This window comes from Microtetraspora sp. NBRC 16547 (assembly GCF_030268965.1).
In the GTDB taxonomy this organism is placed as follows: Bacteria; Actinomycetota; Actinomycetes; order Streptosporangiales; family Streptosporangiaceae; genus Microtetraspora.
The window spans coordinates 1-57671 of record NZ_BSSE01000037.1 but is presented as its reverse complement, the minus strand read 5'-3'; the positions used below and the strand labels follow the sequence as shown (position 1 = coordinate 57671).

Below are 57671 nucleotides of genomic sequence, written 5' to 3'. Positions count from 1 at the left end.
CGTGGTGCTGTCCGTCACTGCCGGCCCTCCTGAAGGAAGCGCAGCAGACGGTCGAGCGGCCAGGTGTTGATCACCTGGTCGGTGGTGAGCCAGCCCCGCTGCGCCGTGCCCACGCCGTACCGCATGTTGGCCAGGTGCGGCACGGCGTGCGCGTCGCTGTCGATGGCGAAGCGGACGCCCTTGCCCAGGGCGCGCCGGGCCAGCTCGGCGGGCAGGTCGAGGCGGTCGGGGAAGGCGTCGATCTCCAGCGCGGTTCCGGTGCAGGCGCAGGCGGTGAACACCGCGTCCCAGTCGGCGTCCACCGGCTCGCGCCTGCCGATCAGGCGGGCGGTGGGATGGCCGATGATCTTGATGTGCGGGTTCTCGCAGGCCCGCAGCAGCCGCCGGGTCGTCTCCTCGCGCGACTGCGTGAAGTAGGAGTGCAGCGAAGCCACGCACAGGTCGAATCCGGCCAGGAACTCCGGCGGCCAGTCGACCGTCCCCTCGGGGCCGATGTTGAGCTCGGTGCCGTGCAGCAGCCGCATTCCGCGGAAGTTCCCGTCCAGGGTGCGGATCCGCTCGCGCTGCGCCAGGGCCTTCTCGTCGGTCATCCGTTGCATGTAGAGGTCGGGAGCGTGGTCGGTGACCGCCAGATAGGCGTATCCGCGCTCCGCCGCCGCGGCGGCCATCTCCTCCAGCGGCGCCAGCCCGTCGGTCAGGTTCGTGTGCGTGTGCAGGTCGCCGCGGAGATCGTCCTCGGTGACCAGCGGGGGGAGTTCGCCGCGCAGCGCCGCTTCGATCTCACCGTTGTCCTCGCGCAGCGTCGGCGGGATCCAGGGCAGCCCGAGCCTGCCGTACACGTCCGCCTCGTCGGTGGACGCGATCTTCTCCCCGGTGGCCACGTCGAACAGGCCGTACTCGGACAGCTTGAGCTTCTTGTGGACGGCGATCTCCCGCGTGCGGATGTTGTGCGCCCGGGAGCCGGTGAAGTACTGCAGGGCCGCGCCCCACGAATCGGCGGGCACGACCCGCAGGTCCACCTGGAGCCCGGCGACGGTGCGGATCGAGGTCTTGGTGTCTCCGTGTGCGATCACCTCGCCGGTCGAGGGAAGCCGGGTGAACGCCTCCATGAGCGTCGCCGGCTCCCGCGACGTGGCGAGGACGTCGATGTCCCCGACGGTGTCCTTCATCCGGCGCAGCGACCCCGCGTAGACGCACCGTTCGCACCCCGGCACCTGCCGCAGCGCGGTGACGATCTCCTCCGCGATGCCCATGCCGACGCCGAGATCCACCCGCTCGCTCGCCTTGTGCATCAGTTCGATGCCGTGCAGGAGGTTCTCCTCCGTCTTGGGGCCGAATCCGTGCAGTCCGTGCAGCAGACCCGCCCTGATCGCCGCCTCCAGCGAGTCGATCGAATCGATCCCCAGCTCCTCGTACAGCGTCACGGCCTTCTTCGGGCCGAGCGAGGGGATCACGGTGAGCATGCGGACACCCGCCGGGATCTTCGTACGCAGTTCCTCGAGCTGGTGGATCGCCCCGGTGTGCAGGAACTCGTCGATCTTCGCCGCGATCGACGCTCCCACGTTGGGGATCCCGCGCAGCTCGCCGAGGCCCATGCCCGAGATGTCGCGCGCGTAGCCGCCGACTGATCGGGCCGCCTTCTCGTACACCCTGACCTTGAAGGCGTCGCCGCCCGTGATGGCGATCAGGTCCGCGTATTCCTGCAGCAGATCCGCGACCTGGTCGTTCGAACGTTCCACTGCTGCCACCCCTGCCTGCGTCGGGCACGGTCTGCTGTCAGGGTCGGTCGCGGGGACGGTCAGCCGATAGGGCAGAAGGTCCTTGACCTGCGACGCCGTTCCCACGCGGCTCCTATTCGGTACGAGGGGGTGAGCAGGGCCGGCCGCGGCCCGCGGCGCAGGGCGGCATACCGGCTAGCGGGAACCCGGGAGTTCGGCTGGCATGGGGGCGGAAATGGGGGCTGCCCGCGCAGACGTTGCGGCGGCGGGACGTCATCGTAGGGGGAAGGCAGCTCTCACCTCTTTGGAATCGGACGACCAGCCCGACGGGCATGGACGACGTGATGAGGTGCCGAGGACTCTCTCTTCAACGAACGAGAATCTAGATGAGCGTTATGTGTCTGCGCGACGCCGTGCCCGTCCACGTTGACGGCACGAAGAGCACGTCCCTCGACCCTTCGGGTGAGGATGAGCGCGCCTGGTCAGTCCAGGCCGTGAACCGCACGCCGGAAGCGGCGGAGAACGCCAGGAGACGGATGGACCGGATGCTCGCCCAGCAGCGGCAGTTCGTGTCCGACGCCTCGCACGAACTGCTCACCCCGATCGCCGGTCTTCGAACGCAGCTGGAGGAAGCCCAGTTGCACCCCGACACGACGGATCTGGACGAGCTTCTCTCGTGCGCGCTACGCGACGTCGACCGCCTCCAGGCGATCGTCTCCGACCTCCTCGCGCTGGCGAGGGTGGGGATGCACATGCCCGACGAGCTGGTACGGGTGGACCTGTCCGCGCTGGTCGAGGCGCAGATCTCCCGGCGCGCAGACAAGCTGCCGGTGCTGGTGCGGCTCGCCCCGGGTGTGACGGTCGACGTCGTCGACCACGAGATCCAACGCCTCCTCGCCAACCTTCTGGACAACGCGCAGCGCCACAGCAAGCACGTGCTGCACGTCGAAGTGCGCCGGAACGCCGACTACGCCGAACTGGTCGTCGCCGACGACGGAAACGGCATCGCCGTGGCCGACCGGGAATGGATCTTCGAGCGGTTCAGGCGAGTGGACACCGCTCGCAGCCGGTGCCGCGGAGGAACCGGCCTCGGCCTCGCGATCGTGCGTGACACCGCTGAGGCGCACGGCGGGACGGTCGAAGTGGGGGAGTCGGCGTGGGGTGGGGCGCGTTTCGTCGTCCGCCTGCCGCTCGCCGATTCGCCGTCGAGCCCGTAGTGGCCGTAGTGGCCGTAGTGGCCGTCCGGCCCGTGTGCCCTGCGCTGCTCACCTGATGCCCACGCGCCCGATGTGACCCGGTCGCGTCGGATGTACCGGATGGGGCCGGATATAGCCGGTGGGGCTCATGCGGACCGTCATCCGGCCGTCATCCGGCCGTCATCCGGCCTCGACCGGGATGACCGCCGCCAGCGTGGTGCCGCGGCCCACGGGACTGGCGATCTCCATCGTGCCGCCGAGCGCCTGGACGCGGTCACTGAGACCGATGAGCCCCGAGCCGGCGTGGGGGTCGGCGCCGCCGATGCCGTCATCGCGGACCGAGATCCTGATGCTCGCGTCCTCCACGCCGACCTGGACGTACGCGACCGAGGCGTGGGCGTGCTTGGCCACGTTGGTCAGCGCCTCGGACACGACGTAGTAGGTGGCGACCTCGACCCGCTCCGGCAGCCGACGGTCGGCGCGTACGTCGAGCTCGACGGGGATGGGCGAGCGGCGGGCGAGCATCTTCAGCGCGGGCCCGAGGCCGCCCTTGGAGAGGATCGCCGGATGGATGCCGCGGGAGAGCTCCCGCAGGTCCTCCAGGACGAGCGTCAGATCTTCGACGGCGTGCGCCAACCCTTCTCTCACCTCGGCCAGTTCAGGCGGCACGGTGGCCTCCACGGTCCGCAGTTCGAGCCCGAGGGAGACGAGGCGTTGCTGGGCTCCGTCGTGCAGGTCGCGTTCGATGCGATGCCGGGTCTCGTCGGAGGCCGCGACGACGCGGGCGCGGGAGGCGGCGAGTTCGTCGCGGGCCTGCGCGTTGGAGATCGCGGTCGCGACGAGTTCGATGAGGTCCAGCATGCGCTCCTCCGCGTTTCCAGGCGCATGCTCAGAAGCTTCGTAAGAAGCGATCATCACCCCCCAGAGGCGCGCTTCCACGATGATGGGGCTGCCGATCGAGGAGACGAGTTCCCGTGTCCGGGCCCACCCGGCGATCTCTCCGGTGGCAAGGCCGTCGTACGTCATCCGCGCAGACCGCCCGGTCCTCAGCACGATCGCCGGGACGCTCTGCCCCTTCATTGGCCAGCGTGAGCCGAGGGGCAGCGTGTTCGCGGGGCCTTGACTGCTCCACGAGCCCGCCACGACCATCGCCTCATCGGGCTCGTAGCGTCCTATCGCCGTGCAACTCGCCTGGAGAATGACGCCCATTTCGCTGGCGACGGCGTTGAAGATCGCCGTTGGAGAGACTCCGCGTGCGACCAGCGTCGCGACGCGTCGCAGTGCGGCCTGTTCCTCGGCGACCCGGCGGAGCTCGTCCCGGCTCGTCTCAAGGGCCTGCCTGATCGCCTCACGATCGTGGGCAGCGTGCAGCAGGGCCTGCAGCGAGGGCACCACCCGCTCGTTCAGACGGCGCATGGTGGCCTCCGGCAGGTCCGCGGGCACGACGAGCGTGCCGAGCCTGGTGTCGCCCTCCACCAGCGGCAGCGCCGTGCGCCGGTCGTCGCCCGCGACCGCGTCGGCCTCGATCGTCAGGAACGGCAGCCGAAGCGCCCGTGCCAGGCGCTGGGATGCCGTCGGGAGCGCGGATCGCAGCTGCTCCGTACGCAGCAGGAGGCGGGCCATCTTGGCGTTCGTATCGGCCTCGCGGCGGCGGTCGTCGGCCTCGATGACCAGGGATCGCACCAGCGCCGCGATCGAGCTGACCAGCACCGCGACGACGAGGAAGATGACGGTCGGCATCCACGACCAACTGGTGAAGAGCGTGACGGTCTCGGCGGGAGGCAGGTGGAAGTAGTCGAAGGCGAAACCGCTGGCCACCGCGGTCGCCATCCCCAGCGGCAGACCCCACAGGTACGAGACCACGAGAACGCCGAGCAGGTAAACTACACCTAGAGAGCTTCCGGGTGCGTACCGCTGCAACGGATATGTCAGGAAGGTCTCTGCCGCTACGATCGAGGCGCTGACGAAGATGCCCAGCAGGATGGGCAGGCGCGTCGGGCGCAGCAGCAACGACAGTAGCCGCGCGCGCATGCCTCCACGCTACTCCGAGGTGACGAGGGAACGCGCTCCACGTTCGCGCTGCTCAGACCGCCGTAAGGATGGCCGGCCCGGGGCGTTGACGCGAACCGCGTTCGCTCCCGTTCAGGCGTGGCCGAGCGCGAAACGGCGGCAGACCGGTGGATGAAGGCCGAATGCGGATAGTGCTGGCGGACGATGACGTCCTGTTGCGCGAGGGGCTGGCGAGTCTCCTGGAACGGTCGGGGTTTGAGGTCGTCGGCCAGGCAGGGGACGCGGAGGAGCTCCTCGTTCTCGTGCGCGAGCACCGTCCGGATCTCGCCATCGTCGACATCCGGATGCCTCCGACGCACACGACGGAAGGCCTCGACGCAGCACGGGTGATCCGCGAGGAGTTCCCCCAGATGGGCATCCTCCTGCTGTCGGCGCACGTGGAGGTCGACCAGGCGATGGAGCTGCTCGCCGCCGGACACCGGGTCGGTTACCTGCTCAAGAGCCGGGTCACCGGTGTGGCCGACTTCGTCGAGACGCTCGAACGGATCGCCCACGGCGGCTCGGTCGTCGATCCCAGCCTGGTGGCCGAGCTCATCACCGCCCGCCGCAGGCACGACCCCCTCGAACTCCTGACGCAGCGCGAGCGGGAGGTGCTCGCCCTGATGGCGGAGGGACGCTCCAACGCCGGGATCGCCCACAAGCTCTGGATCACCGAGGGCACGGTCGAGAAGCACGTGCGCAGCATCATGGCGCGGATGCAACTGCCGGAGACCGAAGACGATCATCGTCGCGTGCTCGCGGTGATCACGTTCCTGGAAGCCCGCTGACCGGGGCGTTGAGGCATAAACCGTCTCAGAACCGCCTCAACGGCCCGTGCCGGCCGCTCCTCGCAGGATCTCGTAGATCGCTCTTCCCGAAAGGCTCGGCTTCGGCAGGAACGCGACGGCGGGGCTGGCCGCGATCATCTCCGCGAAGTCCGTCTCGTCGTAGGTCGAGATCAGGATGACGATCGGGGGATCCCCGGCGGCCGCGTCCACGAGCCGCAGGGTCAGCTCGAATCCGCTCTCCTCGCCGAGATCGATGTCGACCAGCACGAAATCCGGCCGGAGCTCGCCGAACCGGCGAAGCGCCTCGGCGGTCGTGGACACGGTGCCGAGTACGACGATGCCGTCCGCTTCGAGCAGTTGACGAGCGGCCTCCTTGAAGTGATCGCTGTCGTCCACGATCAGGCAACTGAGGGGCACACATCCAGGATCCCAGCCCATCGCCGACGCGTCATTGCAGCTAGCAGGAATGCCGGGACTGCCGCAGGCATGCCCGCAAGATGGAGGCTGCCAGCGCAGACGGCGGGCGTTCGCGGCGCGATCGTAGATGGCGAAGCAGGTCACCGGACCGGTCTCGAGGAGCTTGCGGACCTTGCGGACCTTGCGGACCTTGAACCTGAGAACACGGAACGGTGACGAAGCCCAGGAGCCTGAATCGACGAGCGGAGGGACGTGGAGATGCTCAGCAGTCGCTCCAACGAACCGTCGCCTGACGCGTACGACCCCACCACCATCCGGGGGCTCGACCCTCGCGTGGTCAGCGGCATCGACCTCAGGCACCGGGAACTCGTCGACGTGGAGGCGGATGCCTTGCCGGACACACTGCCGGACACACTGCCGGATACGACGCCGGACGCCCTGCCGGACGTTCCAGGTGATTCGGACGGTGCGTTCCAGCCTGAAGACGCGGAGTCGGCCGCCGGAACCGCGCGCATCGTCAAGGCCGACGACGGCCTCGAGCTGTACGTCGAGGTTGGCGGTTCCAGCGACGCCGAGCTGACCATGGTCTTCTGCCACGGTCTGGCGCTCCACCTGGACTGCTGGACCAGCCAGCGGACGGCGTTCGCCGACCGGGCCCGGCTGGTCCTGTACGACCAGCGCGGCCACGGACGGTCGGGTCGCGGCACGCCGGGGTCGGCCACCATCGCGCAGCTCGGCCGGGACCTGCACCGGGTCCTGGAAGAGGTCGCCCCGTCCGGCCCGGTGGTCCTGGTCGGACACTCGATGGGCGGCATGGCGATCATGGCGCTGGCGGAGGCGAACCCGGACCTGTTCAGTGAAAGGGTCGTGGGGGTCGCGCTGCTCTCGACCTCGGCGGGCGGGCTGGGCCACATCACGCTCGGACTGCCGGCGTACGGCGCCCGGCTGCTGCAGCCGCTCGTCCCCGGACTGCTCAAGGTCCTGGGCGGACGGTCGATCATCCGAGGGTACGGCCACCGCGCGTTCGCGGAGCTGCTGCACGTGCTCGTGCGGCGGTACTCGTTCGCGTCCGACGTGCCGTCGGCGGTGCAGCAGGCCGCCGCCCGGATCATCGATTCCACTCCGATCGAGGTGATCGGAGACTTCTACACGACCCTGGTGGCGCACGACCGGCTGGCGGCGCTGGCGGCCCTGCGCGACGTGCCCACGCTGATCCTGGTCGGCAAGAACGATCTCCTCACGCCGGTCGAGCACAGCGAGCTGATCGCGTGCACGCTCCCGGCGGCCGACTTCGTCGTGCTCCCGAGTACCGGGCACTACCTGATGCTCGAAAGGCCCTGCAATGTCAACTCCTCGCTCGGGGAGTTGCTGGACCGGGTCACTGGGCCGCAGCCGGTGGCTCTCGAAGAACTTTCCGACGTTTGATGAGGAGCGAGATGATCGTTATGTGCCGACATATGCCGTCGTGTCCGTCCGCGGACGCTCCCGATCACGGTGCCGCCTGTCTCGTGGCGTTCCACCCCGAACAAGGCTGGGGTCTGCTCTGCAACGGCGTCGTGGTGTTCGACGACACCGGCGAGCTGCTGCCCGACGGACGCAGCATCCCCGCCCACAGGGCCGCATATGCGCAGGCGGCCTGAGTCCGCGGTCCGCGCCGTCAAGGCGGCGGGCCATCGCCAGACCACGCACACGCGGCACACCACAGGCACGGAGCAGGTCATGCACAATTGGCACGCCACGGGCACCAAGCAGGCGGCCACACCCACCCGGCGGGCCTCCTGGGCCCTCCAGCCCGAGGCGTCCTCGACGCCCACGGCGCGGCATCTCGTCCGCGCCCAGCTCGGCGGGTGGGGATGCGGCGAGCACTGCGAGGTGGCGGAACTGCTCGTCAGCGAGCTGGTCACCAACGCCCTGCGCCATGGGAGCGGGGGGCCGGTCCTCACGCTGACCTCCGCCGACGGCACGCTGCGCTGCGAGGTCGAGGACGAAAGCCCGGTCCCTGTCCGCACATGCCCCGCGCCCCTGGACGACGAGGGCGGCCGCGGCCTGCTCCTCGTCGACGCCCTGTCCAGCTCCTGGGGCACCGGCCGTACGGGCAGGGGCAAGGTCGTCTGGTTCGAGCTGGACGCGTGAGCGGAGGCGCCGGGATGCGACGGGTCAAGAAGGTCACGAGCAGAAGATCCCCCATGGCCTCGCTGGACCTGCGAACACCCGGTGGACGGCCGCTGCCGTACTGAGGTCACGGGTTGGAGAGACGGTGGCGACCAGCCATGACTCGGGCTGCGGGGATGCTGCCGATCACGAGCAGGGTCAGTGCGACGTCACCCAGGACAAGGGGACGGCCCGGCAACACGAAGACGGCGACCGTCAGAGGGCTGCTGGCGATCATCGACCAGGCCGCCCATCTCGGGATGACTCTGGCCCGACGCAGCGCGATAGCGAGCAACACATAGGCCACCAGATGCCCGACGATGTAGACGAGCAGGTAGCCGCCCATCACCGCGTCGTTCGCGAACTGGTCCAACAGCGTGGCGTACGAACCGCTGTCGGGTAGGGCGGCCATGGCCATGCTGACGTCATCCAGTGCGGTCAGGGCCGAGAACGGCAGCCAGCCCACCACCGCGAGCAGCCCACCGATCGTGGCCAGTCGCGGCGCCCGGGCGTAGGCGAGATACGCGAGGCCGACCGCTCCGAGAGGGAGCAGAAAGGAGGCGAGAACGTACGCGACCAGGTGCATGGCGTTGGTGATCGGATTCGCGGCGGCGTTCGCCGCGATGCTCGTCGCTCCGTCCTCGTGGACGGCCGGGATGAGGATGCTACCGACGGCGTAACCGAGCGGTCCGCCGACGATCGCCACCGCCAGGACAAGCCGCCACAGCCGCTCATGTCCGGGCATTTTCTCGGAAGAATTCTCGTCCGGGGTGGACGAACCGGATGTGTGCTCATTCGGGGTCACTGGCCGGGGCGAGCGCCCGAGCGCGGAAAGGATCATTTCCGGTACCTCCTGGGAAACCGCCGTTGTCGGGACGACGAGCCTGGGAGGGTTCGCCGTCGCGGTACTGCCAGCAGTTTTCCGCTCGGCCATGGGTCACGTCGTCGGTCGCCCGGCGGCACTTCACCTGCGTGTGAGCGGGTATCCAGGGACCCCGGCGTACGTCGCTGAACGTATCCGCGAGGACCGGGTGCCGGTCAGCCGGTGCGGCCGGGGCGGACCAGGCCGGATTCGTAGGCGAAGACGACCAGTTGCGCGCGATCGCGGGCGGCGAGCTTGACCATCGCCCGGGAGACATGGGTACGGGAGGTCGCTGGGCTGATCACCAGCCGATCGGCGATCTCCTCGTTGGACAACCCCCGGGCCACCAGGGCGACGACCTCCCGTTCCCGCGGGGTGAGGGAATCCAGCGCCCGCGCGGCGGGCCCGGTCGGTGTGGGGGCGGCGGCGAACGCCGTGACCAGTCGGCGCGCGGCCTGGGGAGAGAGCAACGCGTCACCGGCGGCGGCCGCCCGGATGCCGCGCAGTAGTTCAGTGGGTTCGGCGTCTTTGAGCAGGAACCCGGCCGCACCCGCACGAATCGCCTCGAAGACCAGTGCGTCCTCATCGAACGTCGTCAGCACCAACACCCGTACATCGGACAGTCGTGGGTCGGCGGCGATCGCCCGGGTGGCCGCCAGCCCGTCCAGCACCGGCATCCGGATATCCATCACGATCACATCCGGGCGATGGGCACGAGCGGCGGCGAGCGCCTGCTGCCCGTCGCCGGCCTCGGCGACGACCTCCAGGCCGGGTTCGGCGGCCAGCAGCGCCCGTAACCCGGAGCGGATCATCACCTGGTCGTCGGCGAGCACAACCCGCAGCACACTCATCGCTCCGCCCCCAGCGGCAGGCGGGCGTGGAGGGTGAAGCCGCCGCCGGACGCCGGTCCGGCCCGCAACTCGCCCCCGACCGCGCCGGCCCGTTCAGCCAGCCCACGCAACCCGTGGCCCGGGTCGCGCACCGGTACGGCGGCGCCGGTGCCGTCGTCCAGGATGTCGATCTCCAGCCAGCCGTGGACGGTTGCGACATGGACCCGAGCACGCGCGCCGGGCCCGGCGTGGCGCATCACGTTGGTCAACGCCTCCTGGACGATTCGATAGGCGGTGGCGGAGATCACGTCCGGGATCGCTCGGCTCTCCAGGTCGATGGCCAGATCCACACCCAAGCCGGTCGCGCGCACCGACGTCACCAGCGCGTCCAGGTCGGCCAGGCCGGGCGCTGCCTGCGGCGCCTCCTCACCTGTCCCTCGCACGACCGCCAACGCGGCGCGCGCCTGTGCCAGCGGGTCGTTGCTGACCTGGCGGATCGCGTGCAGCGCCTCCCGAGCCTGTTCCGGCCGGTCGTCCACCAGGTGCAGTCCGACGCCGGCCTGCAGGCTGATCGTGGCCAGGCTGTGGGAGAGCACGTCGTGCAACTCTCGGGCGATCCTGAGCCGCTCCTCGACCACCTTGCCGGCGGCCTCCTCCTCGGAAAGCTTTCGGCGAACCTGCGTGGCCCGGGCGGCCAGGACCGTGACCGCCGCCCACACCAGCGCGATTGTGATCATCGGGGCGGGCCGCCAGGCTTCCGGCGGGCCGGTGGCGACCGCGATCCCTACCCCGCCGATCGTGGCGAACGGAACCCAGACCCGCGCTTCGGCGACCCCGGAGACAAGCGCCAGCAGGCCCGCGAACGCGCCCAGGTAGATGGGCCAGCCGGCGAACCGCAACGCCAGGTAGGCCACCGCCGCGCCCACGGCCAGTGTGAAGGTGAGCAGCGGATTGACTCGCCGCAGAGCCAACGCCAACCCGCACACCACGAGGAGTGCCAGCCCAAGCGCGGTCACGGGACGGACCCCTGGCTGGATCACCCGAGCGACCTGGGATATCAGGGCCATGAACGTGGCCAGGATCACCGCCGTCGCCGCGTCCACCGCAAAACCCGCCCGCATCATCACAGAATAGGGACGAAGATCTCCATATGTAAGTGACTCTCCGCCGTACGTCCGCGACGGCGTCCAGCGCTACCTGGCGGCCGCCGCGAATCGTTGCCGAAGTCGAGTCTTCCGAAGTGACGGTTCCGCCGTCTCGGGATTCGGTCATGCTGTCCGTTTTTGTGATACGTCGGATCTCGGCGGGACCGACGCCTGCCGCGCTGCGGAGATCCGCTCCGAAGAGACCGGTTTCGGACAGGTCGACGTCTTCCGGATGTGCGCCGTCAGGCGAGGTCCGGCTCGGTCGGGCTCGCGCCCGTAAAGTCTGAGTCGTTCGCATCCGCTCCGCTCGATACGGCGTTGCCGGGTCGGCGCCGTCCGATTCGGCGCTCCACAGATCAGCGCGCTGGAGATGAGCTTCGCTCACGTGCGCTCCGCACAAGTCGGCGCTCCACGGGAAAGCTTCCCCGGAATTCACGTCGTCAGGTAGGCGCCGTAATCGCCGACCGTTTAACCGTGATGAGTTCCACATGGCCCGGCGGCCGTCACGCGTAGATCACAAATCGGGACGGCGCCGGCTGTTCTCTCTTTCCCCGTAAATCACGCGAGAGATCCGATGTCTGGCGTCATAAGGGGCCGATAAGGGGCCGGTTTCCTCTTGTCGTAAAAGAACGCCCCGCGCGCCCTTCGTGATCACTGTCATCGCACGTGATCGACCCATCATCCGCCCGGCGGATATTGCGGCCGGTCATCGAACGTCCTTCCGACGCCCGAAAACACTTCGCCGTAATGTGCCCGTCGCCGGAAATTTTTGTGTTTGCCATCTTATTGACAGCATTGTCAAAAGAGAGTCAAACTTCGCTCGTCCAATCACCCTTCATGGTGATGCACCCCCCACGCGTCACACAACAGAAGGAGCGTCGTGTGAAACGCACCGCAGCGTTAGCGCTCATCACCACGACAGCAGGGTTACTCGTGGCCCTGACCGGCACATCCTCCGCGGGAGCGAGCCCGGCCGTCGACCCCGGCCAGGCCGCGCGCGGCGCCGACCGTCTGGTCGACGCCAAGCCGCCCGCCCTCCGCCCCTCGGCCAAGGACGGCTTCCGCCGCGAGAAGGTCGTCGAAGGGCGAGGCGGCCTCAACTACGTCTCCTACACCCGCACCTACGGCGGGCTGCCGGTGTACGGCGGAGACTTCGTCGTGGTCACCGACGCCAAGGGCGGCGTGCTGAGTACGTCCGTCGCTCAGGAGAAGACGCTGAGCGTCGGCACCACGCCGAAGCTCACCGCCGACCAGGCCACCGAGGTGGCGCGCGCGCAGATCTCCGAGGTCACCACCACGTCGGCGCCGCAGCTGACCGTGATGGCGGAGGGCACCGGACGGCTGGCCTACGAGGTCGTCGCGGAAGGCGTGAACAACGGCCGCGAGAGCAAGATGCACGTCCTCGTCGACGCGCTGACCGGCGAGGTCGTGGAGAAGTCCGACGAGGTCGTGGACGGCCAGGGCAACAGCTACTACAACGGCAACCCCGTCACCATCGGCACCACGTCCGGCAGCACGTTCTCCATGGCCGACCCCGCCCGTTCCGGCGTCCGCTGCGGCGGCCAGAACGGCTCCACCTACACCAAGGCCACCGACAGCTGGGGCAACGGCTCCGGCACCGACCTGGAGACCGCCTGCGTCGACGCGCTCTTCGCCGTCGGCAAGGAATGGGACATGCTGCGCGACTGGCTCGGGCGCAACGGCATCAACGGCACCGGCGGCGGCTTCCCCGCCCGCGTCGGTCTCGCCGACGTCAACGCGTACTGGAACGGCAGCTACACCAACTTCGGCCACTCGCAGGACAACAAGCGCCAGGCGACCCCGATCGACGTCGTGGCCCACGAGTACGGCCACGCCGTCTTCCAGAACACGCCCGGCGGATCGACCGGCAGCAACGAGAAGGGCATCCTCAACGAGTCCACCGGCGACGTCTTCGGCGCACTGACCGAGCACTACGCCAACGAGCCCGCGGGCCTCGACACCCCGGACTACTCCGTGGGCGAGATGGTCGACCTCGTCGGCAGCGGCCCGATCAGGTACATGCACAAGCCGTCCCTCATCTCCGGAAACCCCGACTGCTACTCGTCCTCGGTCCCCAACATGGAGGTTCACGCCGGGGCGGGCATCCAGAACCACTGGTTCTACCTGCTGGCCGAGGGGTCGAACCCGACCAACGGCAACCCGGTCAGCCCGACCTGCAACGGCTCCACGGTCACCGGAGTCGGCATCCAGAAGGCCGGCCAGATCTTCATGGAGACGCTGAACCGCAAGACCAGCACCTGGACCCACTCGTTGGTGCGCAAGGCGTCGCTTGAGGCCGCGCTCCAGCTGTTCCCCGGATCCTGCGCCGAGTTCAACAGGACCAAGGCGGCGTGGGACGCGGTGAGCGTGCCGGCGGCCTCCGGCGAGCCGGCCAGCTGCAACACCACTGGCAACGACTTCTCCCTGACGCTCAACCCGGCCTCGGCCAGCGTCCAGGCCGGCCAGCAGGCGACCGCCACGGTCGCCACGCAGACCACGTCCGGCACCGCGCAGGGCGTCACCTTCTCGGCCACCGGGCTTCCCGCCGGTGTGACGGCCGCGTTCAACCCGTCGTCGGTGACCTCGGGCAGCTCGTCGACGATGACCGTCACGACGTCGGCGTCCACCGCGTCGGGCTCCTACCCGATCACGGTGACCGGCACCGGCGGGTCGGCCACCCACACCGCGACCTTCACCCTGACCGTGGGCGGCGGCAGCGGTCCGTGCAGCGGCAGGCAGAACACCGCCACCGGCACCCTGAGCTCGGGGTCGAGTGCCTACCAGCCGAGCACCTCCGGCTTCCAGACCACCAAAACGGGAACCCACGTCGCTTGCCTGAGCGGGCCGACCGGCGCCGACTTCGACCTGTACCTGCAGAAGAAGAACAGCCTGGGGCTCTGGACGAACGTCGCCAGCGGCACCACGGCCAGCCCTAACGAGTCCTTCACCTACACCGGCACCGCCGGCACCTACCGCTACCGCGTCTACTCCTACAGCGGCAGCGGCGCCTACACCCTCGGGTACGACGCCCCATAACGAGAAAGCCCCGCAACACGAAAGGAACAGCGTCCAACGGGCCCCGGCATCGTCACCCGCCGGGGCCCGTCGGCCTGTCCAGGACTCCACAGGGCGCTAGGGGGATGCGCCTGTGGCGGTACGGCGGGCACAGTGGACACATGCGAAGTCGAATCGCTGTAGCCGCCATGCTGGCCGGTGTGATCGCCGCCTGTACGCCCGGCGATCCGGCAGCGAGGCGGGTGACCGCGTCCTCGCCCCCTCCCGCTGCCTTTGCGACCGTGCGGTGCGACGAGGTGATCGGCGGGCAACGCGCTCCCTCTGGCGATCTGGAGGTCATCGGCGACGCGGTGGCCCTGCCGACGAGTAAGGCCAGGGCGCAGGCCCTTCAGGCGTCCGACGTGAATGTGCCCGGCGGAGGTGCGGGGCTGTTCGCCAAGCAGGGTCTGCTCGTGCGGCGTGGACGACATGTCGAGGTGGCGGTGCCGGACGGACTGAGCGGCCGGTTCTGGCTGGTATGGGGGAGCCCGGGGTCGCCGGGCGCGCGTGTGGTGGTGGACCGCTGCGACGCCGAGAACGAATGGATCGCCTTCGCCGGAGGTTACATCGTCCGCGAGGCCGGATGCCTTCCGATCCACGTTCGAGTCGACGGCGGCGCGGCCCATGAGGTGCTCATCGGCGTCGGTGCGCCGTGCCCGGGGCAGGGGCCCGCGCCCCGGGTCTGATGCCCCGACCTCCGGTCTTCACACTGTTGATCTACAGCGTAAAGGTGCGCCGGGTGGGTCGGGCGGCGGCCTGCCGTACGGAGTTGGAGAACGGCACAACGGATCGGACCGGATTCGTCGCGGAGGCCGAAGAAGGCGGGCCGAGCGGATGCCTAGGGTTCGGTCATGTCTCGCCTCTCCCTCAGCGACATCTACCGCATCGCGGTCCCGGGAGACCCCCGGCTGCGCCCCGACGGGAGCGCCGTGGCCTACACGGTCACCACTGCCGACCGGGAGTCCGATGAGAACCGGTCCGAGATCTGGCTCGCCGCCCCCGGCGACGGGCCGCGGCGGCTGACGGGCGGCCCGCGCGACTCCTCCCCGCGCTGGTCGCCCGACGGACGCTCGCTCGCCTACCTCCGCCCAGTGGACGGGAAGCCGCAGCTCCACCTGCTGCCGATGGACGGCGGCGAGCCGCGCGTCCTCACCGCCGCCTCGCTGGGCGCGGGCGCCGCGGTCTGGTCGCCGGACGGGCGCTCGATCGCGTACAGCGCGCCGTGCGGCGACCTCGATCCGCACGCCCCGGTCGTGGCCGACCGCCTGGAGTACAAGGCCGACGGCACGGGCCTGCTGCGCGGTCTGACCGTGCACGTCTTCGTGGTGGAGGTCGAGACGGGGGAGACCCGGCAGGTCACCTCGGGCGACTTCCACGCGGGCGAGCCGTCCTGGTCGCCGGACGGCCGGCGGCTCGCGTTCACCGCGAGTATGGAGGCCGATCGCGACCTGGTCGCCGGCGGCGCCGTCTACTCGGTGGACGTCTCCGGCGGCGAACCCGAGCGGCTCACCGGCGCGGACGTGGTCTGCGCGGGCGCCTGGTGGCTGGGCGAACGGCTGCTGGTCGTCGGGTACGCCGGTGAGCCGGTGGGGCACGCCCGCCTGTTCGAGCTCGGGACGGACGGTCTCGTGGAGGTCAAGACGGGGCTCGACCGCAACATCATGGTGGGAGCCCCCGGCTACCCCGGCGCCGTCCCTCAGCTGGCGGGGGAGGACCTGATCTTCTGTGCCCGGGACGGCGGATTCACCCATCTCTATCGCGCCCCCGGCGAGAAGATCGTCGGTGGGAACCAGGTGATCTCTGGTGTCAGCGCGGCGGCGGGCAGGATCGCCTACGTCGCCGCGACACCGTACAGCGCCGGAGACGTCTACATCGCGGACCTTCCCGCGACCCGGGCCGAGGGTCCGTCAGGCGGCACGCCGGCCGTGTCCGGCACGGCAGCGGATGGCACGGCGGCGGACGGCACGGCGGCGGACGGCACGGCGGACACGGCACTGGCCGCGACGAGGCTCTCCGACCACACGCTCCCCGACGTCGAGCTGTTCACCCCGCGAAGCCGTACCTTCACCGCCCCCGACGGGACGCCGGTGGAGGGGTTCGTGCTGCGGGACGAGACGCTCACCGAGTCGGGACCGCTCCTGCTGGACGCGCACGGCGGCCCGCACAACGCCTGGGCACCGGTGTTCGACGGCGTCCACCTCTATCACCAGGTGCTCGTCGCGCGCGGCTGGACCGTGCTGACCGTCAACCCGCGCGGCAGCGACGGGTACGGCGAGGCGTTCTACACGGCCGCGCTCGGTGCCTGGGGCATCGCCGACACCGGCGACTTCCTGAGCCCGATCGACGAGCTGGTCGACGAGGGGGTCGCCGATCCCGAACGGCTCGCGGTCACCGGCTACAGCTACGGCGGCTACGTGTCGTGCTGGCTGCCCACGCAGACCGACCGGTTCAAGGCGGCCATCCCCGGCGGGTGCGTCAGCGACCTGGTCAGCATGGCCGGCACCTCCGACGCGGGTCACTTCCTCAAGACGCACGAGTGCCGCGGCGACATCGCGGCAGACATCGCGGCGCAGTCCCCCATGACGCATGTCGCCCGGGTGACCACGCCGACGCTGCTCCTGCACGGCGACGCCGACGATCGGTGTCCCGTCGGCCAGGCCGAGCAGTGGTTCGCCGCCCTGCGCGAGCGGGGCGTGCCGGTGCGGCTGGTCCGCTATCCGGGCGGCTCTCACCTGTTCATCCTCAACGGCCGCCCGTCCCATCGGGTGGACTACAACGAAAGGATCGTCGAGTGGCTGGAGCAGTGGATCCCGGTCGATGGCACGCCCGTCTCGCCGAGCTGATCGCCGAATACGAGGTACCCGGCGCCAACCTGGCCTTCCTGCACGAGGGTGAGGTGCACGAGTTCGCCGCGGGCGTGCTCAACACGGCAACCGGGGTGGAGGTGACCACCGACTCCCTCTTCCAGATCGGCTCGGTCACCAAGGTGTGGACCGCCACCCAGATCATGCAGCTCGTGGAGCGGGGCGAGCTGACGCTCGACACCCCGGTCGCCGAGGTCCTGCCGGAGTTCCGGGTCGCCGATCCGGAGGTGACCAAGACCGTCACGATCCGGCACCTGCTCACGCACACCTCCGGCATCGACGGGGACCTGTTCCTCGACACGGGCCGCGGTGACGACTGCGTGGAGAAGTACGTGCAGGCGTGCGCTGACCTGGCGCAGAACCACCCCCTCGGTGCCACCCAGTCGTACTGCAACTCCGGGTTCATCATCGCCGGGCGCGTCGTCGAGCGCCTCACCGGCAAGGTCTGGGACGCCGCGCTGCGCGAGCAGATCATCGAGCCGCTGGGCCTGACCCACACCTGGACCCTGCCGGAGGATGTGCTGCGCTTCCGCGGCGCCATGGGCCATCTGGGCGGCGAGCCCGCCCCCACCTGGGGTCTGATGCGCTCCTGCGGCCCGGCCGGGCTGATCTGCGCCCGGCCGGCCGACGTCGTCGCCTTCGCGCGGGCGCACCTCGGCACCGGGCTGCTCGCCGACCCCCGGGTGATGTGGGAGCCGCAGGTGGACATCCCCAACCCGCACACCCTCGGGAAGCAGTGGGGCATCGGCTGGATCCTGGACGAGTGGCAGGGCCGCCGGGTCGTCTCCCACGGAGGCAACACCATCGGCCAGGCCGCCATGCTCTGGATGGTCCCCGAGACGGAGACGGTGGTGTGCGTGCTGGCCAACGGCGGCCACACCGCCGCCTTCCACCACGCCCTGGCCACCGAGCTCTTCGACGAGCTGCTCGGCCTGGCCGTGCCGCCCGTGCTCGGCCCTCCCGCCGAGCCGTTCGAGACGGACGTCGAGCGGTACGCCGGCGTGTACGAGAGGGCGGGCGTCCGCATGACGCTGTCGGTCCGCGACGGCAGGCTCTCGCTGTACGGCGAGGCCACCGGCGCCCTCGCCGGGGTGCAGCCGCCCATGGAGTTCGATCTTGTCCCGGTGGACGCCACGACCTTCGTCGGCCGCCCGGAAGGGGAGCCGCAGTGGACGTCGGCGGTCTTCTACGAACTCGCCGACGGCTCGCCGTACATCCACCTCGGCGTGCGCGCCACGCCCAAGACCGCCTGAGGAGCCGACATGCGTGAGGATCTGCAGAAGCGTTTCGATGAGGCGGCCCGCCAGCACGGAGTGCCCGGCGCCGCACTCGCCGTCTGGACGGGCGGCGAGCTCGTCGAGGTCGCCACCGGCGTGGTGAACCGGAACACCGGCGTGGAGACGACGCCCGACAGCGTCTTCCAGGTCGGCTCCACCACCAAGGTCTGGACCGCCGCCCTGGTCATGCAGCTCGTGGACGAGGGGCTGGTCGAGCTGGACCGGCCGGTCCGTGACTACCTGCCGGAGTTCGCCGTCGCCGACGGCGCCGAGAAGACCATCACCGTCCGGCACCTGCTCACCCACACGGGCGGTTTCGACGGCGACCTGTTCGAGGACACCGGGCGCGGCGACGACTGCCTGGACAAGTTCGTGGCCTTCCTGCACGGCGCCGGTCACGTGCACGAGCCGGGCGCCCTGTTCTCGTACTGCAACGCGGGCTACTGCGTGCTCGGCGCGCTGGTCGCGCGGATGCGGGGCACCACGTGGGAGGAGGCGATGCGCGAGCGCCTGCTGAAGCCGCTCGGCGCCACGAACTGGGCGCTCCTGGCCGAGGAAGCCGTCCTCTTCCGGGCGTCGGCCGGACATGTCGGCCCCGAGGGCACCATCTTCCCCTCGTGGCAGATGCCGCGCTCCAACGCTCCGGCGGGCTCCACGATGTGCCTGGCCCCGCGCGAGCTGGTCCGCTTCGGCCGGATGTTCCTGGCCGGGGGAGTGGCCGAGGACGGCACCCGCCTGCTGTCGGAGGAGTCGGTCGCCGCCATGCGGACCCGGCAGGTCGACGTGCCCGGCGTCTCCGGGCTGCTCGCCAACCGCTGGGGGCTCGGGTTCGAGCTGTTCGACTGGGGCGGCGAGGTCTTCGGTCACGACGGCGGGACGATCGGGCAGAGCACGTTCTGGCGGGTCGTGCCCGGTGCGGACTTCGCGATCGCGATGACCGTCAACGGCCCCGGCTTCATGGGACTGCTCGTCGACGTGGCCCTGCCGCTGATCCGCGAGGCCACCGGGCTCGACGTCCCGGACCTCCCGGTTCCGGGCGAGACGCCCGAGGTCGTGGACCTCACGCCCTACGCCGGCAGGTACGACGGCCCGGCGCTCTCGTACGAGGTGGCCGGGGCGGACGGCGGCCTGGACGTCACGTTGATCCCCGGCGAGTTCATGGCGCAGGTGGGCGGCGAACGGGTCACCACCCGCTACGTCCACTTGGACGGCGACACCTTCATCGCGACGGAGGCGGAGGAGGGCGTGTACCCGACGGTTACCTTCATCGTCGAGGACGGCCGGGCCGCCTACGTCCACAACGGCCGGGCGCTGCGCCGTGCGTGACCTCCTGAAGGAGGTGTTCGACGACGCGGACGTGGAGGGCTTCGTCCACGTCCGCGACGTCGACGGCCCCGATGAGACCGGGCTGAACCCCGACGAACCGGTCGTCCTCGCCTCCGTTTTCAAGATCCCTGTCGTGCTGGAGTACGCCAGGCAGGCGGCGGCGGGGACCCTGGAACGCACCGAGCGGCTGACCGTCACGGCCGCCGACAAGGACGGTGGCATCGGCACCTCCGGGTGCGCCGACGATGTCTCGCTGACCTTGCGCGACCTGGCCCACTTCATGATGACCATGAGCGACAACGCGGCCACCGATGTGCTGCTGCGCCGAGTCGGGCTGGACAACCTACACGCCACGCTGCGCGGGCTCGGCCTCGGGCGTACCCGCCTGATCGGCGGCTGCGCCGAACTGCTGGGCAGCATGGTGACCGAGCTCGGTCTCTCCGTCGAGAATGTCTCCGAGGAGGATCTCTCCGGAGTGTCCGAGGAGCGGATCCGGGCGCTGTCGGTGCTCGACCCGGAGCGGACGACTTCGGGGACGCCTCGTGAGACCACGACCCTGCTGAGCAAGATCTGGCGGGACGAGGCCGGTCCGGCGGAGGCGTGCGCGGAGGTGCGGAAGATCATGGGCAACCAGGTCTGGCCGCACCGCCTCTCCTCCGGGTTCGGCGACGAGGTGAAGGTCTCCGGCAAGACCGGCACCCTCCCGGGCGTGCGCAACGAGGCCGGTGTCGTGGAATATCCGGACGGGCGGCGCTACGCCGCCGCGGTTTTCCTCCGGACGGATTCGCTCGGGTTCCGGCTGCCTCAGGCGGACGCGGCGATCGGCCGAGCGGCCCACATGGCAATTGAGTGCCTCCGCGAATAATGTCGGTTTACGTTCACTATCGTGAGCGGATGAGTGATCGGCCCCGCGCGAGCCTGCGCCGCATCCTGGAGGACCTCGGCAGCACCGTCCTGGACGTTGCCGCCGCGGAGGGTGACCTCCTCGACGCCGAGGTCACCGGAGTCCACATCTACGATCCGCTCGACGAGCCGCTCCTGCCCGCCGGGAGCATCGTGCTCGCCGTCGGGGTCGATCGCGCCGAGCAGATATGCGCCCTGCTCGACGCGGCGGGCCCGGCGGCGGGCGTCGTCGTCAAGCAGCCGGTGGACGTGGACGGCTGCGTCCACGCGAAGGTCCGCGAGACCGGGGTGGCGGTGCTGGGGCTCACCCGGGCCGCCTCCTGGGCGCAGGTGGCGGCGCTGCTGCGCGCCCTACTGGCCGAGGGCGACCTCACCGAGCCGGGGGAGGCGCCGATCGACGACCTGTTCTCGCTGGCCAACGCCGTGTGCGCGCTGCTCGACGCGCCGGTCACCATCGAGGACCGGTCCTCGCGGGTGCTGGCGTACTCGGGGCGGCAGGACGAGGCCGACGCGGGGCGGATCGAGACCGTGCTCGGCCGCCAGGTGCCGGAACGCTACCAGCGGATGCTGGAGGAGCGCGGGTTCTTCCGGCAGCTCTACCAGAGCCGCGAGCCGATCTACATCGAACTGAACGACGAGACCATCGCGCGGGCCGCGGTCGCCGTTCGCTCCGGGGACGAGATTCTCGGCTCCATCTGGGCCGCCGTACGGGAACCGCTGAGCGGGCAGCGCCGGCAGGCGCTCGCCGACGCCGCCAAGATCGTCGCCCTGCAGTTGCTGCGGCAGCGGGCCGGGGCGGACACGCGGCGACGGCTCCGCGCCGACCTGCTGTCCACGGTGCTGGCGGGCGGCGGGGACGCCGCGGAAGCCGCGGGCCGGCTCGGCGTCGCCAGCGAGCGCCTGTGCGTGCTCGCCGCCCAGCTCAGCGACGGCCCCGACGCCGACGCGGCCCGCCGGGAGAGCGACAGGCAGCGGTTCTGCGACGCGCTCGCCCTGCACGTCGGAGCCATCCACCCCAAGGCCGCCGCCGCGCTGGTCGGGTCGGTCGCCTACGCCGTGCTGCCGATGCACGGGAGCGGCGACGAGGAGGCCCGGGCGGTCCGGGTCGCGGAGAGTTTCCTCGCCCGGGTCGGACCCCGGCACGCGGCCAACATCGGTGTGGGACGCATGGCGCGCAACCTCGCCGAGGTGTCCCGGTCGCGGGCCGACGCCGATCGGGCGCTGCGGGTGCTGCGCGCCCGGAGCACGTCGGGGGCGGTCGCCGGCTACACCGGCGTGCACTTCGAGTCGCTGCTGCTCCAGCTCTCCGACCTGGTCCAGGCCGAGGAGCAGACGCCCACCGGGCCGTACGAGCGGCTCCTGGCGCACGACGCCCGGCATGGCAGCGAGCTGGTCAGCACCCTGCGGGCGTACCTGGACGCCTTCGGCGACGTGAACGCCGCGTCGACCAAGATCCACGTGCACGCCAACACATTCCGGTACCGGCTCAAGCGGCTGGTCCAGATCAGCGGGCTGGACCTGGCCGATCCCGAGGCCCGGCTGGCGGTGATGCTCCAGATGCGCATCTTCGGCGGTTAGCACGAGAGATCACCCGCTTTTCGTCCGGAGCAACGAAGAAGGATCGCGCGGAACCGGCGAATGTGGGGCATCTCCCCAGCTTCCAGGAGCCCCGATGAGAAACACACGAGCGGCGGCCGTGATCGGCGCACTCAGCCTGCTCACCGCCGCATGCGGCGGTGGCACGGACACCGGGTCCGGCCGGACCGCCGACGGCGGCACCTTCACCTTCGCGATCGGCGCCGATCCAGGCGCGCTCGACCCGGCCATGGCCGTGCTCTCTGTGACCAACAACGTGCTGGCGTTCGCGTACGACACGCTCGTCAACTATGGGCCCGATGGAAAGATCGTCTCTGGACTGGCCGAGAAGTGGGACGTCGAACGCGACGCGGTCACCTTCACCCTCCGCAAGGACGTCACCTGCTCCGACGGGTCCCCGCTCACGCCCGCGGACGTGGCCGACAGCATCAACCACATCACCGACCCCGCCACCAAGTCGCCGCTCAACGGTGTGACCGTCCCCGCCGGCATGAAGGCCGAGGCGGACGACGCGGCGGGAACGGTGAAACTCTCCACGCCGAAACCGTTCAGCTTCATCCTGGAGAGCACCCCGCTGATTTTTGTCGTCTGTGGCAAGGGAGTGAAGGACCGCTCGGTGCTCGCCCGCGGCACCTCGGGTTCCGGGCCGTACACGCTCACCGAGGCGGTGCCCAGCGACCACTACACGTTCCAGGTGCGCAAGGACTACACCTGGGGACCCGGCGGAGCCACCACCAAGGAAGCCGGTCAGCCAGACAAGATCGTGCTGAAGGTCGTGCCGAACGAGCAGACCTCGGCCAACCTGCTGATCTCCGGTGACATCAACGGCGCGGTCATCTACGGCGCGGACCGCGCGCGGCTCGAGGCGACCCCGGGCATCGGCAAGGTGATCATCTCGGCGGGCAACGGGCAGTTCTTCTACCACCAGGGCGAGGACCGGCCCGCCAAGGACCCGGCGGTGCGCAAGGCGCTCACCCAGGCGGTCAACCTCAAGGAACTCGCCGGGATCTCCGCGAGCGGCACAGGCCGCCCCGCCACCGGGCTGGTGCTGGACCCGCGGCCCTGCCAGGGCGACAGCGTCACCGGTCACGTCCCGGCCTTCGACGAGGCCGCCGCGTCCGCCGCGCTGGACGCGGCCGGTTGGCAGGCCGGCCCCGACGGTGTCCGGGTCAAGGACGGACGCAAGCTGACCCTGCGCCTGCTCTACGGCACCACCAAGGGCGCGGGCGTGCAGGCCGCGGCCGAATACCTCGCGGCGGCGTGGAAGAAGGCGGGCGCCGACGTCGCGCTGAACGGCGTCATCGACACCAAGCTGGGGGAGTCGCTGACCGTCACCCAGGACTGGGACGTCGTCTGGCTGCCGATCGGCGTCACGCTGCCCTCGCAGCTCGAAGGTTTCCTGTCCGGCCCGGCCGCGCCGAAGGGCGCCAACTTCGCCCACCTGGCCAACGACCGCTACCAGAAGCTCGTGGCCGAGGCCGCGCTCAAGCCGGGGGAGGAGGGCTGCAAGCTCTGGCTGGAGTCGGAGTCCGCGCTGTTCGAGGACGCCGACCTGGTGCCGGTCGTGGAGAACACCGTGCTGGTCGCCACCAAGAACGCGAAGTTCGGCATAGTGGCGGGCTCGGTCTCGGCGACCACGATCCGGATGACCGAGGCGGGCTGAATGGCGGAGTCTCTGCGCCCGTCCGCCGCCGGCCCGTCCGCCGAGGGCGGGCGGGCCGGCCGGGCACTCGGCCGGGCACTCGGCCGGGTCCGTAGTGGGTTCGTGCTGCGGCGCGCCGTCCGGTTCGTCGTTTCACTGGGCGTGCTGCTCGTCGCGTCCTTCGCGATGATGCACCTGATCCCGGGCGACCCCGTACGCGCCTCGCTCGGCCCGGCCGCGCCGGCCGAGCTGGTCACCGCCAGGCGTGCGGCGCTCGGGCTGGACGAGCCGATCCTGTCCCAGCTCCTGTCCTACGTCAGCAACGTGTTCCGCGGGGACTTCGGCACGTCGTTCCTCAGCGGGGAGCCGGTCCGGGAGATCATCGCCTCCCGGCTCCCCAACACCCTCGGGCTCGCCCTGCTCGCGACCGTCGTGGCACTGCTCGTGGCCGTACCGCTCGGCATGTGGGCGGCGATCCGCACCGAGAACGGCCGCAACAGGGGCACCGAGGTGACCTTCACCTCGGCGACCGGCGCGGCAATCGCCGTGCCCGAGTTCCTCTACTCGATCGCCCTGGTCACCGTGTTCGCGATCGGACTCCGCTGGTTCCCTCCCGCGGGCAAGGCGGGACCCGTGTCCTACGTCCTGCCGATCCTCTCCCTGGCCATCTCGCCGACGGCGATGATCGCCCGTATCTGCCGCGTGGAGACCCTGCGTGAACTGGGCATGGACTACGTCCGGCTGGCCCGGGCCAAGCGGCTGCCCGCCGCCCGGCTGTACTTCCGGCACGTCCTGCCCAACACGCTCACCGCGACGCTGACCGTGGGCGGCATGCTGCTCGCTGCGCTGATCGCCGGGAGCGTGCTCGTCGAGTACGTCTTCGCCTGGCCGGGCCTGGGACTGCGGGTCGTGGAGTCCATCACCCAGAAGGACTATCCGGTGGCCCAGGGCGTGATCCTCGTCTACGGCGCGATCGTGCTGGTGGTGAACCTGCTCGTCGACCTGCTGCTCGGCGTGCTCGACCCCACATCCAAGCTGAAGGAGACCTGATGCGTCACCTGCCGCGGACCCCCGCCGGGATCGCCGGGACCCTCCTGGTCGCGCTCATGGTGATCCTGGCGATCGCCGGGCCGCTGATCTGGGGAGCGGAGGCCGAGCGCATCGACTCCGCGGCCATCCTCCAGGGAACCTCGGCGGCGCACCCGCTCGGCACCGACAATCTGGGCCGCGACATCCTCGCCCGGGTGCTGGTCGCCGGGCGGCTCTCGCTCGCCCTCGCCATGATCGCCACACTCATCGGCGCGACGGCCGGCGTCATCCTCGGCGCGCTTCCCTCGGTGCTGCCGCGCCGGGCCGCGCGCCTGGTCACCGGTACGGTCAACGCGCTGGTCGCGTTCCCCGGCCTGCTGCTCGCGATGTTCACCGCGGTGATCGCGGGGCTCGGCGCGCGCGGCGCCGTGCTCGGCATCGGCGCCGCCGTCGCCCCCGGCTTCGCCCGGCTCACCCAGACGCTCGCGGCCTCCGTCGCCGGGGCCGACTACGTAGCGGTCGCCCGCATGCTCGGCGTCTCCCGGTGGCGCGTCATGACGAGGCACGTCCTGCCCAACATCGCCGAGCCGCTCATCCTCCACCTCACCCAGGCGCTGGGCGGCGCTCTTCTCGCGCTCGCCGGGATGTCCTTCCTCGGTCTCGGCGTGCAGCCGCCGTCGTTCGACTGGGGGCGGCTGCTCTTCGACGGCTTCGCCCGGATCTACGCCACCCCGGCCGTCGCCCTCGGCCCGGCCGCCGCGATCGCGCTCGCGGGCATCGGTTTCAACCTGCTGGGAGACGTCCTGGCGCGGGCGGCGTCGCGCCGTGCCACGCCGGCCGGTGCGGCCGCCGGACGAGCCGTACCCGAGGCGGGCGAGCTCGGCGAGCCCGACCCGGACGCCGTCCTGGAGGTACGGGACCTGACCGTCACCTTCCCCGGCGGCGTGACGCCGGTGCGCGGGCTGTCGCTGACCATCGCGCCCGGCGAGATCGTCGGCCTGGTGGGCGAGTCCGGCAGCGGCAAGAGCCTGACCGCCTCGGCGATCGGCGGGCTGGTGCCGTACCCGGGAGAGGTGAGCGCCGGCCGGCTGCGGCTGTGCGGCGCCGACGTCCGCGAGCTGCCGGAGGCCGAGTGCCGCAGGCTGCTCGGCACGTCCCTGGCGATGGTCTTCCAGGACCCGATGGCGGCGCTCAACCCGGCGCTGAAGGTCGGCGGGCAGCTCGCCGAGGTGGCGACCGTCCACCAGGGCGCGAGCCGGGCCGACGCCTTCGCCCGCGCGGTGGACCGGCTGGAGCACGTACGCATACCGGAGCCCGCCACGCGGGCGCGGCAACACCCACACGAGCTGTCCGGCGGCATGCGACAGCGCGCCGTCATCGCCATGGGCCTGATGGGCGCGCCCCGGCTGATCATCGCCGACGAGCCGACCACCGCTCTCGACGTGACCGTGCAGCGGGAGATCCTCCGGCTGCTGCGCGAGGTGACCGACGAGACCGGCGCGGCCACCCTGTTCATCTCCCACGACATCGCCGTCATCGGCGAGCTGTGCCACCGCGTCGTGGTCATGTACGCGGGCCGGGTGGTCGAGGAGCTGCCGGTCGAGGAGCTGGCCTCGGGCGCCGCGCACCCCTACACGCGGGCGCTGGTCGCCTCGCTGCCCGACATGGAGACCGACAGGTCGCTGCCGCTGGCGAGCATCCCCGGCCGCCAGCCCTCGCCGGCCGAGGTGCCCGACGGATGCGCCTTCGCGGACCGCTGCGAGCTGGCGAGCGCCAAGTGCGCCGAGCTGCCGCCCCTGATCCCGTACCGCGCGGGGCACCGCGTCGCCTGCTGGGAGGCCAAGTGATCATCAAGAACCTGACCGTCCGGTTCGGCGCCTTCACCGCCGTGGACGACGTCACCCTGGAGATCCCCGACGGCGCGATCGTCGGCCTGGTGGGCGAGTCCGGGTCGGGCAAGTCCACGCTCGCGCGTGCGGTGAGCGGGCTGGTGCCGTACACGGGGGCCGTGGAGGGGGTGGACCCGAGCCGGGTGCAGATGGTGTTCCAGGATCCGCTCACCTCCCTCGACCCGCGCATGACCGTCGGCGCGTCCGTCGCCGAGGGCCTGCGCCTGCCGCGGGCCGCCCGCCAGGCGGAGGTGGAGCGGCTGCTGACCCTGGTGTCCCTGCCCGTCTCACTCGCGGAGCGCTACCCGCGCGAGCTGTCCGGGGGCCAGCGGCAGCGGGTGGCGATCGCCCGCGCGCTCGGCGTCCGGCCGGCGCTGCTGATCGCCGACGAGATCACCTCCGCCCTGGACGTCTCCGTCCAGGGCGCGGTGCTCAACCTGATCCGCTCGCTGCGCGAGGAGATCGGGCTGTCGATGCTGTTCATCTCACACAACCTGGCCGTGGTCCGCTACGTCTCCGACGTGGTGGCGGTGATGCACCGGGGCAGGCTGGTCGAGATGGGGCCGACCGAGGAGGTCGTGGGCGCGCCGGCGGACGACTACACCCGCTCCCTCCTTGAGGCGGTCCCCCGCCTCGGCCGGAGCTGACATGCTTCCGGGCGGGCACCGCGGTGCCCGCCCTGAAGATGTGCGCGCGACAACTACCTGGTGATCCACTCGGTGGAGGTGGTGACCTCGTCCAGGATGTCCTGGACGGGGTCGACGCCGATGCCGGGGCCGGTGGGGACGTCCAGGTGGCCGTCGCGCAGCTCGAACGGCGGAGTGATGTCGGTCGCGAAGTAGCGGCGCGAGGCCGAGGTGTCGCCGGGCAGGGTGAAGCCGGGCAGGGCGGCCAGCGCGACGTTGGCGGCGCGGCCGATACCTGTCTCCAGCATCCCGCCGCACCACAGGGCGACACCGTGGGCGCGGGCCAGGTCGTGGATGCGGCGGGCCTCCAGGTAGCCGCCGATGCGGCCGGGCTTGACGTTGATGATCGAGCACGCGCCCAGGGTGATGGCGGCGGCGGCGTGCTCGGCCGACTCGATCGACTCGTCCAGGCAGATCGGGGTGGAGATCCGCCGCGCGAGCGCGGCGTGCTGCACCATGTCGTCGTTGGCCAGCGGCTGCTCGATGAGCAGCAGGTCGAAGGCGTCGAGCTTGGCCAGGCGGGGGGCGTCGGCCAGGGTGTAGGCGGCGTTGGCGTCGACCTGGAGCAGCAGCTCGGGGCCGAATCGCTCGCGTACGGCACGGACGGGCTCCAGGTCCCAGCCGGGCTCGATCTTCAGCTTGATCCGGATGTAGCCCTCGGACAGGTAGCCCTCGACGGCGTCGAGCAGCTCAGGGATGGAGTTCATGATGCCGACCGACACCCCGCAGGGGACGCGGTCCCCGGTCGCGCCGAGGAACGAGGCGAGGGATTCGCCGCGGGCGCGGAGCTGGGCGTCCAGGACCGCGGTCTCCAGGGCGGCCTTGGCCATCCGGTGCCCCTTGAACGGCGCCAGTGCCCGGCCCGTGGCCTGGGCGTCGGCGTGGGCGGGCAGCGCCGGGATGAGGAAGCGGCGCATGGCCTCGGCGGCGCCGTCCGCGTACTCGGAGGAGTAGAGCGGCGCCGACATGGCCACGCACTCGCCCCACCCCTCGGCCTCGGGCGTGACGACCCGCACGAGCAGCACGTCGCGCGCCGTCTCCGTCCCGAAGGACGTGCGGAACGGCGCGACCAGCGGCATCGCGATCCGCCGTAGCTCGATTCCAGTGATCTTCATGGTGGGTGTGCGGCGTCTCGCCGCGCCTCCTTCCGGTAGGACCGCCGCCGCGTTTGGCCGCGATCAGACGGTGCGATCAGACGGTGCGTTCCACGATGTAGCACGTTCTCCGGTGGAACCCGGTGATCCGGGCCCCTTCCTCCAGCAAGCCGCCGAGCACCTCGCGCGCGGCGTGCCGCCACGCCTTGGCCAGACCGGGGTCCGTGCGGCGCAGGCTCTCGATGTCCTCCGGCACCGCCACGAGGACCGTCCCCGCGTCCGTCCGGCCGGGGACCGGCCGTCCGTCCGCGTCGGCCAGCCCGACCGCCGCGTCCGGCGGGACCTGCGGCGCGTACGGCTCCCGCCGTACGGCGGCGAGCACGCGCGGATCGGTCAGCCGCCAGACGGCGAGCATCCGGTCCGACTCGTCGCCGGCGTTGATCGCGTCCTCCATGACGCCGTAGAACGACGGCAGGTACTCCTCCGGACGGGCGCCGAGCTTGGCCAGGTTGAAGTAGGCGTTGCGGCGCACCAGGGGGTCGTAGGTCCAGGTGATCCGTTCGATGCCCCGTTCGAGCGCCCAGGTCCGCTGGTGCGTCTTGAGCGCGAACCCGATCCCGCGGCCGGCCGCCGCGCCGGTGACGTGGGAGTGCAGGACCCGGCCCGCCGGGGCCGCCAGGAAGCCGACCGAGGCGCCGGCCAGCCGGCCGTCCTCGTAGACCCCGGCCACGTAGTTGCCCGCGTGGGACAGGGCCCGCATCAGCTCGACGCTGATGGGCGCCCCGCCCGGCTCGGGATGCCAGATGTCGTCGAAGAGCCGGTAGACATCCTCGAACTCCTGGATGCTGTGGAGTTCGCGCGGCGCGGGTGTCATGCGAGCACCGCCCGGATCAACTCGGCGAGCAGCCGGGTGCGGCCGGGCATCTCCGCGGCGAGCGCGTGCTCGTGCGCCGCGTGCGCGCCGCCGCCGACCGCGCCGAGCCCGTCGAGTGTGGGGCAGCCGACGCCCGCGGTGATGTTGCCGTCGGAGGCGCCGCCCACGGCCACTCCCCGCAACGGGGGCAGGCCCAGGCCGTCGGCGATGCGGCGGGCCAGCTCGAACAGCCCCGCCGACGAGGCCTCCTCCAGCGGCGGACGGTTCGGTCCGCCGCTCACTCGCAGCCGGGTTCCGGCGACCCGGGGGGCCAGCGCCCGTACCAGCTCGTCCACCCGCTTCTGCTCTTCGACGGTGGGCACCCGCACGTCCACCGCGACCGAGGCCTGCGCGGGCACGGTGTTCATCGTGCTCCCGCCGGACACCAGGGTCGGCGTCACCGTGGTCGCGCCGTCGCCCATCGCGCTCAGCGCGAGGATCTGGTGGGCCAGCTCGACCGCCGCGTTGGCCCCCGCGTGCGGTTCCAGGCCCGCGTGCGCGGCCTTCCCCAGCACGGAGAGCTCGTAGGCCGAGATGCCCTTGCGGGCGGTCTTGAGCGCGCCGCCGTCGGCGCTCGCCTCCAGCACGAACGCGGCCGAGCAGCCGCGCGCCGCGTCCTCGATCAGCGCCCGCGAGGTGGGGGAGCCGAGCTCCTCGTCACCCGTGATCAGCAGGCACACCCCCTCCGGGGAGGGCAGCGCGGCCAGCGCGTGGAAGGCCTGCACCAGCCCGGCCTTCATGTCGAACACGCCCGGCCCCCGGGCGATCCCGTCCTCCACCGACCAGGGGTGCTCGCGCAGCGACCCGATCGGCCACACCGTGTCGTGGTGCCCGACGAGCAGCACCCGGGGGTGGCCGAAGGTCCACCGCAGGTGGCTGACCCCGTCGATCACGATCGTCTCCGGGCGGGTCCCGAGCCGCCGGGATGCCTGCTCGGCGACCACCGCGGCGCTGCGGGCGACCGCCTCGTGGTCGGCGGAGAACGACTCGCAGACGACGAGCTCCTCCAGGTCCTGGAGCATCAGGTCGAGGTTCACCGCGGCCGCCCCGACTCGACGATCACGGCGCGGTGATGAAGACCAACGGACACGCGTACCAGCCCTCCGGTCGATGTTTACCGCAACGGTATGAGAAGGGCGGGTCGGGGAATTCGTGCGTTTTTCCGAAGAGCGCCGGGCTGTTCGTCCATTCGGCCAAGGGCCTTCGACACGTGCCTCCGTGCCGCGGGCGCCGCCCGACGGGCGCGGAAGGGCGATTCTTAGCATGGAGATATGGGCGCGGGCCTGGTGACCCTGTTCCTCTGCGGTGATGTCATGCTCGGCCGCGGTGTGGACCAGATCCTGCCGCACCCCGGCGATCCGGTCCTGCGCGAGCCGTACGTCGACGATGCCCGGATCTACGTCGAGCTGGCCGAGACGGTGAACGGCCGGATCCCGCGCCCGGTCGACTTCCCCTGGCCGTGGGGTGACGCCCTCCGGCTCCTTGACGAGATCGCGCCCGACGCGCGGGTGGTCAACCTGGAGACGAGCGTGACCCGGAGCGGCGCGTTCGCTTCCGGGAAGTCCGTCCACTATCGGATGACCCCCGACAACCTTCCCAGCCTGGCGGCGGCCCGGCCCGACGCGTGCGCGCTGGCGAACAACCATGTGCTGGACTTCGGCCGCGCCGGGCTCGCCGAGACCCTCGACGCGCTGGCGGCCGCCGGGCTTCCGGCGGCGGGGGCGGGGCGGGGCGCGGACGAGGCGCGCAGGCCGGTGATCGTGCCGGTGGCGGGAGGCGGGCGCGTGCTGGTGTTCTCGTTCGGCATGCCGTCCAGCGGCATCCCGTCGGAATGGGCGGCGGCCGTCGACCGCTCCGGTGTCGACTTCGTGCCCGAGCCGTCGGAGGACCTCGCGGCCGAGATCGCCGACCGGGTACGGCAGGCGAAGCGGCCGGGGGACATCGCGGTCGCCTCCATCCACTGGGGCTCCAACTGGGGGTACCAGGTCTCCAGAGCGCAGACCCGCTTCGCGCACGTGCTCATCGACGGCGGCGTCGATGTGGTGCACGGGCACTCCTCGCACCATCCGCGCCCGATCGAGCTGCACCGGGGGAAGCTCGTCCTGTACGGCTGCGGCGACCTGGTCGACGACTACGAGGGCATCACCGGATACGAGGAGTTCCGCGACGACCTGCGGCTGCTGTACTTCGCCTCGCTCGATCCCGGCTCGGGAGCGCTCGCGGCTCTGCACATGGCGCCCGTACAGGCCCGGCGCATGCGGCTGTGCCACGCCACATCCGAGGACGCCGAGTGGCTGCGCGCGACCCTCGACGACGTCAGCCGCGGCTTCGGGACGCGAGTCGGCGGCGAGTCCGGCGGCATGCTCGCCCTGCGGGAGGCCTGATCGTGGCCGGTTCGTCCGAGGCCCTCGTGCGAATCCTCCGGGCGGAGGGCGTCCGGGACGAGCGCCTGCTCGACGCCGTACGGGTGACGCCGCGGGCGGACTTCGTCCGGGCCGACATGGTCTGGGACGCCTACGACGACGTTCCCCTGCCGATCGGGCACGGCCAGGTGACCACCCAGCCCTCGCTGTCGGCGCGGATGATCGAAGGGCTGGGCCTGTCCGGCGATGAGCACGTGCTCGAGATCGGCACGGGTCTCGGCTTCCAGACGGCGCTGCTCGCGCGCCTTGCCGCCGACGTTGTGACCATCGAGTTGCGGCCCGAGTTCTCCGAGCGGGCACGGCGCAGCCTCGCCCTCCACGGCATCGGCAACGTCGAGCTGCGCACCGGAGATGGCACCTGCGGCGTGCCCGGACGGGCCCCGTACGACGCCGTCCTCGTGTCGGCCGCGTTCCCCGAGGTCCCCGCGCCGCTGGTGGAGCAGCTCCGGGTCGGCGGCCGCCTTGTCCAGCCCATCGGCACGGGTGGGGAGGAGGAGGTCGTGCTGTTCGAGCGCGTCCCCACCGGGCTGGAGCGCCGCCGGCTCCTGACCCTGGCCAGGTTCGTCCGCCTCTACGGCCGGTACGGCTACCCGTCCTGACGGCGCCGGAAGCGGCCGGGCGCTGAATGGGTCAGCCGATGTCGAACTCGGCGGCCTTCACCCCGGCGATGAAGGCGTCCCACTCGGCCGGGGTGAAGAACAACTTGGGGCCGTCGGGGTCCTTCGAGTCGCGTACGGCGATCAGCCTGGCGTGGTCGGTCACCTCCGCGACCTCGACGCAGTTGCCGCCGTTGTCGCCGGAGAAGCTCGCCTTGCGCCAGCGCGCCTTGCTCAGGTCCATCGTTCCTCCACCGTCTTCTCAATGAGTTCAAGGGACATGTTCAGCGGCAACGCCTCGGTGCGAATGGCCTCGAAGCGCTCGATGGCCGTGCCGACGTCCTCACGATCGCTGGTGGTAATGCCCCGGACGGCGGTTTCCGCATACAGTACGTCGGCTCCGCCCTCCACCGTCGCGATCAGGAAGCCTCCGAGCAGGCCGGAGTGCATCCCCTTGGGGACCACTTGCACGCTCAGCCGCGGGCCGGTCACCATCACCAGATGGCCGAGCTGCTCACGCATCACCTCGGGATCGCCGATCGGCCGATGGAGCACGGCCTCGTCGATCATGCACCGCAAGATCGGCGGCGGCGGATCTTTCCGGGTGAGGATGAGCTGCCGGTGCAGGCGGGCCGCCACTGCGGCCTCGTCGCCGCGCAGCACCACCCGCGCGTACGCCTCGGTCTGGAGCAGGCCGGGGATCAGGAGCGGCTCGTAGGTCCGCAGCGTGGTGGCCACCTGTTCCTTGTCGCGCCACTTGCCGAACCAGGCGGGGAAGACCTGGCCCTTGCGCCAGTCGAGCAGGCGGCTGAGCGCGCCGCCCGTGCCGAGGGTCTGGTCGCAGGCTTCGGCGAACTCCGGGCTGGCCGGGAGCTGGCCGGTCTCGACGCCGCTGATCAGGGACTCGCTGAAGTGGATCTTCTCGGCCAGCTGGGCCTGGGTGAGGCGCACCGCCTGCCGGTAATGGCGCAGTTCCCTGCCCCATATCGCTTGTGGCGAATAGAGATCGACCACAATTGTCTCCTTTGTCGGAGTTCAACTACATGGCCGCGACCCGCAAAGCGAGGTCTTGGTAACGAATCCCTAACTGACAGTAGTCCCGTCTCGGCAACCTGGAGCTGGGAATTCCAGATCCGGGAGGCCGTTGATGAATGACGCACTCAAGGCCCACGCGGCACTCACCGACTGGCGCGGCGCGCGGAGCCGGCCCGCGTCCGTCCTCGGCGAGAAATGGATCCCGCCCACGGGGAGATGTTTGGCGTCCGCCCGGCGGTTCGTCCGCGACGTGGCCGCCGACTGGGAGGCGGCGGAGGACGTCCCCGAGGTCGCCGAACTCCTCGCCTCCGAACTCGTCACCAATGCGCTCACCCACGGGGCCCAGGGCGTTTCGGCCGCCAGCGGCATCCACATCGTGGTCACCCGGGAGCAGGAGCTGATCGCGGTGGACGTCTACGACTCCTCCAGCGCCCTCCCGCGCCTGTGTCGGGCCCGCCACCTCGACATCCGGGGCCGGGGTCTCGCCATCGTCGAGACCTTCTCCCGCGACTGGGGTTGGAGGATCACCCCCTGCGGCAAGTCCGTCTGGTTCCAGCTCCTCGCCTGGCCGTGAGGCGATTGGCATAATGATTTCGTAGTTCCTGGTATCGCGTTCTCAGGAAGTCCAGGTCCTCATCTTTCATTACGGGAGCGAGCGCGCCCGCGGTGAAGGGAGCAATCATGGGGTCACCTTCACCCGCATGATCGGCGACCGTCAGCAGCCGCCTGGTCGGTGCCCGGCTCGTCGAGTTCGAGCCGGGCACCGCGCTGATCAGGCCAGGCTGACCGTCGTCCATGCCGACGGCCGGGCGGTGCAGGGGCCGCCGTCGTGGACCAGGAGGCGGCCGGCCGCGGGCTCCACCACGACCGTGGCCAGCGTCGCCCACCGGGTGCCGAGCGTCCCGCCCACCGGCGGGTGGCAGCAGACCTCGGCGCCGTCGCCGGGATGGGCGTCGAGCAGGGCGGCGACGTCGTCGGCGCCGTCGATGTCACCGCGTTCCCGCATCCGGTCGCTCAGCAGGCGGAACCGGTCGTAGGTCTCGGGCTCGGCGCGCCCGCGGAACTCGCCCTCGGCCAGCGCGGGATCGACGAAGTGGTTGGTGTGCACGAGCCGGCCCGCCTCATCCGGTGGCACCACCGCGGCGCCGGCCGGGCTGAGCTCGACGCACGCCGCCTGCTCCGCGGTCACGACGGTCACCACGGTCGAGGCCGACACCGGCGCCTCGCTCAGAATGCCGATCGCCTCGCTGAACGACGTCGCGCCGCCGAGCACCCTGCGTGCGACGAGGTGCACCGGGACGCCGCCCGCGCCATCGTCCGTGCCGTCATCCACGCCGTCCTCAACATGGCCGAGGATGTTGAACAGCACCCCGACCCCGGCCTCGTTGAGTCCGATCTTGGCCAGGATCCCGTGCTCGGTGATGCCGGCGAAGCCCACCCTGTCGCCGTGCACCGACTGGATGTGCCACCCGTCGGCCAGCTCCTCGTGCCAGTCCCAGGTCTGACCGCCCACGGTGCGGGGGCCGGTGCGGACCACGGTGGAGCACTCGCCCGCGCGCGGCGTCCCGGCCACGGCGAGGATCTCGGTCCGCGCGTTGAGCGCGGCGATCGTCCAGAGCGGCACCCCGGCGCCCTCGGCGACGCCCTCCATCTCCGCGGCGAGTTCCGGTGCCCACGCGCTCGTCGCGGCGAGGCACCGTTGGGCGAGCGCGGGGACGTCGAGCGTCACGCCGCGGGGCGCCGCGGCGACCTCGAAAAGCTCTGAGTACGTGCGCCAAGTCCGCGCGATCTCGGCGCCGGACCGGCGGCCGCGGTCGTGGCCGCGCCGCCTCGGGTCGGTTCCCTCCACTCGCAGGTGCGTACGGAGGCTCACTGCTGCACCATCCTCTTGTCTGCGGCCGGGGAGACTCACGCCTCCGCCTCCGCGGTATCACTGCTGATGTCACTGTTGATCGAAAGCCGCGGCCGCCATCCCGGCCGGGGCGCGCTGTCACGGAGCAGCACGGTGTACGGGTGGCGCGGATGGTCGAGCACCTGGTCGGTGCTTCCACGCTCGACGACCTGGCCACGGCGCATGACGACGACCTCGTCGCTCACCTGCCGCACGACGGACAGGTCGTGGGTGATGAACAGGTAGGTGAGCCGGCGGGCCCGCCGGATCTCGGCCAGCAGGTTCAGCACCTGGGCCTGCACCGAGACGTCGAGAGCGGCGACGGCCTCGTCGAGTACGAGGACGCGGGGTTCGGCGGCGAGAGCCCGCGCGATCGCGACCCGCTGCTGCTGCCCGCCGCTGAGCTCGCCGGGCAGCGCCCGGGCGTGCGCGGGGCGCAGGCCGACCTGGTCGAGCAGGTCGTCGATCCGGCGGCGCGCGTCGGAACCCGTGACCCGGTGATGGGCCGCCAGGACCTCCCCGATCGCCGCCTCGACCGTGCGGCGACGGTTCAGCGACCCGCTGGGGTCCTGGAAAACCATCTGGACGTCCCGTGCGCGGGCGCGCCGCTCCGCCCGGCGCGGGCGCTGCGCCACCGGACGGCCGGCGAGGACGACCTCCCCGGCGTCGGCGCGTTCGAGGCCGACGAGAACCCGCGCGAGGGTCGACTTGCCCGATCCGGACTCGCCGACCACCGCGAGGCAGCTCCCGTCGGCGACGGTGAGGCTGACGTCGTCGAGCGCCCGGACCGTCCGGCGCTTGCGCCCCCGGCCGGTCGTGAACTGCTTGCACAGGCCGCTGATCTCGATGACGTTCTCCGCCGTGGTGCTCACGCCGTCTCCTCCGTCTCTCCCGCCTGGACCGGTTCGCCCGCCGGTTCGCTCACCGCGGGGCCGGCCAGCTCGGCGGTGAGCTCGTCGGCGCGCAGGCAGCGCGTCGCGCGGCCGGCGTCGTGGACGAGCGCGACCTCGCCCTCCGAGCAGCGGGGCGCGACCCACGGGCAGCGGCCCGAGAAGGCGCAACCGCCCTCCACCTCGTACGCCGCGATGGGTCGCCCCGGGATCACGGGCAGGGCCGCGGTCTTCGCGGTGAGGCTGGGCCGCGAGTCGAGCAGAAGCCGCGTGTACGGGTGCCGGGGCGCGGAGTGGAGCTGCGCGGGCGTCCCGATCTCGACGATCTCCCCGGCGTACAGCACCGCGATCCGGTCGCACACGGCCGAGGCCAGTTCGAGGTCGTGGGTGACGAAGAGCATGGCCATCCCGTGCTCGCGGCGTTGCTCGTCGAGGATGGCCATGACCTCGGACTGCGTGGTCACGTCGAGCGCCGTGGTGGGTTCGTCGGCCAGCAGCAGCCGGGGCGAGCTGGCCATGGCGGCGGCGATGACGACCCGCTGCAGCATGCCGCCGGACAGCTGGTGGGGGTAGGCGTCCATGCACCGGTCCACGTCGGCGATCCCGACCCGCGCGAGCAGGTCGCGCGCCCGGCGGGTGGCCTCGTCCCGGCTCTCCCCGCGGGCGTCGCAGAGCCCCTCGACGAGGTACCGCGAGATGCGCAGCACCGGGTTCAACGCGGCCCGCGGGTTCTGGCTGATCATCGTCAGCCGCTCGGCGCGCACACGCCGCAGCGCGGCGGCGCCGAGCAGCCGCACGTCCTCGCCGTCGAGCAGCACCCGGCCCGTGACGCGGGCACCCGGCGGCTCGGTGCGCAGCACGGTGCGCAGCGTCATCGACTTGCCCGATCCGGATTCGCCGACGAGACCGAGGGCCTCACCGGGAGCGAGGGACAGCGAGACGCCCCGCAGGAGCGTCCGGTCGCCATGGCGCGACGGCAGGGCGAGACGGACGTCGTCGAGTTCGAGCACGTTCGCGCTCACGCCCGGCCACCCGCCTTCCGGCCGCCGAGCCGCTCGCCGATGACGCTGAACGCGGCGACCGCGACGACGATGCACGTTCCGGCGAGCATGCTCTGCTGGGGGTAGCCCTGCAGCAGGGAGTCCTTGCCCTGCGAGACCATCAGTCCCCAGTCGGCGGTGGGTGGCTGGACGCCGAGGCCGAGGAACGACAGCGCGGCGAGATCGATCATCGCGTATCCGAAGTTGATGGCGGCCCCGGTGAGGATCTGCGGCACGATGTTGGGCAGGATGTGCCGCAGGCTGACGACGAGCCCGGACAATCCCTGGAGCTCGGCCGCCTGGACGTAGGCGAGCCGCCGCTCCCGCAGCGCGACGCTGCGCAGCACGCGGGCGGTGTACGGGACGTACGAGATCGCGAGCGCGATCGTGACCTGCGCGAGGCCGGTCCCGAACACCGCGACGGCGAGGATGGCGAGCAGCAGGTTCGGGAAGGCGAACAGCAGGTCGAGCACGCGGCCGAGGAACGCGTCGACGTTCCTGCCGAACCACGCGGCGACGAGCGCCAGCACGGCGCCGCCCCCGCCCGCGAGCAGCACGACGACCGCGGCGCCGAAGAGGCTGGTCCGCGCGCCGTACAGGAGCCGGGAGAACAGGTCGCGACCGGACTGGTCGGTGCCGAGCAGATGCTCGGCGCTGGGGCCCTGGTAACGCTGGACGACGCTGCCGATGTCGGGATCGTGTGTCGCGATCAGCGGGGCGAACAGCGCGGCCAGCGTGATCAGCGCGATGATCACGGCGGCGGCGATGCCCAGCGGGCCCAGCCATACGGCCAGGTCGCCGCCGCGTCGCCGGGCCGCCGGTCGCGCGAGGGTTTCCGCGCTCACGCGCTCTCACCTCCGAGTTGGACGCGCGGGTCGATCACCGCGTAGAGGATGTCGATCACCAGGTTGACCACGCCGAACACCGCGACCAGGACGAGCGCGATGGCCTGCACGACGGCGAAGTCCTTCTGCTGCACGGCGTTGATGAGCATGGCCCCGATGCCGTCGAGGGTGAAGGCGTGCTCGACGACCGCCGCGCCGGCGACGAGGGCGGCGATGTTCACCCCGACGATCGTCGTCACGGGCAGCATCGCGTTGCGGACGATGTGCCGGCGGGCCACGATCCGCCAGGGGACGCCCCGGGCGAGCGCGATCTGGACGTGCTCGGCCTCGCGTTCCTCCACCACGGCGGTGCGCGTGATCCGGGCGACCACCGCGACCGCAGGGAGCGCGAGCGCCACGGCCGGCAACGTCAGATGGGACATGCGGTCCGCGAGCCCGGAGCCGGATCCGAAGACGGGGAACCAGCCCAGCGTCACGGAGAAGACGCTCATGAGCAGGACGGCCGCGAAGAACGTGGGGATGGCGAACCCCACGCTGGAGCCGAGCAGGACGGCGGTGTCGAAGGCGCCGCCCCGCAGTCCGGCGATCGCTCCCACGACCACGCCGAACACCACGATCAGCACGGCGGCGTACGCGGTGAGCCACAGGGTCGTCGGGATCCGGGACGCCAGCAGCGACGCGACGTCCTGGCGGGTCGTGAGGGACTCGCCGAGATCCCCGGTGAGCACGCCGCCGAGCCAGTGCCCGTAGCGGACCAGGAAGGGGTCGTCCAGGCCGTACTGCGCGCGGATGGAGGCGAGGACCTCGGGGCTGACGGTCCTGCCCTGGACGAGGAAGCTCTCGGGCGAGCCGGGAGCGGCGTACATCGCCGCGAAGATGAGGAAGCTCGAAATGAGGAGAGTGGCGGCCAGCGCACCGAGCCGCCGGATGATGAAGCGCAGCACAAGGGCTCCGATCAGGAGGTCAGGGGCGCGTCGCCGCGCCCCGGATCCGTCATGGTCACGCCGCACCGAGGTCGGCGGCCCAGGGGTAGTAGAGATAAACGAACGACGCCGGCACGCCGGTCACGCGCTTGTTGAGGAAAAGCCGGACCGACGGCGCCGCGACCGGGATCCAGGGCATCCGCTCCATGACCTTGGCCTGGAGGTCGCTGACGGCCGTGGCGCGTTCCACCTCGTCCAGCGTGCCGGCCGCCTGCTCGATGAGGTTCTGGATCTGCGGGTCCTCGGAGCCGTCGAAGTTCTGCGATCCGCCCTTGGCGGCGATGGTGCGCAGGAAGGCGAGCGGGTCCGGGATGTCCATGTAGTTCGTCGTCATGAAGCCGTCGTAACCGGCGCGGGCCTTGGCGTCGGAGAAGAAGGCTCCGTACTGCGCGCTCGGAACTCCCTTGGGCTGGATGGTGAGGCCGAGCTCGCGGGCTGCGTTGGACATCTCGGACAGGATATCGGCGTAGAACTGGCGCTCGCTGGGGTAGGCGATGGTGATCGGCGCGCTGCCGGCGCCGGCTCCGGCGACGAGCTTCTTCGCCTCGTCGAGGTTCTTCTTCGTGTCGGGCAGGGCGTCGTACGCCGGGTCGAACACCGTCTGGCCGTACGTCCAGCCGCCGCGCGGCACCAGCGAGCGGGGGACCTGGGCGGTGCCGGCGAACACGGTCTCCGCGATCGCCTCACGGTCGGTGGCGAGCGCGAGCGCCCGCCGCACCGCCGGGTTGCCGAGCGCGCCGTCCCCGGTGCTGATGACGGCCACCATCTGCAGCGACTTGCCCAGGTACAGCGTGCCGTTGCTCGACGCGGAGAGCTGGTCGACCGCGCCCACGGGCACGTCGTACGAGCCGTCGATGGCGCCCGTCTCAAGAGCACTCGCGATCGCGCCCGGGTCGACGATGAACCGCAGGTCGACCTGCTTGGTCTTCGCGCGCCGCTGCGTGTCCCAGTACGCGTCGTTGCGCAGCATCGAGATCGTGGCGCCCTTCTCCCACGATGAGAACGTGTACGGCCCGGTGCACATGACCCCGCCCTCCGGCGTGCCGTACTTCGCGCCCGCCTCGGCGCGCTGCTTCTTCTCGACGACGACGCCGATGGGGGTGGCCATGTACGAGTTGAGCGTGGCGTCCGGCTTCTTCAGCGTGATCGTGACCTGCCGGTCGCCGGTCTTCTCGATGGACGCGATGTTGCCCGTGATCTGGTCGGACGCCCAGTAGCTGCCCTCCTTCGCGTCGAGGTGGCGGCGGAGGCTGAACAGCACGTCCTCGGCGGTCATCGGCTCGCCGTCCCAGAAGCGCACGCCGTCCCGCAGCGTGTAGACCCAGGTCTTCTGGTCCGACGTCTCGACCTTCTCCGCGAGGTTCGGCTGCAGCGAGTAGTCCGGGTCCAGCCGCATCAACCCCTCGCAGAGGTTGGCCACGACCGTGTTCTCCGGGTAGTTGAACGCCTTGATCGGATCGAGGGACGCGGGCTCGCCGAAGGGCAGGTTCCACGTCGCCTTGTCGAGCTCCCGCTGCGCGGCGGGGGTGGTCACGAGGAGGTCGGTGAGCTTCCGGTCGGCCGTCTTCGAACCGGGTCCGGCCGGGCCGGCGGCGCCGCCGCACGCGGCGAGTCCCAGGCTCAGCGAGGCGGCGAAGATCACCTTCGCACAGTTGCGCATCTCGTCCTCCGAACTGCGGGGGGTTGGATCCCTTCGGGCGCTATTTGGGCAGGCCCGGGGCGTGGTAGGCAGTGACCATACATGACAAAACGTTTTAGTAAAAGGTTTTGTGTCCTACGATGATGCGTATGTCCGAGCAGGGATCAACACCCGGCCGTGCGACGATCCGCGACGTCGCGCGTGAGGCCGGCGTCTCCGTCACGACGGTGTCCCACGTGCTGAACGGCAAGGGAACCGCCTCGGAAGCCACGCGGCGGCGCGTCCTCGCCGTCGCCGACCGCCTGGCCTACCGCGCGCACCCCATGGCGCGCGGGCTGCGCCGCGGGCGCACCGGCGTCCTCGGGCTCGACATGCGCCCGCTCGACGCGATCGGGTCGTACCTGCCCGCGGGTGTGGACTACTTCATGCGGTTCGCCGGCGCCGCCGCGGTGACAGCGCTCGACCACGGCCTCGGGCTCATGCTCGTGCCGGACCCGACCCGTTCGGACATCACCCAGTTCGCCCACGGGGTGGACGGCTACGTCATCGGCGATCCGGTGCGCGACGACCCGGTCCTCACCCGGCTGCTCGACGCCGGCGTGCCGGTCGTCTCCGTCGGCCGCGACCCGGGGCGGCCGGACTTCACCGACTGGGTCGGGCCGGACGACACGTACGAGACGCAACGCGTCCTCGACCTGCTGCGATCACGCGGCGCCGAACGCGTCGCCCTCCTGGCCGGTACGGACGACAACGCGTGGAACGTCGACTCCGAGCGGGCCTACCGGTCGTGGGCACGACGCCACGACATGCCGACGCGGGTGCTGCACATCCCCGAGGCGGACGGCGAGGACGGCGGCCGTGACGCCGCCCGGAGGTTCCTGGCGGGGAAGCGCCCGCGGCCGGACGCGATCTACTGCCAGACGGGCCGGCACGCGGCGGGTGTCCTCGATGAGGCGCGGCGGCTGGGCTTCTCCGTGCCCCGGGATCTGCTCATCGCGACCGGCTCGGACGCGCAGCAGACCCGCCACTCCGTGCCCGCGATCACGGCCCTCGATCTCGTGCCGGAGGACTCCGGCAAGGCCGCGGTCGAACTGCTCATCGCGCGGCTCAACGGTGAGACGGCGCCGGGGCCGATCATCCTTCCCGCCAAACTGTGGATGCGGGCGTCGACCGGGGACGCCTGACCCGCGCGCGTCGCTCCCGCCCAGGCAGGACGGGGCGCGAATTCATGCCATTCTTCTCCCATTCTTTCGGGGTTATTGTTTCGCCATCTCGCGGATTCCGATGTCTGGATATTTCGTAATCCGGCATTAATTCATTCCTGTGGAGGTGGCTTCTATGCCTGTAGGGCTTCTGAGGATCGCCGGCGCGCTCGTGCTCGCCCTGGCGAGCACGCCGGCCGCCCCGGCCGCCGCCCGCGCGGCGGAGCCGCCGTCGGTGGTGATCGACTCCTCCGAGGCCGCCCCCGGCGTCATCCGGCTCGCCGGACGCTTCACCGCGGCGTACGACGTGAGCGTCGTGGTGAACGGCGAGCGGATCGAGCGCGCCAGGGTGAGCGACCCGGAGGCCGACGACGCCGGGACGTGGACCTACGACCTGGACACCAGCGCGATGGACGGCGAGGTCGAGGTCTACGCCAAGGCGACGGTCGCGGAGACGCGGTACGGCACGTGGTCGCAGCCGCTCACGCTGCGGGTGGACAACCCGCGGGCCAGGGCGCCGAAGGTGTCGATCGCCGAGCCCGCCGACGGGGTACGGCTCACCCGGCCCACGCCGGTGCGGGTGAACGTCGCCGGCGCGGACGTGCGTACGGTGCGGGTCCGGGTCAACGGCGGCCCCTGGCAGCGCGCCTCCGGCGGTGCCGGGCGCTACGTCGCGCTGGTGAATCCGGCGAAGTACGGCGACGTCATGGCGAGCCTGGAGGCCGAGGCGGTCGACGCGCGCGGCCACGTGTCCAGGTCGGCCAGCCGGTACGTCGCGCTCGGCGCGGCGAAGAAGGAACGCCCGGTACCGCACAAGCAGGACCGGGCGATGTGGATCTGGGAGAAGGCCTCCTACAACCTGGTGCTCAACTCCGGGTCGCGCCGCCTGCTGGAGACCGTTTTCGCGCCCGGATCGACGATGTACCTGGGCGTGGACACGTACGCGGGGCGCGACATGATCGAGGACGCGCGCCCCGAACTGCGCGACCTCGTGGCCTGGGCGCACCGCCGGGGGATGAAGGTGCACGCCACGGTGGCCGGCGGGACGCGGCCGCCCTATCTCGGCGCGCTCTCCCGCTATCGCGACCGCGCCGTCGGGGAGATGGAGCGGGTGCTCGACTACAACTTCTCGTCGGCGCCCGAGGAGCGCTTCGACGGGATCAACGTGGACATCGAGCCGTACATCCTGCCCTGGTTCGGGAGCGCCAAGCCCGACGTGCAGATCCAGTGGCTGGACACGCTGCGAGCGATGATCGCCCGCCGGGACGCGTCCGGGCAGCCCCTGCTGTTCGGCCCCGCGGTGCCCCGGTGGCTGGATACCTCCGCCTGCTGCACGGACATCCCGTACGCCGGGACCACCCGCACCATGTCCGAACACATCCAGGACATGACCGACTACATCGCGATCATGGACTACCGGGACCAGGCGGACGGCTCCGCCGGCATCATCGCGCAGGCCGAGGGCGAGATCGCCTACGCCGAGCGCATCGGCAAGCCGCTCTCCGTGGTGGTCGGCGTGGAGACGCTGGACATCGCGACCAGCGGCGACCCCTCCAGCATCACGTTCAGGGAGGAGGGCAGGGACGCGATGGAGGTGGAGCTGGTGAAGGTCTACAAGGCGTTCTCGGGCAGTGCCGCCTTCGCCGGGGTGGCGCTCCACCACTACGACTCCTACCGGGAACTGCCCACGATCTGGGGCCCGTCGGCGCAGTGGCCCGCGCCGCCCGCCGACTCCGGGCCGCCCACGGGCGTCAGCACGCCGCCGAAGGCCGTCGCGTTCGACCATGCCACGGTCGACCTGTCCTACGGTCGGGCGTACGACGACACCGAGGTGGACTTCTATGAGGTGCACAGATCGACGGATCCGGGCTTCACGCCCGGACCGGGCACCCTCGCGGGCAAGGCGCGTGGCCTGACCTACACCGATGCCGGGCTGCTGCCCAATACCTCCTATCACTACAGAATCGTGCCCGTGGACGTGGCAGGGCACCGCGGCCCCGTGTCCGACCCGGTCGCCGTGACGACCGGGACCACCGACCTGCGTCCCATGGTGGTGGAGTCGATGGCCGTCACGCTGGAGGGCGGTGCCGCGCGGGTACGGCTGCGCGTCGTGGACAAGGAGACCGGGCAGCCGGTGGCCGCCACGGTGCGCGGGCGGTTCACCTTCTCCGCGGGGCGCTACGTGACGGTGACGGCGGGCGCCGACGGCTGGGCCACCGCGACGTCCGAGGCGTTGAAGCAGCCGACGGGCGAGGTCGGCTTCGCCGGTCACCGCCTGACCGCTCCCGGCCGCTACTGGGCCGGCGCCTACGACCAGGGCAAGGACGTCACCGCCCGCTGGTGATCCGCCTCTCGCGGCCTCACCGTGCCGTGAGGCCGCGACCTGGGGCCATGACCTGGGGTCGCCACCTGGGGCCCGTGCGGACCTGACCGTCCGCCGGTGACCCGTGCCCGCCGAAGGGCCGCCTCCCTGCCGGAGGCGGCCCTTTCCCGTGCGGTTATTGGGACGAATTCATTCCTTTTGGCGGCGAAATATGGGGTGAATTTAGGGTTGACATTACGGACATATGACGAGAAGAATCCCGTTATGGAGCCACCAGATGGAATGAATTCCCTCCCAAGGGGACGGCGATTCCGCACCCTGGCCGCACGCCTGCGGCAGGAGATCGTGCAGGGTCGCTGGCCGGTCGGCGGCAGGCTGCCGACCGAGGCCGAGCTGGCGCAGACCTACTCGGTCGGCGTGAACACGGTGCGCCGCGCGGTCGACCTCCTGGTCGAGGAGGGACTCGTCCGGCGCCGGCAGGGGTCGGGCACGTTCGTGACCGCCTCCGCCACCACCGGAGCCCGGCCACGTCTCATCGGTGCGCTCGTCCCGTCGAACACCTACTACTTCCCCCAGGTCGTCCAGGGCATCGAGCGGGCGGCCACCGCCGCCGGCGTCCAGCTCGTGCTCGCGTGCTCCAACTACGACCCCGGCGTCGAGCTCGCGCAGATCCAGCAGCTCGTCGACGTCGGGGTCGCGGGCTTGCTGCTGGTGCCCAACCTGCACCTCGTCGCCGACCCCGCCGCGCACCTGGCCAAGCTGCGGGAGCTGCCCGTGCCGTACGTGCTGGTGGAACGGAGGCCGGCCGACCCCCGCCCGGCCGACCCCACCTCCTACGTCTGCACGGACGTGCACGGCGGTGGCTACGCCGCGGTGCAGCACCTGAACGGGCTCGGCCGCGGCCGGATCGGCTACCTCGGCCGGATCGGCACCGCCACGTCCGAGCAGGTTTTCGCCGGGTACCGCCAGGCAATCGCCGACCTCGGACTGCCGGAGATCCCGGAGGCCGTGGCCCGGCAGCCCGTCTGGACCGGCAACGACATGCTCGCGTTCGCCAACTCCTGCGTCACGGAGAAGGTCCGTGCGGTGGTGTGCCTCGGCGACCGCGAGGCGACCGCGCTCCTGCCCTATCTGCGCCGGGTCGGCCTGAACGTCCCGGACGACGTCGCCGTCGTCGCCTACGACGACGAGGTCGCCGACCTGTCCGAGGTGCCGCTCACCGCCGTCTCGCCGCCCAAGGCGGAGGTCGGCCGCATGGCCACGGAGCTCCTGCTCCGCCGGATCGAGCTCGGTCCCGTCGCCCCCGTCTGCCGTGTCGTGCTGCAGCCCCGCCTGGCCGTACGGGCCTCCTGTGGCGCCGCCTCCGGCAGCCTCGTCGAGGTCCGCGTCCCCCTGTGACGCCGGCCGTCGGCCGGCCGTCATCCTCACCCCCCTTCCCCCCATCCTGTTGGAGGTCCCAATGAGAGTGCGCATGCTCGCCGCCGCAGCGGTGGCCGTCCTCACCGTGGCCGGCACGGCCGCGTGCGGCGGCTCCGCCGACGACTCGGGAGCGGTCACCCTGCGGCTCGGCTTCTACGCCGCGGCGGGAGACCCCGCCGACACGACCATGCGGGAACTCGTCAAGGAGTTCACGGCCGCCAACCCGTCGATCAAGGTGCAGCTGGAGGTCGCGCCGTACGTCAAGTTCTTCGAGAAGCTGCGCACCCAGATCGCCGGCGGCCAGGCGCCGCAGGTGTGGCTGTCCGACGGCGTGCTCGTGCAGGAGTTCGCCGCCCGGGGCGCCCTCGCCGACCTGAGCGACCGGGTCAAGACGGTCAACGCCGCCGACTACTCCGGCATCGAGCTGAACCGGGACGCCAAGGGCCGGGTCTACGGATTCCCGCAGGGCGCCCAGACGCCGGTGCTGTTCTACAACAAGAAGCTGTTCGCCGACGCCAAGGTCGCCGAGCCGACGGCCGACTGGACCTACGACGACCTCGCGGCCGCGGCCAAGAAGCTCACCACGGACACGAACGGCGACGGCAAGCCCGACACGTACGGCTTCCGCGCCTACTCGCCGGGCTTCACCGAGAGCTGGTGGCCCATCATCAAGGCGTTCGGCGGCGACATCGTCACCGACGACAACCGCAAGGTGGTCGTGGACAGCTCGCAGTCGAAGGCCGCGCTCGACTGGATGCTCGGCGCGATGGGCAAGGACGGGTTCGCTCCCGACTACGCCTTCACCGAGGGCCTCGGCAAGGGCGTCGTGCACACGCTGTTCGCCACCGGCCGCGTCGCCATGTCGTACGGCATCTACGCCCGCACCCTGCCCGCGACGAGCGCGGGCGTCGACTTCGGGGTGGCGCCGCTGCCGAAGGGCCCGGCCGGCCGCGGCAACGTCGCGATCGTCAACTCGTGGGTGGTCAACAAGTCGGCCTCGGCGGCGCAGGCCGACGCGGCGTGGAAGTGGATCACCTTCTTCTCCGGGGAGGGCCCGCAGCGCAAGTGGGCCGAGCTCGGCGAGGCGATCCCGATCAACAAGAAGGTCGCCGCCGCGGCCCTGTCCGCCGACCGCCACGCCTTCCTCGACTCGCTCGACGCGGCCACCGACCTCGGCGTCAACGCCGTGTGGTCGGAGTACACCGAGGCCCTGGCCAAGCGGATGGGCGAGGCGCTGTCCGGCGCCTCTCCCGTGGACACCGCGCTCGCGACCGGGCAGAAGGAGGCCCAGGAGGTCATCGACCGCTTCTACGCGGGGCAGCCGCAGTGACGGTGCTCACCGGACGAGCCGGAAAGGTGGCCGCCGAGCGGCGGCCACCCGCCCGGAAACGGCATGCGGGGGAGCGGGTCTGGGCGGTCGCCTTCGCCTCGCCCTACCTGCTCCACCTGGTCGCGCTGGCCGCCTGGCCGCTGCTCGCCTCGCTGTTCTTCAGCATGACCGACTACGACCTGGTGTCCTCGCCGAAGTTCGTCGGGTTCGACAACTTCGCCCGTATGTTCAACGACGGCCTCTTCTGGCGGACGCTCGGCAACACGGCGTACTTCGCGGTGCTGTTCGTGCCGACTCAGACCGTCCTGGCCCTGGCGCTGGCGATCGCGCTCAACCAGCGGCTGCGCGGCATGGCCCTGTTCCGCGCGGCCTACTTCGTCCCCGTCGTCTCCTCGTGGGTCGTGGTCGCGTACGTCGCCGACGCGGTCTTCAACCCGCAGACCGGCATCGCCAACCAGGTGCTCGACTTCTTCGGGCTGCCGGCCGAGAACTGGCTGCAGGACCCGGCGCTGGTCATCCCCACGCTCGCGGCGGTGGCGGTGTGGAAGGGCGTCGGCTACATGATGGTGCTCTTCCTCGCGGGCCTCCAGGCCATCCCGGAGGAGCGCTACGAGGCGGCGAAGATCGACGGCGCGTCGGCGTGGAACCGGTTCCGCTACATCACGCTGCCCGGCGTCTCCGGCACCACGTTCCTGGTGCTGGTGCTCACCTCGATCGAGACGCTGCAGTCGTTCGAGCAGGTCTTCGTGATGACCGACGGCGGTCCGCACGGGGCGAGCGAGCTGACCGTGCTCCACCTCTACCGGCAGGGCTTCCAGTTCTTCCAGATGGGCTACGCCTCGGCCATCGCGTGGGTGCTGTTCGTGCTGGTGCTCGCGCTCACCATGGTGCAGTTCCGGCTCCAGCGCAGGTGGGTGCACTATGCGTAAGACCATCTCGTATGTCCTGGTCACGGCGGGCGCGCTGGTCATGCTGGTGCCGTTCGTGGCCGCGCTCAGCAACTCGCTCAAGAGCTTCGCGCAGTACATCCAGGTGCCGCCGACGTGGATCCCCGACCCCATCCAGTGGGACAACTACGCGGAGGTGTGGCGGCGCACCCCGTTCGGGCTCTACCTCGCCAACAGCCTCGTGATCGCGATCCTCGCCGTCATCGGCAACGTGCTGACCAGCGCGATGGTCGGCCACGCCCTGGCCCGGATGCGGCTGCCGGGCAGGCAGGCGCTGCTCACCATGGCGCTCGGGACCATGATGCTGCCGACCGTCATCACGATCGTGCCGAACTTCCTGCTGTTCCGCTCGCTGGGCTGGCTGGACACCCTGCTGCCGCTCATCGCGCCGTACTGGCTGGCCACGCCCATCGGCATCTTCCTGATGCGGCAGACCTTCCTCGGCATCCCGAAGGACTTCGAGGAGGCCGCGGGCCTCGACGGCGCCAACCCGTGGCAGGTGTTCTGGCGGATCCACCTGCCGCTTGCCAAGCCCGCCCTGGCCACGCTCGCGGTCTTCACGTTCACCACCTCGTGGAAGGCCGTGCTGGAGCCCACCATCTACCTCACCTCACCGGAGAACTACACGCTGCCGGTCGGCGTGCTGAGCCTGAAGGGCCAGTTCGTCGGGAACGACCAGCTCGTGACGGCCGCCGCGATGATGAGCCTGCTGCCGATGCTGGTCGTGTTCATCCTGGCCCAGCGCTATTTCGTCCGCGGAACCATGTCCGCGGGACTCAAGGGCTGAAGCGCCCCCATCCCTACTGGAAAGGAAATCGTGACCACATCATCCGGGCTGCGCCTGGGCGTCATCGGAGCGGGCACCATCGCGGAGTTCCACGTGGCCGCCGCCCGTCAGACGGCCGGGCAGGCGAAGGTCGTCGCGGTGTGCGACGTCCGGGCCGAGGCGGCGGAGAAGCTGGCCGCCGAGGCCGGGGCCCGCGCCTTCACCGACCACCAGGCGATGATCGACGCGGGCGGCCTCGACGCCGTCGTGATCACCGTCCCGCACGCCCTGCACGCCCCGATCACCCTGGACGCGGCCGCGGCCGGGCTGCACGTCCTGCTGGAGAAGCCGATCGCCACCACGCGCGAGGACGCGATCCGCATGATCGACGCCTGCCGCGCGGCGGGCGTCGTGTTCGCGGTCGGGCACGTCCTGCGCTTCGTCCCGACACTGCGCGCCGCGGCCGCCTACCTCGCCTCCGGCGAACTCGGCGGCGTCGTGGTGGCCTCGGAGCGGCGTACCGCCGACTACGCCGACCCCGCGCGGCCCCGCTGGTTCCTCGACGCCGACATGGCCGGCGGCGGGATCGTGCTCAACGTCGGCACCCACAGCATCGACAAGCTGCAGATGCTCGTCGGATCTCCGATCGTCGAGGTCACCGGCCACATCGCCGGGCCCGCGGGCGGGTCGGTCGAGACGGAGGCGGTCGCCCTGGCGCGGCACGCCGACGGCACCCGCTCGACGATCTCCGTCACCGGCACCGGCCTGCCGTTCACGGACGAGGCCGAGATCGTGTGCGGCGAGGGTGCGGTACGGATCAGCCGAGGCGAGGGCGTCTGGTCCTTCCGCGGAGGCGTCGCCACCCAGGTGGCCGCTCCCGAACCCGGCGAGATGGCCAGAGCGTTCGCCGCGCAACTCGCCGACTTCGCGCGGGCCTGCGCGGACAGGAGCACGCCCGAGGTCACGCCGGAGTACGCGCTGTCCGTCCTGGACGTCGCCCTCGCCGTCTACGAGTCCGCCCGTCACGGTTCCACCGTCACAGTGAAGGGACAGATGTGAACCCGCTCGCGTTCAGCACGCTCGGCATGCCGGGCGCCCCCGCCGACGAGGTGATCGCGGTGGCCTCCCGGTACGGCTGCGCCGGAGTGGAGCTGCGCTGCGCCGAGGGCGAGATCGTGTCGCCGGACACGTCCCCCGGGGACCTGCGCGCGGTCGCGCGGGCCTTCGCCGCCGCCGGAGTCGAGATCGTCGCCGTCTGCTCCTACACGCGCGTGGCGCGGCCGGACGGCGACCCCGTGGCCGAGGTGCTGCGCCACGTCGAGATCGCCGAAGCGCTCGGCTCGCCGTACGTGCGGGTCTTCGGCGGGGTGGAGGGGCAGGCCGACCCGGCCGCCACCGCGACTCGGAGGCTCGCGGAGGTGGCGGACCGGCTGCCGGACAACGGCGTCGACGTGCTGCTGGAGACCCACGACGTCTTCCTCACCGGCGAGGCGATCGCCGGGGTCCTCGCCGGGGTCGGCTCACCACGGGTCGGCGCGCTGTGGGACGTGGTCAACCCGTGGCGCGCGGGGGAGAGCGCCGCGGCCACCGCGGACGTGCTCGCGCCGTACCTGCGGCACGTGCAGATCAAGGACGCGGCGACGCCCACCGAGCTGGCGCCGGTGCTGCCCGGACAGGGCACCGTGGGCGTGGCCGGCGTGCTCGCTGAGCTCGACCGCATCGGCTACTCCGGATATCTCGCGCTCGAATGGGAGCGCGCGTGGTACCCCGACGCGCCGCCCGTCGGCGAGGCACTCGCCGCCTTCCGCGAGGTGCTCGGGCGGTGATCCCCCAGGTCGCCTCCTTCATTCCGGAAGAGGGGCGGTTCCCGCTGGATCGCGGCGTGCGGGTGAGCGGCCCGCACGCCGAGACGGCGCGCGAGCTGCTCGGCACCGCCGCGGACGGCGACGGCCCTGGTGAGATCGTGCTGGGCCTCGTGGACGACGCGTCCCTGGGAGAGGAGGGGTACACCCTCACCGTCACCCCGGAAGGGGCCGAGATCGCCGCGGCGACCGCCGCCGGGCTGCGCTGGGGCGTCCAGACGCTGCGCCAGCTCGACGGGCCCGGCGGCGTGCCGTGCGGCACCGTCCGCGACGTGCCCAGGTACGCCTGGCGCGGCGTCATGATCGACGTGGCCCGCTGGTGGCGCCCGCTCTCCTTCCTGCGCGCGTACGTCGACCTGCTGGCGCTGCACAAGTTCAACGTCCTGCACCTGCACCTCACCGACGACCAGGGCTGGCGGTTCGAGGTGCGCGGGCACCCGCGGCTCACCGAGGTCGGGGCGCACCGCGCCGAGTCCCCGGCCGGTCACGCGCGGGAGGGCAGGTTCGACGGGACGCCGCACGGCGGCTGCTACACCCAGCGGGAGCTGCGCGACCTGGTGGATTACGCGGCCGCGCGCGGCGTGACCGTGGTCCCCGAGATCGAGTTCCCCGGGCACTCCACGGCCGCGATCGCGGCCTACCCGTGGCTCGGCCACCCGGCCGCGGAGCCCGTCGAGGTGCGGACATCGTGGGGCATCTCGTCGCACGTCCTCAACGTGAGCGACCGCGCCGCCGGGTTCGCCCGCGACGTGCTCGACGAGCTGAGCGACGTGTTCCCGTCCCGGTACGTCCACATCGGCGGCGACGAGGTACGCGGCGGCGAGTGGGCCGCCAGCCCCGACGCCGCACGGCGCGTGGAGAGCGAAGGTCTCGCCGACTCGGCCGCCCTGCTCGGCTGGTGGGGGCGGTTCCTCGCCGACCACCTGCGCGGGCTCGGCCGCCGCGCCGTGGCCTGGGACGACATGCTCGACCACGACCCGCCCGACGACATGGTGATCATGGCGTGGCGGGGCGTGGACCGGATCGAGGCCGCCCTGCGGGCCGGGCACGACGTGGTCGCCGCCCCCCACACGCACACCTATCTCGACTACGCCGAATCGGACGCCCCCGGGGAGCCGGTCAGCATCGCCGGACCGCTCCCGCTGGAAACCGTCTACGGATTCGACGCGGGGCAGGGCGTCCTCGGCATGCAGGCCCAGCTCTGGGGCGAGTACCTCCCCACGAGGGAACGCTTCGACTACAACGCCTTCCCCCGCCTCTGCGCCGTCGCCGAGGCCGCCTGGTCCTCCGGCCGGGATCTCGGCGACTTCACCCGGCGGCTGACCGCCCACCTGCCGCTGCTCGACCGGCTGGGCGTGGGCTACCGGCGGCCACACGACGAAGGAGCACGACATGTTCACCTCTGAGCGGGAGCTCGAGGACCGGCTGGCCACCCCTTCGGCCGCGCTGGTCACCGACGTCGGCCGGCTGGACGGCGACCTCGTCGTGCTCGGCGCCGGCGGCAAGATGGGCCCGAGCCTGGTCCGGCTGGCCCGCCGCGCGCTGGACGCCGCGGGACGGCACTCCGCCCGTGTGTACGCCGTGTCGCGCTGGTCCGACGAGGAGGCCGCGCGGGCCTTGAAGGACGAGGGCATCGACGTGGTGCGCCACGACCTGATGGGCGGCGACGACCTCGCCGGGCTGCCCGACGCGGCCGATGTCGTCTTCATGGTCGGCGCCAAGTTCGGCACGTCGGCCGCGCCGTACCAGGCGTGGGCGGTCAACGCGGCGCTGCCCGCCGCCGTCGCGCGGCGCTACCGCGACTCGGCGATCACGGCCTTCTCCACCGGCAACGTGTACCCCCTGGTGGACGTGGCCTCCGGCGGGAGCGCGGAGGACGACCCGCCGGGACCGGTGGGCGAGTACGCGATGAGCTGCCTCGGCCGGGAACGCATCTTCGAGCACGCCGCCGCCGCGTACGGCACCCGGGTCGCGATCCTGCGCCTCAACTACGCGGTGGACCTGCGCTACGGCGTGATCGCGGACATCGCCGCCACGGTGGCGGCGGGCGAGCCAGTCGACGTCACCACCGGACACGTCAACGTCGTGTGGCAGGGGTACGCGAACGAGGTCGCGCTGCGCTCGCTTCGGCACGCGCGCGCCCCGGAGGCGTTCACGCTCAACCTGACCGGTCCCGAGACCGCCTCGGTACGGCGCACGGCCACTCGGATCGCCGCCGCGCTCGGCGTCGAGGCGACCTTCACCGGCCAGGAGAGCGGCACGGCGCTGCTGAACGACGCCTCCCGCTGCCACGGGCTGTTCGGCTATCCGGACGTGCCACTCGACACGCTGATCGCGTGGCAGGCCGACTGGCTGTCACGCGGGCTGCCCCTTTCCGGAAAGCCGACCAAGTTCGCCGTGCGCGACGGGAGGTTCTGAGATGTCGATCGACCTGCTCAGGGAAGGGACCGTCATCCCCGCCCACCCGCTGGCGCTGACCGGACGGCGTACGCTCGACGAGCGTCGCCAGCGGGCGCTCACCCGCTACTACCTCGCCTCGGGAGCGGGCGGCGCGGCCGTCGCGGTCCACACGACGCAGTTCGAGATCCGCGAGGCGGGGCTGCTCCGGCCGGTGCTGGAGATCTCCGCCGACGTGGTGGCGAAGGAGGCGGACCGGCCGTTCGTCATGGTCGCGGGAGCATGCGGCGACACTGCCCAGGCCGTCGCCGAGGCGGAGCTCGCGGCCTCACTGGGCTACCACGCCGTGCTGCTGTCCCCGAAGGTGGCGGGCGCCGATGAGCCGGAGCTGCTGGAGCGGGCCAGGGCCGTGGGGGAGGTGCTGCCCGTCATCGGCTTCTACCTCCAGGAGGTGGTGGGCGGCCGCAGGCTGAGCCCGTCCTTCTGGCGCTCGCTGAGCGAGCAGGAGTCCGTGGTGGCGATCAAGATGGCGCCCTTCGACCGTTACCGTACGGTCGACGTGGTCAGGGCCGTCGCCGCGTCGGGGCGCGGTGACGACATCGCGCTCTACACCGGCAACGACGACAACATCCTGGCCGACCTGCTCACGCCGGTCGCGGGACGCCGCATCGTCGGCGGGCTGCTCGGCCAGTGGGCCGTGTGGACCCGCGCGGCGGTGCACATGTTCGAGGAGGTACGGCGGGCCTGGGCCGGGGACGACGAGGTCGTCCGCTCCCTGCTGGGCCGCGCCGCCGACCTCACCGACGCCAACGGCGCCGTCTTCGACGTGGCGGGCGGCTTCCACGGCTGCATCGCGGGAGTCCACGAGGTGCTGCACGGGCAGGGCCTCCTGGCCGGCACGTGGTGCCTCGACCCGTTGGAGGACCTGTCGCCGGGACAGGCCGAGGAGATCGCCCGGGTTCGCGCCGCCTATCCCTGGCTGGTCGACGACGACTTCGTCGCCGCCCACCTGGACGACTGGCTGCGCTGACCACCTGTGAACCGCGGCCAGCCGGTTGCCGGGGACGCCGATGCCGGTCGCCGGGGCCGCGCTAGGGCAGGACCTCGACCCGTACGTCGATCCCGCCGTACCAGGTGGGCGTCGTGGCGAGGATCCGCCATCCCCGCTGGCCGGCGTAGACAGCGGTGTGCGCCGCGACGAGGACGTCAGGGAGGGATAGGTCGCGTTGGTCGCCTCCGGTGAGGCGCTGCAGGTTGGCGCGGATCGTGGTCGCGAATGGGCCGCTGGCGACCGCGTCGTCGGGGGAGAGGGCGCCGACCACGCGGAACCCGCAGCCGGACCGAAGAATGGACCATGGGCGGGCAGACCGCCCAGATGAGCTTCTGGGACCGGCCGCTGCACGCGATGACCGAAGCCTTCACCGCGGCCGGCTTTCGCATCAGCGTCATCAGCGAACCGCCGTACGTGCCGGAAGCCCGCGAACTGTTCCCCGAGGAGTTCCGCGAGATCACCGGCACGAGGTTCCTATGCTTCCTGTTCTTCGTTCTAGAAGCCGGCTAACGGCGCCTCGTAACGATCAATTGCGGCGACTGAGCGTTTCAGTGGGCGATTCCCACCAACTGAAACGCTCAGTCACACTACCTCGCCCTGGCCCGCGGACTCGGACTTACGCGTCGGGTACGTCAGAGGCTCCAGTGCGCCGTGGAGAGGGCGCGGACCGCGTCCTCGTCCACCTCGACGCCGAGGCCGGGACCCGTGGGCACCAGAGCCGTGCCGTCGACGACCTCTACCGTGCTCCCCCCGACGTAGGCCGAGTGGACGAACTGCCGGCCGTTGAGGTCGACGGGGGTGTCCACGCCGAAGGCGGCGAACAGGTGCAGCGAGGCGGCGAACCCGAGATCGGTGTCGGTCAGTCCCGATCCCATGATGCGCAGCCCCGCGTCCTCCGCGAGCTGGCACAGCCTGCGGGAGAGCGTGAGACCACCCGAACGCTGGACCTTGGCGATGGCGATGTCGACCGCGTCGAGCTTCACGAACGTGGCCATGTCGGAGGGGTGACGCAGGCTCTCGTCCAGCGCGACCGGAAGCGGGCTGTGGTCGCGCAGCCGGCGCAGGCCGGTGATGTCGTTGGCGGGCAGCGGCTGCTCGAACGCCGACACGTCCAGGTCGACCAGCCTGCGCGCCATGCGCAGCGCGCCGTCCACGGTGTAGGCCTGGTTCGCGTCCACCCAGATGGGCGCGTCCGGCGCCGCCTCCCTGACCGCCGCCACGACCGAGACGTCCGTCGCCTCGTCGTGCAGGCCCACCTTCACCTTGTACGCCTGATAGCCCTGCGCCCGTCCCTCCTCGACCGCCTGCCGTACCTCGGCCGGGGTCTGGCCGGCCACGATCCAGCCGAGCTTGATCCGGTCGACGCGGCGCTGGCCCCAGACCACGCCGACGGAGACCCCGAGCGCCCGGCCGAGCAGGTCGTGCAGCGCGATGTCGAGCGCGGACTTGGCGATGGGGGAGCCGATCGTCAGACCGCGGTTGATCACCTTCTCGTAGGTCGCGCAGGCGCCGTCCAGATCCCACGCCGGCCGTCCGAGCAGCGCGGGGGCGAGGTAGTGGTGGATCGTCGTCGAGATCGACTCCACGGTCTCGTAGGTCCAGGCGGGCGTCGGCGTCGCCTCCCCCCAGCCGGTCAGCCCGCCGGCGGTCACCTTGACGAGAACCCGCTCAGCGGGCTTTCCCGCCGTGGTCACACTCCCCCCGGAAATGCTGAACGACCGGATGGACGGCAATTCCACGACGAATGTTTCCACGCGCTCGACGACCAGCGACTTCATGGTTCTCCCACCGGAATGAATTCATGCCGATTTATTTGCTGCAATGCCCTGAACCTAGCACGCTGGAAATGATTCACGAATTGGCGGAATGAATTCATGGCGTCCCGTCCGGGGCGCGTACAACGCCGCCGTAGCCCCAGAACCGATCTGGCGCATCACCTGGCACCTGCTGCCCTGCGTGATCTGCCCCCAGCATCGCGTCTATCTGACCGGCTGGTGTCCGAGCTGCCACACCCGGATCAGCGTCGGCGACACCCCACGCTATCGGCGCGAATGCAACGGACCGTTCGGCCCGCAGGGGCGCATCGTCGGCGCCCGCAACTGCCGGCAGCAACTCGCCCAACTCCCCTGCCAGCCATCGCTCGTTGCACGACGCCACCCGCGATAGCGGACTCACCGGGGAGCACCACGTCGTCTGCCATCACGACCCCGGACCGAACAACACGGTGTTCCGCGCAGGGCTACCAGTCGCCTTCATCGACTTCGACACCGCCGCCCCCGGTGATCCGCTCGAGGACATCGGATACATGGCCTGGCCGTGGTGCATCTCCTCCAAGACCACCTGGCCGCCGGCCACCGCGCAAGCCGCCCAGGTGCGGGTGCTCGCCGACGCCTACGGTCTCACCGCCGCGCGCCGTGCTGCCGTCGTTGATGCGATCCTCGACCGCCAATCCCGCAACGCCCGCTGGTGGGCAGAACGCCTGACTGAGCCAACCCGAGTTTCGTGGAGGCCCTGAAACCAGCACGATCTTGTAGCACGATCGGCTGGGGAAGGGAGAAGCCACCACGATGGCTGCACACCGCAAATACCCCGATGAACTCCGTGAACGGGCTGTCTGGCTTGTCCGGGAAAGTGGCCGCCCCATCGCCCAGATCGCCCGTGATCTCGGCGTGCACCGCGAGGCGTTGCGCGGCTGGGTCCGCCAGGCCGAGGCCGATGACGGCAGCCGGCCCGAGCAGCTGTCCACCGCCGAACGCGAGGAGATCAAGGCGCTACGCAGGGAGAACGCTGAGCTGCGACGCGCCAACGACATCCTGTAGGCCGCCTCGGCGTTTTTCGCCGCGGAGCTCGACCGTCCCCGCACGAGGCAGTCGCAGTGATCGACGATCTCCGCGACCGCTTCGGGGTCGAGCCCGTATGCCGGGTTCTTGATCTTCCCCCATCCACCTACTACGCGGCCAAGACCCGCCCGCCGTCGGCCCGCGCGCTGCGTGACCGCGAGGTCCTCTCCTTGATCGAGGGCGTGCGCGACCGCAGGTACGCCGAGGTCTACGGTGCTCGTCGCGTCCATGTGCAGCTGAAGCGCGAGGGCGACGCGGTGGCCCGGTGCACCGTTGAGCGCCTCATACGCGAGCACGGCCTGCGCGGGGTGATCCGGGGCCGCGGTCGGCGCACCACGATCCCAGACGATCAGGCCAGACGTCCGGCTGACCTGGTCAAACGGGACTTCAGCGCGCCCGCGCCGAACCGGCTGTGGGTGGCCGACATGACGTATGTGCCCACCGGTGAGGGCTGGGCTTACGTCGCGTTCGTCCTGGATGTGTACTCCCGGATGATCGTCGGCTGGAAGATGGCCGATCACCTGCGCACCGACCTGCCGCTGGACGCCGTGGAGATGGCGTTGTGGCAGCGCAAGGTAACGCGCGGCAGCTTGGTGCATCACTCCGACGCCGGCTGCCAGGGCGGATTCAACTGGTCGTCGCAACACCTCGATCGTTGAGGAGGATGTTGTGGCGCAGGGAAGGGCGCGTGCAGCGATCTTCGCTGGTCGCCCGCCGCTTCGGTCACCGGGACGGCCCCCGG

The 57671-nt window shown here is 71.1% G+C and carries 52 protein-coding genes and 1 pseudogene; 34 read left to right on the top strand and 19 right to left on the bottom strand.

Features of this window, described 5'->3' with window-relative positions; all coding sequences use genetic code 11:
* Positions 1-14 precede the first annotated feature (14 nt).
* Positions 15-1739, bottom strand: a complete 1725-nt coding sequence (gene polX, locus QSK17_RS32415; RefSeq protein WP_285709729.1) for a DNA polymerase/3'-5' exonuclease PolX — start codon at positions 1737-1739, stop codon at positions 15-17.
* 365 nt (positions 1740-2104) lie between these two features.
* Here polX and QSK17_RS32410 point away from each other — a divergent pair, with 365 nt between their 5' ends.
* Complete coding sequence (locus QSK17_RS32410) at positions 2105-2935, top strand: sensor histidine kinase (protein WP_285709727.1); 831 nt, start codon at positions 2105-2107, stop codon at positions 2933-2935.
* A gap of 159 nt (positions 2936-3094) precedes the next feature.
* Here the strand turns inward: QSK17_RS32410 and QSK17_RS32405 are convergent, their stop codons facing one another.
* A complete protein-coding gene (locus QSK17_RS32405) occupies positions 3095-4945 on the bottom strand; it encodes a DUF4118 domain-containing protein (RefSeq protein WP_285709725.1) in 1851 nt (616 codons plus the stop codon).
* Between the two features lie 161 nt (positions 4946-5106).
* Here QSK17_RS32405 and QSK17_RS32400 point away from each other — a divergent pair, with 161 nt between their 5' ends.
* Entirely contained in the window at positions 5107-5751 is a 645-nt protein-coding gene (locus QSK17_RS32400) for a response regulator (RefSeq protein ID WP_285709723.1), read from the top strand.
* A 36-nt stretch (positions 5752-5787) separates the two neighbouring features.
* Here QSK17_RS32400 and QSK17_RS32395 read toward each other — a convergent pair whose 3' ends face one another.
* A complete protein-coding gene (locus tag QSK17_RS32395) occupies positions 5788-6168 on the bottom strand; it encodes a response regulator (RefSeq protein ID WP_285709721.1) in 381 nt (126 codons plus the stop codon).
* A gap of 258 nt (positions 6169-6426) precedes the next feature.
* Between QSK17_RS32395 and QSK17_RS32390 the strand changes: the two genes are divergently transcribed.
* Genes QSK17_RS32390 through QSK17_RS32380 form a run of 3 tightly spaced genes read left to right on the top strand, consistent with a single transcriptional unit; the run spans position 6427 to position 8301 of the window.
* A complete protein-coding gene (locus QSK17_RS32390; RefSeq protein ID WP_285709718.1) occupies positions 6427-7593 on the top strand; it encodes an alpha/beta fold hydrolase in 1167 nt (388 codons plus the stop codon).
* Between the two features lie 20 nt (positions 7594-7613).
* The gene (locus tag QSK17_RS32385; RefSeq protein WP_285709717.1) at positions 7614-7808 is read left to right on the top strand and encodes a DUF5999 family protein; all 195 of its coding nucleotides are present in this window, start codon (positions 7614-7616) and stop codon (positions 7806-7808) included.
* Entirely contained in the window at positions 7792-8301 is a 510-nt protein-coding gene (locus QSK17_RS32380) for an ATP-binding protein (RefSeq protein ID WP_285709715.1), read from the top strand. The genes QSK17_RS32385 and QSK17_RS32380 overlap by 17 nt, the downstream gene beginning before the upstream one ends.
* A gap of 106 nt (positions 8302-8407) precedes the next feature.
* Here the strand turns inward: QSK17_RS32380 and QSK17_RS32375 are convergent, their stop codons facing one another.
* The 3 genes from QSK17_RS32375 to QSK17_RS32365 form a co-directional block, all read right to left on the bottom strand.
* Entirely contained in the window at positions 8408-9064 is a 657-nt protein-coding gene (locus QSK17_RS32375; RefSeq protein WP_285709713.1) for a hypothetical protein, read from the bottom strand.
* 293 nt (positions 9065-9357) lie between these two features.
* The gene (locus QSK17_RS32370) at positions 9358-10026 is read right to left on the bottom strand and encodes a response regulator (protein ID WP_285709735.1); all 669 of its coding nucleotides are present in this window, start codon (positions 10024-10026) and stop codon (positions 9358-9360) included.
* 2 nt (positions 10027-10028) lie between these two features.
* The gene (locus QSK17_RS32365; protein WP_285709711.1) at positions 10029-11132 is read right to left on the bottom strand and encodes a sensor histidine kinase; all 1104 of its coding nucleotides are present in this window, start codon (positions 11130-11132) and stop codon (positions 10029-10031) included.
* A 906-nt stretch (positions 11133-12038) separates the two neighbouring features.
* Between QSK17_RS32365 and QSK17_RS32360 the strand changes: the two genes are divergently transcribed.
* The 11 genes from QSK17_RS32360 (at position 12039) to QSK17_RS32310 (ending at position 27404) form a co-directional block, all read left to right on the top strand.
* Complete coding sequence (locus QSK17_RS32360; RefSeq protein WP_285709709.1) at positions 12039-14213, top strand: M4 family metallopeptidase; 2175 nt, start codon at positions 12039-12041, stop codon at positions 14211-14213.
* A gap of 140 nt (positions 14214-14353) precedes the next feature.
* A complete protein-coding gene (locus QSK17_RS32355; RefSeq protein ID WP_285709707.1) occupies positions 14354-14917 on the top strand; it encodes a hypothetical protein in 564 nt (187 codons plus the stop codon).
* Positions 14918-15082: 165 nt separating this feature from the next.
* Positions 15083-17074 carry a S9 family peptidase gene (locus QSK17_RS32350; protein WP_285709704.1) on the top strand — a complete coding sequence of 664 codons (1992 nt, stop codon included), beginning with the start codon at positions 15083-15085 and terminating at the stop codon, positions 17072-17074.
* On the top strand, positions 17023-18348 hold the full coding sequence (locus tag QSK17_RS32345; RefSeq protein WP_285709701.1) for a serine hydrolase: 1326 nt from the start codon (positions 17023-17025) through the stop codon (positions 18346-18348). The genes QSK17_RS32350 and QSK17_RS32345 overlap by 52 nt, the downstream gene beginning before the upstream one ends.
* A 9-nt stretch (positions 18349-18357) precedes the next feature.
* Entirely contained in the window at positions 18358-19698 is a 1341-nt protein-coding gene (locus tag QSK17_RS32340; RefSeq protein ID WP_285709696.1) for a serine hydrolase domain-containing protein, read from the top strand.
* Entirely contained in the window at positions 19691-20563 is an 873-nt protein-coding gene (locus tag QSK17_RS32335) for a serine hydrolase (RefSeq protein ID WP_285709694.1), read from the top strand. The genes QSK17_RS32340 and QSK17_RS32335 overlap by 8 nt, the downstream gene beginning before the upstream one ends.
* Before the next feature lie 29 nt (positions 20564-20592).
* Positions 20593-22179, top strand: a complete 1587-nt coding sequence (locus QSK17_RS32330; RefSeq protein ID WP_285709691.1) for a PucR family transcriptional regulator — start codon at positions 20593-20595, stop codon at positions 22177-22179.
* A 94-nt stretch (positions 22180-22273) separates the two neighbouring features.
* The gene (locus QSK17_RS32325; protein WP_285709688.1) at positions 22274-23860 is read left to right on the top strand and encodes an ABC transporter substrate-binding protein; all 1587 of its coding nucleotides are present in this window, start codon (positions 22274-22276) and stop codon (positions 23858-23860) included.
* Positions 23861-24889 carry an ABC transporter permease gene (locus tag QSK17_RS32320; RefSeq protein WP_285709685.1) on the top strand — a complete coding sequence of 343 codons (1029 nt, stop codon included), beginning with the start codon at positions 23861-23863 and terminating at the stop codon, positions 24887-24889.
* The gene (locus QSK17_RS32315; RefSeq protein WP_285709684.1) at positions 24889-26715 is read left to right on the top strand and encodes a dipeptide/oligopeptide/nickel ABC transporter permease/ATP-binding protein; all 1827 of its coding nucleotides are present in this window, start codon (positions 24889-24891) and stop codon (positions 26713-26715) included. Before QSK17_RS32320 ends, QSK17_RS32315 begins: the two co-directional genes overlap by 1 nt.
* Positions 26712-27404, top strand: coding sequence for an ABC transporter ATP-binding protein (locus QSK17_RS32310; RefSeq protein WP_285709681.1), 693 nt, complete (start codon positions 26712-26714; stop codon positions 27402-27404). The genes QSK17_RS32315 and QSK17_RS32310 overlap by 4 nt, the downstream gene beginning before the upstream one ends.
* A gap of 53 nt (positions 27405-27457) precedes the next feature.
* On the opposite strand, the gene menC is transcribed toward QSK17_RS32310, so the two are convergent.
* From menC to QSK17_RS32295, 3 genes are all read right to left on the bottom strand, one after another.
* Positions 27458-28558: an o-succinylbenzoate synthase gene (gene menC, locus QSK17_RS32305; RefSeq protein WP_285709679.1), complete on the bottom strand. Its 1101-nt coding sequence runs from the start codon at positions 28556-28558 to the stop codon at positions 27458-27460.
* Positions 28559-28634: 76 nt separating this feature from the next.
* A complete protein-coding gene (locus QSK17_RS32300; protein ID WP_285709677.1) occupies positions 28635-29411 on the bottom strand; it encodes a GNAT family N-acetyltransferase in 777 nt (258 codons plus the stop codon).
* Positions 29408-30487 (bottom strand): M20/M25/M40 family metallo-hydrolase, encoded by a 1080-nt coding sequence (locus QSK17_RS32295; protein WP_285709676.1) that lies wholly within the window; start codon positions 30485-30487, stop codon positions 29408-29410. Before QSK17_RS32295 ends, QSK17_RS32300 begins: the two co-directional genes overlap by 4 nt.
* A 234-nt stretch (positions 30488-30721) precedes the next feature.
* Between QSK17_RS32295 and QSK17_RS32290 the strand changes: the two genes are divergently transcribed.
* Together QSK17_RS32290 and QSK17_RS32285 are read left to right on the top strand one after the other, a co-directional pair.
* Entirely contained in the window at positions 30722-31834 is a 1113-nt protein-coding gene (locus QSK17_RS32290) for a CapA family protein (RefSeq protein WP_285709674.1), read from the top strand.
* A 2-nt stretch (positions 31835-31836) separates the two neighbouring features.
* A complete protein-coding gene (locus QSK17_RS32285) occupies positions 31837-32472 on the top strand; it encodes a protein-L-isoaspartate(D-aspartate) O-methyltransferase (protein WP_285709672.1) in 636 nt (211 codons plus the stop codon).
* Positions 32473-32503: 31 nt separating this feature from the next.
* Here QSK17_RS32285 and QSK17_RS32280 read toward each other — a convergent pair whose 3' ends face one another.
* Complete coding sequence (locus QSK17_RS32280) at positions 32504-32713, bottom strand: DUF397 domain-containing protein (protein ID WP_285709670.1); 210 nt, start codon at positions 32711-32713, stop codon at positions 32504-32506.
* Complete coding sequence (locus tag QSK17_RS32275) at positions 32704-33483, bottom strand: helix-turn-helix domain-containing protein (protein WP_285709667.1); 780 nt, start codon at positions 33481-33483, stop codon at positions 32704-32706. The genes QSK17_RS32280 and QSK17_RS32275 overlap by 10 nt, the downstream gene beginning before the upstream one ends.
* A 133-nt stretch (positions 33484-33616) precedes the next feature.
* Between QSK17_RS32275 and QSK17_RS32270 the strand changes: the two genes are divergently transcribed.
* A complete protein-coding gene (locus QSK17_RS32270) occupies positions 33617-34078 on the top strand; it encodes an ATP-binding protein (RefSeq protein ID WP_285709665.1) in 462 nt (153 codons plus the stop codon).
* Positions 34079-34276: 198 nt separating this feature from the next.
* Here the strand turns inward: QSK17_RS32270 and QSK17_RS32265 are convergent, their stop codons facing one another.
* The 6 genes from QSK17_RS32265 to QSK17_RS32240 are packed head-to-tail and all read right to left on the bottom strand — an operon-like array spanning position 34277 to position 40813.
* Positions 34277-35377 (bottom strand): C45 family autoproteolytic acyltransferase/hydrolase, encoded by a 1101-nt coding sequence (locus QSK17_RS32265; RefSeq protein ID WP_285709663.1) that lies wholly within the window; start codon positions 35375-35377, stop codon positions 34277-34279.
* A 35-nt stretch (positions 35378-35412) separates the two neighbouring features.
* On the bottom strand, positions 35413-36267 hold the full coding sequence (locus QSK17_RS32260) for an ATP-binding cassette domain-containing protein (protein WP_285709661.1): 855 nt from the start codon (positions 36265-36267) through the stop codon (positions 35413-35415).
* Positions 36264-37307, bottom strand: a complete 1044-nt coding sequence (locus QSK17_RS32255; protein ID WP_285709660.1) for an ABC transporter ATP-binding protein — start codon at positions 37305-37307, stop codon at positions 36264-36266. Before QSK17_RS32255 ends, QSK17_RS32260 begins: the two co-directional genes overlap by 4 nt.
* A complete protein-coding gene (locus QSK17_RS32250; protein ID WP_285709657.1) occupies positions 37304-38170 on the bottom strand; it encodes an ABC transporter permease in 867 nt (288 codons plus the stop codon). The genes QSK17_RS32255 and QSK17_RS32250 overlap by 4 nt, the downstream gene beginning before the upstream one ends.
* Positions 38167-39114, bottom strand: coding sequence for an ABC transporter permease (locus tag QSK17_RS32245; RefSeq protein ID WP_285709655.1), 948 nt, complete (start codon positions 39112-39114; stop codon positions 38167-38169). The genes QSK17_RS32250 and QSK17_RS32245 overlap by 4 nt, the downstream gene beginning before the upstream one ends.
* A 55-nt stretch (positions 39115-39169) precedes the next feature.
* The gene (locus QSK17_RS32240; RefSeq protein ID WP_285709653.1) at positions 39170-40813 is read right to left on the bottom strand and encodes an ABC transporter substrate-binding protein; all 1644 of its coding nucleotides are present in this window, start codon (positions 40811-40813) and stop codon (positions 39170-39172) included.
* A gap of 128 nt (positions 40814-40941) precedes the next feature.
* Here QSK17_RS32240 and QSK17_RS32235 point away from each other — a divergent pair, with 128 nt between their 5' ends.
* The 11 genes from QSK17_RS32235 to QSK17_RS32185 all read left to right on the top strand — a co-directional run bounded on the left by QSK17_RS32235 (position 40942) and on the right by QSK17_RS32185 (position 54068).
* On the top strand, positions 40942-41976 hold the full coding sequence (locus QSK17_RS32235; protein ID WP_285709652.1) for a LacI family DNA-binding transcriptional regulator: 1035 nt from the start codon (positions 40942-40944) through the stop codon (positions 41974-41976).
* Positions 41977-42130: 154 nt separating this feature from the next.
* Positions 42131-44338, top strand: coding sequence for a glycoside hydrolase family 18 protein (locus QSK17_RS32230; RefSeq protein ID WP_285709650.1), 2208 nt, complete (start codon positions 42131-42133; stop codon positions 44336-44338).
* 261 nt (positions 44339-44599) lie between these two features.
* Positions 44600-45715 carry a GntR family transcriptional regulator gene (locus tag QSK17_RS32225; RefSeq protein WP_285709647.1) on the top strand — a complete coding sequence of 372 codons (1116 nt, stop codon included), beginning with the start codon at positions 44600-44602 and terminating at the stop codon, positions 45713-45715.
* 61 nt (positions 45716-45776) lie between these two features.
* On the top strand, positions 45777-47066 hold the full coding sequence (locus QSK17_RS32220; protein WP_285709645.1) for an ABC transporter substrate-binding protein: 1290 nt from the start codon (positions 45777-45779) through the stop codon (positions 47064-47066).
* The gene (locus tag QSK17_RS32215) at positions 47063-47995 is read left to right on the top strand and encodes a carbohydrate ABC transporter permease (protein WP_285709643.1); all 933 of its coding nucleotides are present in this window, start codon (positions 47063-47065) and stop codon (positions 47993-47995) included. The genes QSK17_RS32220 and QSK17_RS32215 overlap by 4 nt, the downstream gene beginning before the upstream one ends.
* Positions 47988-48800 (top strand): carbohydrate ABC transporter permease, encoded by an 813-nt coding sequence (locus QSK17_RS32210; RefSeq protein WP_285709641.1) that lies wholly within the window; start codon positions 47988-47990, stop codon positions 48798-48800. Before QSK17_RS32215 ends, QSK17_RS32210 begins: the two co-directional genes overlap by 8 nt.
* A gap of 30 nt (positions 48801-48830) precedes the next feature.
* Positions 48831-49838: a Gfo/Idh/MocA family protein gene (locus QSK17_RS32205; protein ID WP_285709639.1), complete on the top strand. Its 1008-nt coding sequence runs from the start codon at positions 48831-48833 to the stop codon at positions 49836-49838.
* Entirely contained in the window at positions 49835-50605 is a 771-nt protein-coding gene (locus QSK17_RS32200; RefSeq protein WP_285709637.1) for a sugar phosphate isomerase/epimerase family protein, read from the top strand. The genes QSK17_RS32205 and QSK17_RS32200 overlap by 4 nt, the downstream gene beginning before the upstream one ends.
* A complete protein-coding gene (locus QSK17_RS32195) occupies positions 50602-52047 on the top strand; it encodes a beta-N-acetylhexosaminidase (RefSeq protein ID WP_285709635.1) in 1446 nt (481 codons plus the stop codon). Before QSK17_RS32200 ends, QSK17_RS32195 begins: the two co-directional genes overlap by 4 nt.
* Positions 52034-53059, top strand: coding sequence for an NAD-dependent epimerase/dehydratase family protein (locus QSK17_RS32190; protein WP_285709632.1), 1026 nt, complete (start codon positions 52034-52036; stop codon positions 53057-53059). The genes QSK17_RS32195 and QSK17_RS32190 overlap by 14 nt, the downstream gene beginning before the upstream one ends.
* 1 nt (position 53060) lies before the next feature.
* Positions 53061-54068, top strand: a complete 1008-nt coding sequence (locus QSK17_RS32185; RefSeq protein ID WP_285709630.1) for a dihydrodipicolinate synthase family protein — start codon at positions 53061-53063, stop codon at positions 54066-54068.
* A gap of 61 nt (positions 54069-54129) precedes the next feature.
* Here QSK17_RS32185 and QSK17_RS32180 read toward each other — a convergent pair whose 3' ends face one another.
* On the bottom strand, positions 54130-54360 hold the full coding sequence (locus QSK17_RS32180; protein ID WP_285709629.1) for a hypothetical protein: 231 nt from the start codon (positions 54358-54360) through the stop codon (positions 54130-54132).
* Positions 54361-54392: 32 nt separating this feature from the next.
* Here QSK17_RS32180 and QSK17_RS32175 point away from each other — a divergent pair, with 32 nt between their 5' ends.
* Positions 54393-54599: a hypothetical protein gene (locus QSK17_RS32175; protein WP_285709626.1), complete on the top strand. Its 207-nt coding sequence runs from the start codon at positions 54393-54395 to the stop codon at positions 54597-54599.
* A 122-nt stretch (positions 54600-54721) separates the two neighbouring features.
* On the opposite strand, the gene QSK17_RS32170 is transcribed toward QSK17_RS32175, so the two are convergent.
* A complete protein-coding gene (locus QSK17_RS32170; RefSeq protein ID WP_285709625.1) occupies positions 54722-55867 on the bottom strand; it encodes a mandelate racemase/muconate lactonizing enzyme family protein in 1146 nt (381 codons plus the stop codon).
* A gap of 365 nt (positions 55868-56232) precedes the next feature.
* On the opposite strand from QSK17_RS32170, the gene QSK17_RS32165 reads away from it, so the two are divergent.
* The 3 genes and pseudogenes from QSK17_RS32165 to QSK17_RS32155 all read left to right on the top strand — a co-directional run.
* Positions 56233-56604, top strand: coding sequence for a phosphotransferase (locus QSK17_RS32165; protein ID WP_285709622.1), 372 nt, complete (start codon positions 56233-56235; stop codon positions 56602-56604).
* Between the two features lie 52 nt (positions 56605-56656).
* Entirely contained in the window at positions 56657-56908 is a 252-nt protein-coding gene (locus QSK17_RS32160) for a transposase (protein ID WP_285709620.1), read from the top strand.
* Positions 56909-56949: 41 nt separating this feature from the next.
* Positions 56950-57588 (top strand): annotated as a pseudogene (locus QSK17_RS32155) (IS3 family transposase); the annotation flags it as partial.
* Between the last annotated feature and the right edge of the window lie 83 nt (positions 57589-57671).

Excerpts from the sequence above, each read along its gene's own strand:
- QSK17_RS32375 (WP_285709713.1), bottom strand. The coding sequence starts at position 9,064 with ATGCCCGGACATGAGCGGCTGTGGCGGCTTGTCCTGGCGGTGGCGATC.
- menC (WP_285709679.1), bottom strand. The coding sequence starts at position 28,558 with ATGAAGATCACTGGAATCGAGCTACGGCGGATCGCGATGCCGCTGGTC.
- QSK17_RS32400 (WP_285709723.1), top strand. The coding sequence starts at position 5,107 with ATGCGGATAGTGCTGGCGGACGATGACGTCCTGTTGCGCGAGGGGCTG.
- QSK17_RS32190 (WP_285709632.1), top strand. The coding sequence starts at position 52,034 with ATGTTCACCTCTGAGCGGGAGCTCGAGGACCGGCTGGCCACCCCTTCG.
- QSK17_RS32390 (WP_285709718.1), top strand. The coding sequence starts at position 6,427 with ATGCTCAGCAGTCGCTCCAACGAACCGTCGCCTGACGCGTACGACCCC.
- QSK17_RS32380 (WP_285709715.1), top strand. The coding sequence starts at position 7,792 with ATGCGCAGGCGGCCTGAGTCCGCGGTCCGCGCCGTCAAGGCGGCGGGC.
- QSK17_RS32320 (WP_285709685.1), top strand. The coding sequence starts at position 23,861 with ATGGCGGAGTCTCTGCGCCCGTCCGCCGCCGGCCCGTCCGCCGAGGGC.
- QSK17_RS32340 (WP_285709696.1), top strand. The coding sequence starts at position 18,358 with ATGCGTGAGGATCTGCAGAAGCGTTTCGATGAGGCGGCCCGCCAGCAC.
- QSK17_RS32240 (WP_285709653.1), bottom strand. The coding sequence starts at position 40,813 with ATGCGCAACTGTGCGAAGGTGATCTTCGCCGCCTCGCTGAGCCTGGGA.
- QSK17_RS32315 (WP_285709684.1), top strand. The coding sequence starts at position 24,889 with ATGCGTCACCTGCCGCGGACCCCCGCCGGGATCGCCGGGACCCTCCTG.
- QSK17_RS32365 (WP_285709711.1), bottom strand. The coding sequence starts at position 11,132 with ATGCGGGCGGGTTTTGCGGTGGACGCGGCGACGGCGGTGATCCTGGCC.
- QSK17_RS32235 (WP_285709652.1), top strand. The coding sequence starts at position 40,942 with ATGTCCGAGCAGGGATCAACACCCGGCCGTGCGACGATCCGCGACGTC.
- QSK17_RS32170 (WP_285709625.1), bottom strand. The coding sequence starts at position 55,867 with ATGAAGTCGCTGGTCGTCGAGCGCGTGGAAACATTCGTCGTGGAATTG.
- QSK17_RS32175 (WP_285709626.1), top strand. The coding sequence starts at position 54,393 with ATGGGCGGGCAGACCGCCCAGATGAGCTTCTGGGACCGGCCGCTGCAC.
- QSK17_RS32330 (WP_285709691.1), top strand. The coding sequence starts at position 20,593 with ATGAGTGATCGGCCCCGCGCGAGCCTGCGCCGCATCCTGGAGGACCTC.
- QSK17_RS32405 (WP_285709725.1), bottom strand. The coding sequence starts at position 4,945 with ATGCGCGCGCGGCTACTGTCGTTGCTGCTGCGCCCGACGCGCCTGCCC.
- QSK17_RS32410 (WP_285709727.1), top strand. The coding sequence starts at position 2,105 with ATGAGCGTTATGTGTCTGCGCGACGCCGTGCCCGTCCACGTTGACGGC.
- QSK17_RS32160 (WP_285709620.1), top strand. The coding sequence starts at position 56,657 with ATGGCTGCACACCGCAAATACCCCGATGAACTCCGTGAACGGGCTGTC.
- QSK17_RS32290 (WP_285709674.1), top strand. The coding sequence starts at position 30,722 with ATGGGCGCGGGCCTGGTGACCCTGTTCCTCTGCGGTGATGTCATGCTC.
- QSK17_RS32210 (WP_285709641.1), top strand. The coding sequence starts at position 47,988 with ATGCGTAAGACCATCTCGTATGTCCTGGTCACGGCGGGCGCGCTGGTC.
- QSK17_RS32385 (WP_285709717.1), top strand. The coding sequence starts at position 7,614 with ATGTGCCGACATATGCCGTCGTGTCCGTCCGCGGACGCTCCCGATCAC.
- QSK17_RS32280 (WP_285709670.1), bottom strand. The coding sequence starts at position 32,713 with ATGGACCTGAGCAAGGCGCGCTGGCGCAAGGCGAGCTTCTCCGGCGAC.
- QSK17_RS32325 (WP_285709688.1), top strand. The coding sequence starts at position 22,274 with ATGAGAAACACACGAGCGGCGGCCGTGATCGGCGCACTCAGCCTGCTC.
- QSK17_RS32220 (WP_285709645.1), top strand. The coding sequence starts at position 45,777 with ATGAGAGTGCGCATGCTCGCCGCCGCAGCGGTGGCCGTCCTCACCGTG.
- QSK17_RS32300 (WP_285709677.1), bottom strand. The coding sequence starts at position 29,411 with ATGACACCCGCGCCGCGCGAACTCCACAGCATCCAGGAGTTCGAGGAT.
- QSK17_RS32225 (WP_285709647.1), top strand. The coding sequence starts at position 44,600 with ATGAATTCCCTCCCAAGGGGACGGCGATTCCGCACCCTGGCCGCACGC.
- QSK17_RS32270 (WP_285709665.1), top strand. The coding sequence starts at position 33,617 with ATGAATGACGCACTCAAGGCCCACGCGGCACTCACCGACTGGCGCGGC.
- QSK17_RS32350 (WP_285709704.1), top strand. The coding sequence starts at position 15,083 with ATGTCTCGCCTCTCCCTCAGCGACATCTACCGCATCGCGGTCCCGGGA.
- QSK17_RS32230 (WP_285709650.1), top strand. The coding sequence starts at position 42,131 with ATGCCTGTAGGGCTTCTGAGGATCGCCGGCGCGCTCGTGCTCGCCCTG.
- QSK17_RS32185 (WP_285709630.1), top strand. The coding sequence starts at position 53,061 with ATGTCGATCGACCTGCTCAGGGAAGGGACCGTCATCCCCGCCCACCCG.
- QSK17_RS32355 (WP_285709707.1), top strand. The coding sequence starts at position 14,354 with ATGCGAAGTCGAATCGCTGTAGCCGCCATGCTGGCCGGTGTGATCGCC.